General features: G+C 67.8%; 43 protein-coding genes, 1 tRNA gene and 1 riboswitch (1 of these 45 only partly in view). Of the genes, 19 read left to right on the top strand and 25 right to left on the bottom strand.

From position 1 onward, the window contains the following. The 3 genes in view from thiD to thiM are tightly spaced (at most 1 nt apart) and all read right to left on the bottom strand, a layout consistent with a single transcriptional unit that may run on beyond the window. Positions 1-507, bottom strand: partial view of a bifunctional hydroxymethylpyrimidine kinase/phosphomethylpyrimidine kinase gene (thiD, locus tag DKT77_RS20260; RefSeq protein WP_109813446.1) — the 5' portion only. 297 nt of this gene lie to the left of the window's left edge; 507 of the gene's 804 nt are visible here — the first part of the coding sequence; it begins with the start codon at positions 505-507; its stop codon lies off the left edge, out of view. Beyond that, positions 504-1139 (bottom strand): thiamine phosphate synthase, encoded by a 636-nt coding sequence (gene thiE / locus DKT77_RS20265; protein ID WP_109813447.1) that lies wholly within the window; start codon positions 1137-1139, stop codon positions 504-506. Before thiE ends, thiD begins: the two co-directional genes overlap by 4 nt. 1 nt (position 1140) lies before the next feature. Then, complete coding sequence (thiM, locus tag DKT77_RS20270; protein WP_109813448.1) at positions 1141-1938, bottom strand: hydroxyethylthiazole kinase; 798 nt, start codon at positions 1936-1938, stop codon at positions 1141-1143. Between the two features lie 50 nt (positions 1939-1988). Then, positions 1989-2080: riboswitch (TPP riboswitch) on the bottom strand. Between the two features lie 191 nt (positions 2081-2271). On the opposite strand from thiM, the gene DKT77_RS20275 reads away from it, so the two are divergent. From DKT77_RS20275 to DKT77_RS20290, 4 genes are all read left to right on the top strand, one after another. Further along, complete coding sequence (locus DKT77_RS20275) at positions 2272-3285, top strand: alpha/beta fold hydrolase (protein WP_109813449.1); 1014 nt, start codon at positions 2272-2274, stop codon at positions 3283-3285. Between the two features lie 411 nt (positions 3286-3696). Beyond that, a complete protein-coding gene (locus DKT77_RS20280) occupies positions 3697-5163 on the top strand; it encodes an AMP nucleosidase (protein ID WP_109813450.1) in 1467 nt (488 codons plus the stop codon). 120 nt (positions 5164-5283) lie between these two features. Then, a complete protein-coding gene (locus DKT77_RS20285; protein ID WP_109813451.1) occupies positions 5284-5571 on the top strand; it encodes an HU family DNA-binding protein in 288 nt (95 codons plus the stop codon). 75 nt (positions 5572-5646) lie between these two features. Then, a complete protein-coding gene (locus tag DKT77_RS20290) occupies positions 5647-6534 on the top strand; it encodes a DMT family transporter (RefSeq protein ID WP_109813452.1) in 888 nt (295 codons plus the stop codon). A gap of 80 nt (positions 6535-6614) precedes the next feature. Here DKT77_RS20290 and aroC read toward each other — a convergent pair whose 3' ends face one another. Then, positions 6615-7727 (bottom strand): chorismate synthase, encoded by a 1113-nt coding sequence (gene aroC, locus DKT77_RS20295; protein ID WP_109813453.1) that lies wholly within the window; start codon positions 7725-7727, stop codon positions 6615-6617. 246 nt (positions 7728-7973) lie between these two features. Here aroC and DKT77_RS21295 point away from each other — a divergent pair, with 246 nt between their 5' ends. Then, entirely contained in the window at positions 7974-8150 is a 177-nt protein-coding gene (locus DKT77_RS21295) for a hypothetical protein (protein WP_238548064.1), read from the top strand. Positions 8151-8373: 223 nt separating this feature from the next. Here the strand turns inward: DKT77_RS21295 and DKT77_RS20300 are convergent, their stop codons facing one another. The 4 genes from DKT77_RS20300 to petA form a co-directional block, all read right to left on the bottom strand. Continuing rightward, positions 8374-9135: a VPLPA-CTERM sorting domain-containing protein gene (locus tag DKT77_RS20300; RefSeq protein WP_238548065.1), complete on the bottom strand. Its 762-nt coding sequence runs from the start codon at positions 9133-9135 to the stop codon at positions 8374-8376. A 220-nt stretch (positions 9136-9355) separates the two neighbouring features. Further along, the gene (locus DKT77_RS20310; protein WP_109813456.1) at positions 9356-10162 is read right to left on the bottom strand and encodes a cytochrome c1; all 807 of its coding nucleotides are present in this window, start codon (positions 10160-10162) and stop codon (positions 9356-9358) included. A gap of 17 nt (positions 10163-10179) precedes the next feature. Beyond that, positions 10180-11523 (bottom strand): cytochrome b, encoded by a 1344-nt coding sequence (locus tag DKT77_RS20315; RefSeq protein WP_109813457.1) that lies wholly within the window; start codon positions 11521-11523, stop codon positions 10180-10182. A gap of 12 nt (positions 11524-11535) precedes the next feature. After that, positions 11536-12099 carry a ubiquinol-cytochrome c reductase iron-sulfur subunit gene (petA, locus tag DKT77_RS20320; protein ID WP_109813458.1) on the bottom strand — a complete coding sequence of 188 codons (564 nt, stop codon included), beginning with the start codon at positions 12097-12099 and terminating at the stop codon, positions 11536-11538. Positions 12100-12428: 329 nt separating this feature from the next. Here petA and DKT77_RS20325 point away from each other — a divergent pair, with 329 nt between their 5' ends. Then, positions 12429-13091 (top strand): outer membrane protein, encoded by a 663-nt coding sequence (locus DKT77_RS20325; protein ID WP_109813459.1) that lies wholly within the window; start codon positions 12429-12431, stop codon positions 13089-13091. A gap of 127 nt (positions 13092-13218) precedes the next feature. Here the strand turns inward: DKT77_RS20325 and DKT77_RS20330 are convergent, their stop codons facing one another. From DKT77_RS20330 to dapF, 4 genes are all read right to left on the bottom strand, one after another. Then, positions 13219-13830, bottom strand: coding sequence for a glutathione S-transferase (locus DKT77_RS20330; protein ID WP_109813460.1), 612 nt, complete (start codon positions 13828-13830; stop codon positions 13219-13221). A 3-nt stretch (positions 13831-13833) separates the two neighbouring features. Continuing rightward, the gene (locus DKT77_RS20335) at positions 13834-14112 is read right to left on the bottom strand and encodes a hypothetical protein (protein WP_109813461.1); all 279 of its coding nucleotides are present in this window, start codon (positions 14110-14112) and stop codon (positions 13834-13836) included. 211 nt (positions 14113-14323) lie between these two features. Continuing rightward, the gene (mtaB, locus tag DKT77_RS20340) at positions 14324-15580 is read right to left on the bottom strand and encodes a tRNA (N(6)-L-threonylcarbamoyladenosine(37)-C(2))-methylthiotransferase MtaB (RefSeq protein WP_109813462.1); all 1257 of its coding nucleotides are present in this window, start codon (positions 15578-15580) and stop codon (positions 14324-14326) included. Continuing rightward, positions 15577-16416: a diaminopimelate epimerase gene (gene dapF, locus DKT77_RS20345; protein WP_109813497.1), complete on the bottom strand. Its 840-nt coding sequence runs from the start codon at positions 16414-16416 to the stop codon at positions 15577-15579. Before dapF ends, mtaB begins: the two co-directional genes overlap by 4 nt. Before the next feature lie 107 nt (positions 16417-16523). Between dapF and DKT77_RS20350 the strand changes: the two genes are divergently transcribed. Beyond that, positions 16524-16599 (top strand) — tRNA-Lys (locus DKT77_RS20350). A 246-nt stretch (positions 16600-16845) separates the two neighbouring features. Here the strand turns inward: DKT77_RS20350 and DKT77_RS20355 are convergent. The 6 genes from DKT77_RS20355 to alr form a co-directional block, all read right to left on the bottom strand. Beyond that, the gene (locus DKT77_RS20355) at positions 16846-17679 is read right to left on the bottom strand and encodes a 3-oxoadipate:acetyl-CoA acetyltransferase (protein WP_109813463.1); all 834 of its coding nucleotides are present in this window, start codon (positions 17677-17679) and stop codon (positions 16846-16848) included. Between the two features lie 152 nt (positions 17680-17831). After that, the gene (gph, locus tag DKT77_RS20360; protein WP_109813498.1) at positions 17832-18488 is read right to left on the bottom strand and encodes a phosphoglycolate phosphatase; all 657 of its coding nucleotides are present in this window, start codon (positions 18486-18488) and stop codon (positions 17832-17834) included. Then, a complete protein-coding gene (locus DKT77_RS20365) occupies positions 18485-19039 on the bottom strand; it encodes a thioredoxin family protein (protein WP_109813499.1) in 555 nt (184 codons plus the stop codon). Before DKT77_RS20365 ends, gph begins: the two co-directional genes overlap by 4 nt. A gap of 115 nt (positions 19040-19154) precedes the next feature. Further along, positions 19155-19901, bottom strand: coding sequence for an ABC transporter ATP-binding protein (locus tag DKT77_RS20370; RefSeq protein ID WP_109813464.1), 747 nt, complete (start codon positions 19899-19901; stop codon positions 19155-19157). After that, positions 19898-20680, bottom strand: a complete 783-nt coding sequence (locus tag DKT77_RS20375; protein ID WP_109813465.1) for an MlaE family ABC transporter permease — start codon at positions 20678-20680, stop codon at positions 19898-19900. Before DKT77_RS20375 ends, DKT77_RS20370 begins: the two co-directional genes overlap by 4 nt. 183 nt (positions 20681-20863) lie before the next feature. After that, a complete protein-coding gene (gene alr, locus DKT77_RS20380) occupies positions 20864-21928 on the bottom strand; it encodes an alanine racemase (RefSeq protein WP_109813500.1) in 1065 nt (354 codons plus the stop codon). A gap of 106 nt (positions 21929-22034) precedes the next feature. Between alr and cysS the strand changes: the two genes are divergently transcribed. From cysS to DKT77_RS20395, 3 genes are all read left to right on the top strand, one after another. Next, the gene (cysS, locus tag DKT77_RS20385; protein ID WP_109813466.1) at positions 22035-23411 is read left to right on the top strand and encodes a cysteine--tRNA ligase; all 1377 of its coding nucleotides are present in this window, start codon (positions 22035-22037) and stop codon (positions 23409-23411) included. A 298-nt stretch (positions 23412-23709) separates the two neighbouring features. Continuing rightward, positions 23710-25371, top strand: coding sequence for a citramalate synthase (gene cimA, locus DKT77_RS20390; protein WP_109813467.1), 1662 nt, complete (start codon positions 23710-23712; stop codon positions 25369-25371). Beyond that, on the top strand, positions 25368-26132 hold the full coding sequence (locus tag DKT77_RS20395) for a squalene/phytoene synthase family protein (RefSeq protein ID WP_109813468.1): 765 nt from the start codon (positions 25368-25370) through the stop codon (positions 26130-26132). Before cimA ends, DKT77_RS20395 begins: the two co-directional genes overlap by 4 nt. Before the next feature lie 9 nt (positions 26133-26141). Here DKT77_RS20395 and DKT77_RS20400 read toward each other — a convergent pair whose 3' ends face one another. The 3 genes from DKT77_RS20400 to cobA all read right to left on the bottom strand — a co-directional run bounded on the left by DKT77_RS20400 (position 26142) and on the right by cobA (position 30039). After that, positions 26142-27386, bottom strand: coding sequence for an MFS transporter (locus tag DKT77_RS20400; RefSeq protein ID WP_109813469.1), 1245 nt, complete (start codon positions 27384-27386; stop codon positions 26142-26144). A gap of 297 nt (positions 27387-27683) precedes the next feature. Next, entirely contained in the window at positions 27684-29087 is a 1404-nt protein-coding gene (locus tag DKT77_RS20405) for a cobyrinic acid a,c-diamide synthase CobB (RefSeq protein WP_109813470.1), read from the bottom strand. A 97-nt stretch (positions 29088-29184) separates the two neighbouring features. Continuing rightward, on the bottom strand, positions 29185-30039 hold the full coding sequence (gene cobA / locus DKT77_RS20410; protein ID WP_109813471.1) for a uroporphyrinogen-III C-methyltransferase: 855 nt from the start codon (positions 30037-30039) through the stop codon (positions 29185-29187). Positions 30040-30173: 134 nt separating this feature from the next. Between cobA and DKT77_RS20415 the strand changes: the two genes are divergently transcribed. From DKT77_RS20415 to pgi, 8 genes are all read left to right on the top strand, one after another. Continuing rightward, a complete protein-coding gene (locus DKT77_RS20415; protein WP_109813472.1) occupies positions 30174-31232 on the top strand; it encodes a cobalt-precorrin-5B (C(1))-methyltransferase in 1059 nt (352 codons plus the stop codon). After that, positions 31229-31996 (top strand): cobalt-precorrin-6A reductase, encoded by a 768-nt coding sequence (locus tag DKT77_RS20420; protein WP_338016099.1) that lies wholly within the window; start codon positions 31229-31231, stop codon positions 31994-31996. The genes DKT77_RS20415 and DKT77_RS20420 overlap by 4 nt, the downstream gene beginning before the upstream one ends. Beyond that, entirely contained in the window at positions 31978-32607 is a 630-nt protein-coding gene (locus DKT77_RS20425; protein WP_109813473.1) for a DNA-3-methyladenine glycosylase family protein, read from the top strand. The genes DKT77_RS20420 and DKT77_RS20425 overlap by 19 nt, the downstream gene beginning before the upstream one ends. Further along, on the top strand, positions 32604-33296 hold the full coding sequence (locus DKT77_RS20430; protein WP_109813474.1) for an alpha/beta hydrolase: 693 nt from the start codon (positions 32604-32606) through the stop codon (positions 33294-33296). Before DKT77_RS20425 ends, DKT77_RS20430 begins: the two co-directional genes overlap by 4 nt. A gap of 189 nt (positions 33297-33485) precedes the next feature. Further along, positions 33486-34070, top strand: coding sequence for an HNH endonuclease (locus DKT77_RS20435; protein ID WP_109813475.1), 585 nt, complete (start codon positions 33486-33488; stop codon positions 34068-34070). Between the two features lie 182 nt (positions 34071-34252). Further along, complete coding sequence (gene zwf / locus DKT77_RS20440) at positions 34253-35707, top strand: glucose-6-phosphate dehydrogenase (protein WP_109813476.1); 1455 nt, start codon at positions 34253-34255, stop codon at positions 35705-35707. After that, complete coding sequence (gene pgl, locus DKT77_RS20445; RefSeq protein WP_109813477.1) at positions 35704-36378, top strand: 6-phosphogluconolactonase; 675 nt, start codon at positions 35704-35706, stop codon at positions 36376-36378. Before zwf ends, pgl begins: the two co-directional genes overlap by 4 nt. A 6-nt stretch (positions 36379-36384) precedes the next feature. Beyond that, positions 36385-37986 (top strand): glucose-6-phosphate isomerase, encoded by a 1602-nt coding sequence (gene pgi / locus DKT77_RS20450; RefSeq protein ID WP_109813478.1) that lies wholly within the window; start codon positions 36385-36387, stop codon positions 37984-37986. A gap of 142 nt (positions 37987-38128) precedes the next feature. Here pgi and DKT77_RS20455 read toward each other — a convergent pair whose 3' ends face one another. From DKT77_RS20455 to DKT77_RS20470, 4 genes are all read right to left on the bottom strand, one after another. After that, complete coding sequence (locus DKT77_RS20455; RefSeq protein WP_109813479.1) at positions 38129-38554, bottom strand: cupin domain-containing protein; 426 nt, start codon at positions 38552-38554, stop codon at positions 38129-38131. Between the two features lie 121 nt (positions 38555-38675). After that, positions 38676-39173 carry a hypothetical protein gene (locus DKT77_RS20460; RefSeq protein ID WP_109813480.1) on the bottom strand — a complete coding sequence of 166 codons (498 nt, stop codon included), beginning with the start codon at positions 39171-39173 and terminating at the stop codon, positions 38676-38678. 80 nt (positions 39174-39253) lie between these two features. Next, positions 39254-40531 (bottom strand): phosphopyruvate hydratase, encoded by a 1278-nt coding sequence (eno, locus tag DKT77_RS20465; RefSeq protein ID WP_109813481.1) that lies wholly within the window; start codon positions 40529-40531, stop codon positions 39254-39256. Between the two features lie 220 nt (positions 40532-40751). After that, a complete protein-coding gene (locus DKT77_RS20470; RefSeq protein WP_109813482.1) occupies positions 40752-41243 on the bottom strand; it encodes a VPLPA-CTERM sorting domain-containing protein in 492 nt (163 codons plus the stop codon). 113 nt (positions 41244-41356) lie between these two features. Here DKT77_RS20470 and DKT77_RS20480 point away from each other — a divergent pair. Further along, positions 41357-42459 (top strand): IS3 family transposase gene (locus tag DKT77_RS20480; protein WP_109810157.1). Its coding sequence is split into 2 segments (ribosomal slippage): positions 41357-41618 and positions 41618-42459, totalling 1104 coding nucleotides; the frame shifts between segments, so codons are not numbered across the junction. Positions 42460-42510 lie beyond the last annotated feature (51 nt).

Consider the following 42510-nt stretch of genomic DNA (forward strand, 5'->3'; position numbering starts at 1 on the left):
CGGGCCGAGTGCGGCGAGCGCCGCGGCCTGCACCTGCATCATGTCGCGGTCCGTCGCCTCGGGCGCTTCCAGCAGCACGGCGGCCTCGGGCAGGTTGGGCGTCAGGTGGGTGGCAAGCGGCAGCAGCCGGTCGCGCAGGGCGTCCACCGCGTCGCCGGGCAGCAGCGGCGCGCCGCCCTTGGCGACCATGACCGGGTCGAGCACGACGGCGATGCCTACATGGGGCGCGAGCGCGTCCGCTACGGCCGCCGCGATCTCGGCGCTGGCGATCATGCCGATCTTCACCGCGTCGACGCGGATATCCGCGAAGACCGCGGCAATCTGGTCGGCGACGAAGCCGGGCGGCACGGTGTGGACGCCGGAGACGCCGACGGTGTTCTGCGCGGTCAGCGCGGTCAGCGCGGCCATGCCGTAGCAGCCGCGGGCCGAGAAGGTCTTGAGGTCGGCCTGTATGCCCGCGCCGCCCGATGGGTCGGAGCCTGCAATCGACAGCACGTTGTGGATCATGAAGCGGGCTCCGTGAAGCGGGCGTGGAGGGCGGCGGCGGCGGCGCGCGGGTCGGTCTGCCCGCAGATCGCCGAGACGACGGCGATGCCGGCCGCCCCGGCGTCGCGGGCAAGGGCGGCGTGCTCGGGCTTGATTCCGCCGATGGCCACGGCGGGTACCGGTGCGGCAGCGATCAGGCGCGCCAGCCCGTCCCAGCCGACAGGGGCCTTGTGATCTGCCTTGGTTGCGGTGGCGAAAACTGGCCCGGCGCCGACATAATCCACCAGCGCGGGGTCGATGGCAGCGGCGGCCTCGGGGGTTTCCACCGACACACCGAGGATCGCGTCTGGCCCGATCAGCGCGCGGGCGTGGGCGGCGGGCATGTCGTCCTGGCCCACGTGCAGCCCGGCGCCAAGGCTGCGCGCGGCGTCCGCATCGTCATTGACGATGAGCGCGGCACCGCTGCCCTGCAGCGCGTCCAGCAGCGCGCGGCCCATGGCGACCATCGCCTGGGTGTCTGCCGTCTTGTGGCGCAGCTGCACGCAGCGCGCACCCCCCTGCACGGCGCGCACGGCGGTATCCGTCAACCCGCGCGACCCGCAAAGCGCGTCGTCGAGCACGAGGTACACGGTAAGGTCGGGCAGTGTGCGCATGTCAGGCGTCGGTGACCGCGACGGCGGCCAGCGCGTCGGGGCGCAGCGCATGGAGCGTGTCGATGAAGGCGGTCTGAAAGCTGGCCGGGCCGGACGCGCCCTGCGCCGCGATGTCGCCAGCGCGGGCGAACAGGGCAAGCGCGCCAACGGTCGCGTCGAACGGATCGTCCAGCGCGGCGGCGTAGGCGCCCACGAGGCAGGTGAGCGAGCAGCCCATCGCGGTGACCAGCGGCATCAGCGGCGAACCGCCGTCGATGCGCACTGCGCGGGTGCCGTCTGTGACGAAATCGGTGGCCCCCGTGACCGCGACGACCGCGCCAAGCTCGGTTGCGAGCGTTCGGGCGGTGGCTTCCGCTGCTGCGACCTCGTCCCCGGCATCCGGGCCCTTCGCTGCCGTCTCGCCGCCGCCGAGCGCCAGCACCTCTGACGCGTTGGCGCGCAGGATTGTGGGCTGGCGTGCCAACAGGTCGCGGGCGATCCCGGCGCGCCAGGGCGAGGCGTAATGCGCGACCGGGTCGAACACCCAGGGCTTGCCGGCTGCCTGCGCGCCGTCGATTGCCTTGTGCATCCCGTCCACCCAGTTGGGTGACAGCGTGCCGAAATTCACCGTCAGCGCCCCTGCGATGGCCGCGAAATCGCCCGACTCCTCGGGCGTGTGCAGCATGGCGGGGGACGCGCCGGCCGCCAGCAGCACGTTCGCGGCGATGTTCATGGCGACGTAATTGGTGATGCAATGCACCAGCGGCGCTGTTTCGCGCATCTGTGCAAGGGCATCGGCCGGTTGGGTGGTCAGGGTCATGTCGGGCCTCCTATCGCTTGGGGAAGCCGGGCGCGGACATCGGCAGGGGGCCGGGGCCGCACAAGACTTCCTCCGCCGGGACTAACCGGGTCAGGTTCAAAGGGTACTTCTCAGCCCCGCCGGGGCGCCCCTGTCTTGGAGCACGTGTAGAACACAGCCGCCGCGCTGTGTCACGGGGGAATTTTCCAGGCGGTTTCGGGCCGGGGTGCGGCGCGCAGGCCCGCGACAGGCGGCGCGCGATGAGCTAGGATTGCTGCAGTGCCGCATTGCGTGCGCGGCGAAAGCGGCCGCAGGCACCCGAGTTTCCGTGTCCCATGTCAGAGGGGATTGCCCATGTCAGACCGCCGTTCCGAAAGCCCCGCCGTCAGCCGTATCCCGCCCGGCACGCAGGCCGATATCGACGCCCACCAAGGCTGGGCGCTGGTCTGCCACGACCCGGCAGGCGGCCCCGACGTCAGCCCCGGCCGGGGCGGGGCGCCGCTGGACCTGCTGTTCGTGCACGGCATGGCCGCGGGCGGCTGGATCTGGCCCGCCGCGTGGCTGGACGGCTTTACCCGGCAGGGCCACCGCTGCTGGACGCTGACCCTGCCGGGCCGTGCAGGCGGGCGCAGCGTGACGCGCGATCCGTCGGTTCTGGAGCGCGCGATCGGCCACGCGCTGAATACGGGCGATCTGGACGGGGCCAGCGCGATGCTGGTCCGCGCGCTGCCGGGCGCATCGCTGTTCGACGGGCCGACACTGGACGATTTCGCCGACGCGGTGCAGCAGGCGATGGCTCGGATCGGCCACCCGGTGGTCGTGGTGGGCCATTCGCTGGGCGGGGCGGTCGCGCAGCTTTTGCTGCGGCGCGGTGTGGCCCAGGCTGGCACGGTGCTGCTGGCCTCGGTACCGCCCTATGGCACCTGGCGTGCTTCGGCCGAGATGGCGGTGACGAACCCCGCGCTGTGGCACGCGCTGTCGCAGTTCGCGCTGCATGGTGCGGCGCGCGCCGACATGGCGCTGATGCGCCGGGCGCTGTTCCCAAACGGCATTTCGGATCGCGATTTTGAGGCGCTGATGGCCGGGATGCACGATGAGTCGCTGGCTGCGACGGTGCGCACCGCGGGCCTGCCGCCCTTTGCGCCCCTGCCGGGGCCCCGCGGCGACGTGCTGGTGGTCGGCGGTGGCGCAGACCTGCTGGTTCCGCCGGCCGATGCGTGGATGACGGCGGCCTATTACGGCGGCGCGCCGTTGATGGTACCGCGCGCGGGGCACATGATCATGCACGACCCGCACGCCGATGCGGCGGTGACGGGCATCCTGCGCTGGTGCGCGGCGCGCGCAGGGCGGGGCGCGCGGGCGGCCTGACACGAGGCGTAAATACGGGCACGAGCGAGGTCTGATCTCGAGGTCTTGAGTGGTGGGTGCAGTTCCCTTCCGCCTTGCGACCGGGGCTGAGGAGAGAAGGTTGCGCGGCCTGGCTAGGGCGGCGCGCACGCGGAGGTGCGCGGAAGCGGGCAGGGGCGGGGGCGACGGCCTTTTGACCGCCGCCCCGCCAGGCCGCGGGTTCACCCGCGGAGTGCGGCGCATTTTACGCCGGGCGGGAGATTCGTCCCGCCTGCCTTCGGCCCCTAAAGCGATAGGCGATCAAGGTTAACAAAGCGTGTGGTGCGGCCGGAGCGGCGGGGCGACGGGGTGGCGCGGATCGGCCAAAGGGCCTTGCGGCGCGGGGCACGCTGTGGCCTGTTCCGGCCATCCGCCAGAAAAGGTGCCCCACAGATGCAAGACACGCTGCCGCTGCTGACCCCGCCGACGCAACCTGCCCGCCGATTCACCGATGCGCAGGAGGCGGTCACCTATCTTGAAACGCTTTATGCCACGGCAGCGAATTTCCTGAAGGACGGCTTTTCGCGGGCGATCCGCACCGGGCGGCCCGACGGGCGCTATCGCGCGTTCTATCCCGAGATTCGCCTGTCGATGACCAGTTTCGCACCGGTCGACAGTCGCCTGAGTTTCGGCCATGTGGTGCACCCGGGCGAATACGCGACCACGATCACCCGGCCGGACCTGTTCCGTCACTATTTCACCCAGCAGATCGGGCTGGTGCAGCGTAATCATGGCGTCGCCGTCACGGTCGGGCCGTCGGCGACGCCGATGCCGCTGCATTTCGCCATGGCGGGGCAGGCGGTGCCCCATGACGGGGTTCTGGAATTCGCCCTGCGCGACGCCTTCGACGTGCCGGACCTTCAGACCACCAATGACGACATCGTGAACGGCGCGGCGGGCGCGGCGGCGGACGGCTCCTATCCGCTGGCGTTGTTCAGTGCGCAGCGGGTGGATTACTCGCTCGCGCGGCTGTCGCACTACACCGCGACCGAACCCGAGCATTTCCAGAACCACGTCCTGTTCACCAACTACCAGTTCTATGTCGAGGAATTCGAAGCCTTCGCGCGCCGGATGCTGGCCGACAAGGACAGCGGCTATACCGCCTTCGTCGGTCCCGGCAACGTGGAGATCACCGAGGCGGACGCGCCCCTGCCGACCCCGGCCAAGTTGCCGCAGATGCCGACCTATCACCTGAAACGCGGCAAGAGCGCGGGCATCACGCTGGTCAATATCGGCGTCGGCCCTTCCAACGCGAAGACCGCGACTGATCATATCGCCGTGCTGCGGCCTCATGCCTGGCTGATGGTCGGGCATTGCGCGGGCCTGCGCAACTCGCAGCGGCTGGGCGATTTCGTGCTGGCCCATGCCTATCTGCGGGAGGACCACGTGCTGGACGACGACCTGCCCGTCTGGGTGCCGATCCCGCCGTTGGCCGAGATCCAGATCGCGCTGGAAGACGCCGTGGAGCAGGTCACTCAGTTGCAGGGCTATGACCTGAAGCGGATCATGCGCACGGGCACGGTGGCGACCATCGACAACCGCAACTGGGAACTGCGCGACCATTCCGGCCCGGTGCACCGGCTCAGCCAGAGCCGGGCCATCGCGCTGGACATGGAAAGCGCGACGATCGCGGCCAACGGCTTCCGGTTTCGGGTCCCGTATGGCACGCTGCTGTGCGTCTCGGACAAGCCGCTGCACGGCGAGTTGAAGCTGCCGGGCATGGCCAGCGATTTCTACCGGACGCAGGTCTCGCGGCATCTGGAGATCGGGATCCGCGCGATGGAACTGCTGCGCGAGATGCCGCTGGACCGGATTCACTCGCGCAAGTTGCGTTCTTTCGAGGAGACGGCCTTCCTTTAAGCCGCGTTTTTGTGCGGATTCTGCGCTTATCCCCAATGAAAAAAGGCAAAAGCCGTTGTGCCCGCGATTCTTCTGCCGCTAAGGTGTTGCGACACGAAACAAACAGGCATGGAGACTCGAATGAGCAAGCCGATGACGAAGGCCCAACTGGTGGCGGCGATCGCCGAGGAGATGGACGCCGACAAGAAGACCGCTGGCGCCGCGCTGGATGCGATCACCTCGCTGATCACGCGCGAGGTCGCATCGGGCGGCGCGGTGACCCTGCCGGGCGTCGGCAAGTTCTATTGCCGCGAACGTCCCGAGCGCATGGTGCGCAACCCCGCCACCGGCGAGCAGATCAAGAAAGAGGCCGACAAGGTGGTCAAGATCACCGTCGCCAAGGCGCTCAAGGACAGCGTGAACGACTGATACCGGGCTGGCATTCGCCGGGCCAACGTGAAAAGGGTCGCGCCGGGCGCGGCCTTTTTTGTTTGGAGAAAGACGATGGACTTCAAGGCAGTGGCGATGGGGCTGGCCTTCGCCTTCATGTGGTCTTCGGCATTCACCTCGGCGCGGGTTATCGTGGCGCAGGCCCCGGCGCTGCCCGCGTTGGCGCTGCGCTTCGCGGTGTCGGGGCTGCTGGCGGTGCTGATTGCTCGCGCTCTGGGCCAAAGCTGGCGGCTGACGCGGCCGCAGTGGCGGGCGACGGTGATCTTCGGGCTGTGCCAGAACGCGCTCTATCTTGGACTGTTCTTCGTGGCGATGCGCACGCTAGAGGCCTCGCTGGCCGCGATCATCGCATCTTCGATGCCGCTGCTGGTGGCGCTGGCGGGCTGGCTGGTGCAAGGCGAGCGGCTGCGCCCGCAGGCGGTGGCGGGGTTGCTGGCGGGCCTTGCCGGCGTGGTGCTGATCATGGGCACGCGGGCATCGGGCGGCGCTGATATTTTCGGGCTGACCCTTTGTATCATAGGGGTTCTGGCGCTGACGGTGGCGACGCTTTCGGTGCGTGGTGCTTCGTCGGGGGGCAATGTTCTGATGATCGTCGGCCTGCAGATGCTCGTCGGCAGCGCGATCCTGTGGGTGCCGGTGACGATCAGCGGTATCGCACCCTTCACCGTCACACCGAGCCTTGTGGCGGCCTTCGTCTACACGCTGCTTGTGCCGGGGCTGGCGGCAACCTTCGTGTGGTTCCTGCTGGTCAACCGGATCGGGGCGACGCGGGCGGCGACCTTCCATTTCCTCAACCCGGTGTTCGGCGTGGCCATCGCCGCGGTGGTGCTGGGAGAGCCGGTGAGGGGGCTGGACATGGTGGGCGTAGCGATCATCACCGCCGGTATTCTTGCGGTGCAACTGTCGCGCGCTGCGCCGGAAACGCCGAAACCCGCCATATGACTCGCATATGACTCTCGTATGAATCCCATATGAGCCGCGTATGGCCTGGCCACCACCGGCACACGGGGATCGTGCGCGTCTCAGGCCGGGCCGATGCGCCCGCGTGGGCCGTCGCCGACCTGCCCTCGATGCAGCAGCAGGTGATCGAGCAGCACGCAGGCCATCATCGCCTCGCCCACCGGGACCGCGCGGATGCCGACGCAGGGGTCGTGGCGGCCCTTGGTGACGATCTGCGCGGCTTCGCCCGATTTGGTGATGGTCGCGCGCGGCGTGAGGATCGACGAGGTCGGCTTGACCGCGAAGCGCACGACGACGTCCTGCCCGGTCGAAATGCCGCCGAGGATTCCGCCCGCGTGGTTGGAGCCGTAGACCGGCGCGCCGTCGGGGCCCATCGTGATCTCGTCGGCATTGGCGGAGCCGGTCAGCGTGGCGGCAGCCATGCCGTCGCCGATCTCGACGCCCTTCACGGCGTTAATGCTCATCATTGCGGCAGCGAGGTCGGTGTCGAGCTTGCCGTAGATCGGCGCGCCCAGACCCGCGGGCAGGCCGCGCGCCACGATCTCGATTACCGCGCCGACGCTGTCGCCTGATTTGCGCAGCCCGTCGAGATAGTCGGCCCAGTCGGATGCTGCCTGCGCATCGGGCACCCAGAACGGGTTGCGGTCGATCTCGGCCGGATCGAACCGCGCGCGGTCGATGGGGTGGGGGCCGATCTGGACCATGTAACCGCTGATCTGCACGCCCGGCAGCAGCGTGTCCAGCGCAGCGCGTGCGACGCCTCCGGCGGCCACGCGCGCCGCTGTTTCGCGCGCAGAGGACCGCCCGCCGCCGCGCGGGTCGCGGATGCCGTATTTCTGCCAGTAGGTGATGTCGGCATGACCGGGGCGGAATTTCTCGGCGATGTCGCCGTAATCCTTCGACCGCTGGTCGGTGTTGCGGATCATCAACTGGATCGGCGTGCCGGTGCTTTGTCCCTCGAAGGTGCCGGAGAGGATTTCCACCTCGTCGGCTTCACGACGCTGGGTGGTGTATTTGTTCTGGCCCGGCTTGCGCCGATCCAGCCAATGCTGGAGCGCGGCTGTGTCGATCGGGATGCCAGGCGGGCAGCCGTCCACGGTCGCGCCGAGCGCGGGCCCGTGGCTTTCGCCCCAGGTGGTGACGCGGAACAGGTGACCGAAGGTGTTGAATGACATGGAGGTTCCAATTTGTGACCGTCGCTTCATTATCGTGGCAGGCAACGAATGCAAAGACCTCCAAGGCGGGGCGAAAGGCGAATGGCTGATACCGAGACATCCTGGCACCTCCGGCGACCTACGACAGCTTCATCCCGCGGATACTGACCTTCAAGAGTTGGTCGGCAACCGTCGGGCTTGCGGGTTCGGTCTCGGGTGCAGCCCTTGGGCAGAACGTGCCGCCGCGCCGTCTGTGCGGCCGTAGCCTTGAGCGCACTGCTGTTCTTGGGAATGGGGGTCCAGTGGAAGCTCTACCAGGAGGCGTACCTCGACATCCTGAAGGCCGTGGAGACGGGCAGCTTTGCGTCTGGTGTTTGCGGGGTTGATCTGAAGGTGATCGCCTGCCGGGACGCTTTTCATGGCGGCTACGACGCGGCGACATGAGCCGACACCGTGTTCTGGCGCGGGTCGGTGCTGCCCCACGGCGACAACCTTGTTCTGTCGGGGCTGATAGCCAGCCTTCCGGAGACCGTCCTGACCCGAAAAGGCGCTCCATCCCGGTCGTAGCGCGCAGCGACTGCTTCGCATCCTCGGCTCGGAATACTCCGGCGGCTTCAAGCCGTGTGGTAGGGCGCCTTGCTGGGACGAGCGTGCGCGCCCGGAAGCATCAGACCGGCTGCCCGGGCGCTTTCCGGCGGAACAGGGCCAGACCGGCGATCGCGCCGCTGAGCAGCCAGACGCCCGCGGGCAGGGGCACGGCGGTCGGCGCAGGCAAAGCGGCGGTGAAGGTGATCGGCGTCGACAGGGCGGTCGCGGTGCCGGCAAGGGCTGTAAGGCCCGCTTCGGCGTAGCTGCGGCAGCGGGTCGTGCAGATTGCCCCGATCGAGAAAGACAGCGAGGCATCGGTCACGCCGGGTGCCGTGTTGTCCTGCCCCAGCGCCTTGAAGCTTGCCGACAGAATGCTGCCATTGGCGATGTTGAAGCGGTTGAGCGACGGCGCGCCGATGTATTCGCCGATGCCGAAGCCGCCACTATTGGTGAGGATCTCGACGCTGCGCGCGCTTGATTCCGCGTTGTCCGTCAGGCCCCGGATCACGCCGGTCACAAGATCGTTGCGGCCGTCGACCGTGTTGGTGAAGGAGAAGTCGAAATCCAGCGTCGCAGCCGTCGCAGACGTGCCGCCGAGTGCGATCAGAAGCGCGGCGGCAGTGGCGAGGCGGCGAAGAGCGGTTCGGGGTGCGCGCATGATCCTGGGTCTTTCCTGCTGTTGTCGGTGTGGGCGGGAGACGCGTCCATCCGCCTGATACACCTCCGCCACGGGGTCGCGGCGTCCTTTTAATACAACGGGTAAACTCCGGCCGGTTTTAGCGCCAGGTGCGGAAATGGCCGCCGAAAGCGGCGGCGGGCCGGACAGGGGAATGTGGAACATGCCCGGGCAGGTGCGTGTTGGTGCCATACATCAATGCTGAAGGAGCCCCCATGCATCAGATCATTTATCTTGTCGGCCTCGTGGTCGTGGTCTTCGCGATCCTGTCGTTTCTCGGCATTGCCTGAACGGCGCGCTGGGCGCATCTGCCCGGTGCGAAAGAAAAAAGCACGCCCCGCGGGGCGTGCTTTCATAGTCTTGAGGTGGGCTGACGCCGCGCGGATCACTCCGCCGGGGTGTCGCCCTTCTTGGCGCGTGCCTTGACCGGGGCCCAGATCCGCTTGTTGGTCAGGTACAGCAGAACCGTCAGCACGGTCAGGAACAGGAAGGCGGTCAGGCCGGCTTCCTTGCGGGCCATCATCTTCGGTTCCGCCGTCCACATCAGGAAGGCGGCCACGTCTTCGGCGATGTCCTCGGCGCTGTTGGGGGCGCCGTCGGCAAATTCGACGTATTCATCGCCGATCGGCGGCGCCATCGCGATCCAGCCGCCCGGGAAAGCGGTGTTCTCGTACAGGATCACGCCCGCTTCTTCCTTTTCCTCGCCGGTGTAGCTGACGAGCAGATTGGCGATGTATTCCGGGCCGCCGATGCCGTTGAACAGCTGGCTCAGGCCCGTGCCGTAGGGCCCGTGGAAGCCCGCGCGCGCTTTGGCCATCAGCGACAGGTCCGGCGCGTTCTCCATGGAGCTTTCCGGGAAGTGATCGGTTGGCTTCGCGGTGCGCCAATCCATGATCTCCGGGTCCCAGACTTCCCAGAACTCCGCATAGGCGCGGACCTGCTCCTCAGGAATGTTCGGGCCGCCTTCGGCGCCGATCGAGCGGATCGGAACGAACTTCATGCCGTGGCAGGCCGAGCACACTTCGGTGTAGACCTGCAGGCCGCGCTGCAGCTGCGCCTCGTCATAGGTGCCGAACGGCCCCTCGAACGAGAAGTTGATGTCTTCGATATGGCCGCCTGCGCCTGCGGCGAGGGCCGCGCCGCCCGAAAGGGCGAACGCGGTGGTGGCGGCGAGGGTGAGTTTCTTGAACATGGGTACCTTTGCCCCTCTTACTCGGCCGGGGTCGCAACGGCGCCGGAAGCGTCGTCGGACTTGCCATAATGGGCGTTGAAGTCGTCCTCGATGGTGGAGGCCTGCTCCAGCGGTTTCTCGATCACGCCGAGCAGCGGCAGGATCACGAGGAAATACGCGAACCAGTAGGCCGACCCGAGCAGCGCGATGTAGGGATAGATCCCTTCGGCAGGCATGGCGCCGACCCACATCAGGACCATGAAGTCCACGCACAGCAGGTAGAACCACCACTTGAACATCGGGCGATAGCGGCCCGAGCGCACCGACGAGGTGTCGAGCCAGGGCGCCAGCGCCATGACCGCGATCGCGCCGAACATCGCCAGAACGCCGAAGAACTTTGCGTCGATGATGCCGAAGCTGATGAACTGCGCAAGCTGCACGACCCAGACCTCGCTGTCGAAGGCGCGCAGGATGGCGTAGAACGGCAGGAAGTACCATTCAGGCACGATGTGCGCGGGCGTCGCGAGCGGGTTCGCCTCGATGTAGTTGTCGGGGTGGCCGAGGTAGTTCGGCATAAACCCGACGATGGCGAAGAAGACCACCATGATCAGCGCGAGCGCGAAGAGGTCCTTGATCACGAAGTAGGGCCAGAACGGAAGGGTGTCCTTCTCGGCTTCGGCCTTTGAGGTGCGGCGCACTTCAACACCCGTGGGGTTGTTGTTGCCGGTGGTGTGGAAGGCCCAGATGTGCACGATCACCAGACCCGCGATGACGAACGGGAACAGGTAGTGCAGCGAGAAGAAGCGCGTCAGGGTGGCGTTGTCCACCGCCGGTCCGCCCAGCAGCCATGTCTGGATGCTCTCGCCCACGAAGGGGATCGCGCCGAACAGGCCGGTGATCACGGTGGCGCCCCAGAAGGACATCTGACCCCAGGGCAGAACGTAGCCCATGAAGGCGGTGCCCATCATCAGCAGGTAGATCAGCATGCCGATGATCCAGGTCACTTCGCGCGGGGCCTTGTACGAGCCGTAGAACAGGCCACGGAAGATATGCAGGTAGACCGCCACGAAGAACAGCGATGCGCCGTTCGCGTGCAGATAGCGCAGCATGTGCCCGCCGTTGACGTTGCGCATGATGTGCTCGACCGAGGCGAAGGCCATGCTGGCGTCGGGCGTGTAGTGCATCACCAGAACGATGCCGGTGATGATCTGCAGCGCCAGACAGAAGGTCAGCACGATGCCCCAGATCCACATCCAGTTGAGGTTCTTGGGCGTCGGGATGGTCAGCGTGGAGTGCAGCAGGCCCACGACCGGCAGACGCCGGTCGAGCCACTTTTCCGCACCCGTCTTGGGTTCATAGTGGTCGTGAGGAATTCCGGACATTCGGTCTCTCCCTTAACCGAGTTGAATTGTACTGTCGTCGAGGAAGCCGGCAACGGGCACCGGCAGGTTCTCGGGCGCGGGGCCTTTGCGGATCCGGCCTGCGGCGTCGTAGTGCGAGCCGTGGCAAGGGCAGAACCAGCCGCCGAAATCGCCCGCGCCGTCACCCAGCGGAACGCAGCCGAGATGGGTGCACACACCCATCATCACCAGCCACTCCTCGCTGTCGCCCAGCGTTCGGTTCTGGTCGGTCGCTTCGGCGCCCGCGTCGATGTTGGCGTTGCGCGCCACAGGGTCGGGCAGATCGCTGATCGGCGTCTCGCGGGCCATCTCGATCTCGTCCGCGGTGCGACGGCGGATGAACACGGGCTTGCCGAGCCATTTGACCGTGATCTGCGTGCCTTCGGAGACGCCGCCGATATCGACGAGGATCGAGGAAAGCGCCTGCACATCTGCCGACGGGTTCATCTGGTTGACGAGCGGCCAGACCGCGGCACCGGTTGCGACGGCGCCCGCCCCGGCGGTGGCGTAAAACAGGAAGTCCCGGCGGGTTCCTTCGTGATCTTCGGTGTGTGACACTGAAAACTCTCCATCTTTTCGCTGGCTGGGCCAATACGGGGCCGTGGCCGCGCAGAACCGGCAGCCGCCATGGGATGCTACCTAGACCGCAGGCCGAGACCCGTCCAGCAGACAATGCCACGCATGACAGGCGAAATGCCGCAGTAATGCACGGTTTACGCGCATCTCCGGGGGGTGCGGTGCGCAGGTGTTGCAGATCGGCCAGACCGGGGCGGGACACAGGGTCGGAACGCGGCCGTGTTCTTGAACCCGGTCGCGCGGGGGCGTATTTCAGATGGAAAGGTGCGCGTGGTCAGATCGGCCTCGTGCGAATCGAAAGGCCCGCCCCGATGCTTCGTATTCGTGCTTGCACGCTTGCCCTTGCCGCCGCTCTCGGCCTTGTTGCGGTGCCCGCCGCGGCGGAGTTCGAGCTGAGCGTCTATACCGGCTGGCAGACCGCTCCGCACAGCGTGGTGGAAGGCAACGATCCAGGCGGTGTCGGCGCGTTCGACTTCACCGCGGGCTGGGAAGGCAAGTCCGGCGAGATGCCGCCCTACTACGGCTTCCGCGGCACCTGGTGGCGGTCTGAAACGCTGGGTTTCGCGCTGGAGTTCAACCACGCCAAAGTCTACGCCGATGGCGACACTCTGGCCAAGAACGGTTTCGACCGGTTGGAATTCACCGACGGTCTGAACCTTGTCACGTTGAACGTGTTCCGCCGCTTTCCCGGCACGCCGAGCAACTTCACCCCGTATGTCGGCGGCGGCGTTGGTGTGGCGGTGCCGCATGTGGACGTGCAGACTTCGGGTGGCAAGACGTTCGAATACCAGCTCACCGGCGCGGCGGTGCAATGGGTCGCCGGCGTCAGCTATCCGCTGACCGACACGTGGTCGGTGTTCGGGGAATACAAGGGCAGCTATTCGCAGAACAAGGCGGATCTCGCCAGCGGTGGCACGCTGGAGACGAACATCGTCACCAATGCAGTGAACCTGGGTGTCAGCCTGAATTTCTGATGCGCCCGGCGACTGACCGAACATCAGCCAGTAACAATCGGCGCCCGTGTCCCCGGACCGGGCGCTTTGCTTTTTGTCGTGTCGGTAGGCAATGCCCTGGCGCGAACGGTGACGGCGGCGCGGCGGGTCAGCCAGGCGGCGGCGCGGTGGCCTGCATCGAGGGGCGTTCGGCGAATTCCGCGTGCCATGCCGCAAGCCCCGGTGCTGTGCTGCGCCAGCCCCGCGTGCCGTGCCGGAAATCGAGATAGGACAACGCCACCGCCACGGCGATCTGCCCAATGTCCGGCGCGCCGGCGAGGTGACCCATCCAGCGTGCTTCCAGTGTGGCGACGGCGCGGGCGATCTTGGACCAGTATCCTTCCAGCAGGTCGGGATTGACCGCATCCTCCCGTCGCAGGCGGTGTTCGTAGACCATCGCAACCGCGGCATCGAGCATGCCGTCCGCCGTCGCCTCAAGGGTCAGGGTGTCCCAGCGGCGCGGCGGCGCGGGATAGAACTGCCCGCCCGCCCGCATGTCGAGGAATTGGCAGATCACCCGGCTGTCATAAAGTGCGGGCCCGTCGTCCTGTTCCAGTACCGGGATCTTGCCCAGCGGGTTCTGCGCCAGCGGCATGCCGGACCCGTCCAGCGGGGTTCCGGCAGCGGGCACAAGCGTCACGTCTTCGGTCTGGCCGGTTTCGGCCAGCAGCACCCTGACCTTGCGCACGTAGGGGGATGTCGGCGAAAAGTGCAGCCGCACCCGTCAGACCCGTCGCAGGCGCAGGCGCGCGAGCGCGGCAAGGTCGATTTCCACTCCCGGTCCCGCGGTGCCTGCGCGCAGTGTGCGGGTCCAGCGCAGGGTGCCGCGCGTGCCGTCCGCGTCGCGGTGCAGGCCTGTGCCTTCGGGCAGATCGTCCAGCGCGTCTTCGGCCCGCTGGTCGCGGCGCGCGGGGCTGGCGGCGCGCCAGGCTGCATAGGCTGCAAGGCCGACGGCGGCATAGCGGGCGGCGACGAGGGCGGTGGGCACGAGGGGCAGGGCCATTGGCGAAAGCTCCGGTTCGAGACTGTTCAAGCTAAGCAGCCGCGCGCCGGTCTGGCAAGGCCGCGCGTCACACGATGGCGTCAGGTGCGGGCGCGTACGAGGGCACGGTGCCGTCCCCGGTGGCGGGACAGCGCGGTGCGGATGGAGTCGGTATGGTGCAAGGTCCGCCCCGCCAAGACGCGCCGCCGCGACCCCGCGCAGCGTCAGCCGGTCACGCCGCGAGGCGCGTGCCGTCGTGTCCGGCGATGCAGGCGCTGACGATGCCGCCCTCGGGTTGCGGTTCGGTGAAGCTCACCTCGGCGAACTGCCGGGTGCGGCCCAGTGTAGGTGCCTCCATCAGCACGTCATGGACCTGCCCGACCTGCGCGGCAAGATGCGCGGTCACGGCCGCCGCGCCCGCGGCGCGCAGCCGGGTGGCGCGTTCGCGGATCGCTCGCCCGTCCACCTGCGGCATCTTGGCGGCGGGCGTGCCGGGGCGGGGAGAATAGGGAAAGACGTGCAGCCAGGTCAGCCCGCATTCGTCCACAAGCCGCAGAGAATTCTCGAACATCGCTTCGGTTTCGGTGGGGAAGCCCGCGATCAGGTCGGCCCCGAAGGTCATGTCGGGCCGCAGCGCCCGCGCCTCTTCGCAGAAGGCGATGGCGTCACCGCGCAGATGGCGGCGTTTCATCCGCTTCAGGATCAGGTCGTCGCCCGCCTGAAGGCTCAGGTGCAGGTGCGGCATAAGGCGGGGTTCGGTCGCGATCGCCTCCATCAGGGCCGGGTCGGCCTCGATGCTGTCGATCGAACTGATCCGCAGGCGCGGCAGGTCGGGCACCAGTTTCAGGATGCGGCGCACAAGGTCGCCAAGCTGGGGCGCTGCGGGCAGGTCCGCGCCCCAGCTGGTCAGGTCCACCCCGGTCAGCACCACCTCGTTGTAGCCGCGCTGCACCAGCCGCTTGATCTGGTCCACCACCACGCCGGCGGGCACTGACCGCGAGTTTCCCCGACCGAACGGTATGATGCAGAACGTGCAGCGGTGATCGCAGCCGTTCTGGACCTGAACATAGGCGCGGCTGCGGGTGCCGAAACCGTCGATCAGGTGGCCGGCCGTCTCGCGCACGGACATGATGTCGTCGACCTGCACCCTCTCGGTTGCGCCGATCCAGTCGCGCCCGGCCAGCGCGTCCCAGGTCGCGGGGGCCATCTTCTCGGCATTGCCGATCACGCGGTCGACTTCGGGCATGGCGGCGAAGCTGTCCGGGTCGGTCTGTGCGGCGCAGCCGGTGACTATGATCTTCGCCGCCGGGTTCTCGCGCCGGGCGCGGCGGATGTCCTGCCGGGCCTTGCGCACAGCTTCGGCGGTCACGGCGCAGGTGTTGATGACCACCGCATCGTCCAGCCCGGCGTCCTTCGCCATCGCCTTCATCGCCTCGGTCTCGTAGGCGTTCAGGCGGCAGCCATGCGTGGTGAAGCGCGGCGCGCTCATGCCATCGCCTCGATCCATGCGGGGGCAAGCGTGCCGTCGAACACATGCGCGGTCGGCCCGGTCATCCAAACGCCGTCGTCGCGCCAGTCGATCGACAGCCAGCCGCCGTCCATCTCGATCTCGACGGCGGGCGGGGTCAGGCCCAGCAGATGCGTTGCCACGGCGGTGGCGCAGGCCCCGGACCCGCAGGCCAGCGTGACCCCGGCACCGCGTTCCCAGACCCGCAGGCGCAGCGAGCCGTCGGCGCGGACCTGCACGAATTCCACGTTGGTGCGTTGCGGAAACAACGGATCGTGTTCGATCAGCGGTCCGATTTCGTCCAGCGCGATCGCGTCCGCATCGCTGACCACGTGGATGCAGTGCGGGTTGCCCATACCGATCGCGGCTGGGACCCCGGCCAGCGGCAGCGCCAGCGGGTCCACGTCGCGCGCAAGCGGGATCTCGGCCCAGCCGCGCTGTGGCGGACCCATGTTCACGCTGATGCGGCCATCGTCGCGGCGCAGCGCCTGGAGCACTCCGGCGGCCGTTTCGATGCGCAGGCTGTCGGTGCCTTTCTGGTCCATGACGCGGGCTGCCACGCAGCGGGTGGCGTTGCCGCAGGCGCCCGAAAGCGTGCCGTCGGCGTTCCAGAAATCCAGCCGCAGGTCGGCGCGGTCGCTGGCCCGGATCTCGGCCAGCTGGTCGAACCCGACGCCCCGGTTGCGGTCGCCGAGTGACTGGGCCAGCGCCGGGGTCACGCGCGGGCCGGGCAGGCGTGCGTCCACGACAACGAAGTCGTTGCCAAGCCCGTGCATCTTCGTGAAGGTCAGGCCGGATAGGGGTGCGAAGCTGTTCATGGCGCGGCGTATAGACCCGCGCCGCGCCAGAATCCAGCCCGCCGGAAAAAACATGCGCGTAGGGCCTTGACCCCCCCGGCATGCCTTTGTAAGTCGCGGGCTCTAGTGGGCCGTTAGCTCAGTTGGTAGAGCAACTGACTTTTAATCAGTGGGTCGCAGGTTCGAATCCTGCACGGCTCACCACTTGAAACGCGAGACATCGCACGAAAGACCCCGCGCCGCATGGCCGGGGTCTTTCGCGTTCCTGGGCCGGGTGCCCGGGTCCGGCAAACCGCACGAGTTGCAAGGCTGCAAGGCCCGGTGCCGCTTTCTTCGACGGGCAGGCCGACGAGGTCGCCAACAGCGTCGCAGGCGCGCCGGGGGCTGACCTGCCTCGCGCAGGGACGCGTCAGGGGATTGTCTGCCAGTTGCGTCGTCCGCGGGGGCGCGTCAGGCGGCCGGACGCAGCCGCAGGATCGCGCGCGCCTCGTCCGTGCTGGCCACCGGCCGCCCGTGCTTTTCGCACAGCGCGGCGGCGCGGGCGATCAGCGCGGCGTTGGAGGGCGCGAGCCGGTCGCGATCCAGCCGCACGTTGTCTTCCAGCCCGGCGCGGGTGTGGCCGCCCGCCGCGATGGCCCATTCGTTCACTTCAATCTGGTGGCGTCCGATCCCGGCTGCGCACCATTCGGCATCGGGGGCGAGCCGCGCCATCGTCTTCACGTAGTAGTCGAACACGTCCCGGTCGGCCGGCATGGCGTTCTTCACTCCCATCACGAACTGCACATAGAGCCGCCCGTACAGCGCGCCGCGCGCGTGCATCGCGGCGGCCTGGTGGATATGGGACAGGTCGAACGCCTCGACCTCGGGGGTGATCTCGTGGCGGATCATCTCGGCGGCCAGCCAGTCGACAAGGTCCGGCGGGTTCTCGTAGACGCGAGTGGGGAAGTTGTTCGACCCGACGGCGAGCGATGCCATCTCGGGGCGCAGCGGCAGCATCCCGCCGCGCGCGGCGCCCGCGCCGGACCGGCCCCCGGTGGACACCTGAAAGATCATGCCGGGGCAATGGGCGCGCACGCCTTCCATGAGCCGCGCGAAGCGGTCCGGGTCGCTGCTGGGTCGGCCGTCATCGTCGCGCACATGCGCGTGGCAGATGCTTGCCCCCGCCTCGAAGGCGGCATGGGTGCTTTCCACCTGTTCGGAGACGGTGATCGGCACCGCCGGGTTGTCGGCCTTGGTCGGCACCGATCCGGTAATCGCGACGCAGAGGATGCAGGGCTTGGTCATGGGCTGGCCTGTATACGGGGCGGGACTGTGTGTGGGTCGGGACCGTGTGTGGGTCGGGACCGTGCGTACCGGACGCTGGGCCGCACCATGCCCCGGCGCACGCGGCGGCGCAACCCGCCGCCGAGGGGCAAGGCCACGGCGCGGGCGCCGGTTCATTCAAGCGTGGCGGCGATCCCCGGCAGGTCGGCGAAATCGGCGAACAGGTGTTCGTGCGGAATGCTGTCTGCCGGGCTCTTGCGGTAGCCTTCGGAAAAGAGTGCGAAGCGCACACCGGCCGCCTGCGCCGTCTGCGCGTCCACCTCGCTGTCGCCGACGAAGAGCCGCGCCCCGTCCGGTAGCGCGAGGAAGGCATGGCGCAGTGGCGCCGGGTCGGGCTTCTTCTCGGGCAGCGTGTCGCCGCCGACCACAACCGCCATCCGCTTCAGCAGGTCGAAGGCCGCGAGGATCGTTCGGGTCGCGCCGTAGGGCTTGTTGGTGCACAACCCCAGCGTCCAGCCTGCCGCTTCCAGCCGGTCGAGCGCCGCCACCACACCGGGATAAAGCGTGGTCTGCTCCGCCGGTGCGGCCTCGTAGTGGCGCAGGAAGCTGGCCACGCAATCGGCGTGGCGGTGCGGGTCGTCCGGTAGCCCGGAAGCCGCCATGAGCCGCGCGACCAGCACCGGCACGCCATTGCCGATGAAGCTGCGGGTCTGCGCTGCGGTCACCGGCGGCGCGCCGAATTCGGCCAGCATGCGCAGGCCCGCCGCGTGCAGGTCCGGCGCGCTGTCGATCAGCGTGCCGTCAAGGTCAAAGACCACCGCGCCGGTCATGCCGCGCGCCACTTGATCGAACAGCCCATCGACGGGACCTGCTCGGCCGGGCCGCGCCCGGTCTCGGCCACCGCGCGCATCGCCTCGAACAGGTCGCGGCGCAGGTCCGGCGCGCCCTCCTCGCGGCGCGATGCATCAAGTCGTCCTCGATATTGCAACCCGCGGCTTGCGTCGAACCCGAAGAAATCCGGCGTGCACACGGCGCCATAGGCGCGCGCCACGTCCTGGCTTTCGTCATGCAGGTAGGGGAAGGGGAAGTCGCGCTCCTGCGCGAGGCGGGCCATGTTGGCGAAACTGTCCGACGGGTAGGCGACCGCGTCGTTTGAACAGATCCCTGCGACGCCCACACCCAGCGCCTGCAAGTCGCGCGCGTCGCGCAGCAGCCTGTCCAGCACCGCCAGCACGTAGGGGCAGTGGTTGCACATGAACACGATCAGTGTGCCGCGCGGGCCCGCCACGTCCGCCAGCGCGTGGCGGCGGCCGTCGATACCGGGCAAGGTGAAATCGGGGGCGGGCCAGCCGAATTCGCAGACCTGGGGTGTGGATGCCATCTGTGTCGTCTCCGTGTCGTTGCGCTGCGCGCAGAAGGCCATTGCTGCCCGCCGGTGGCAAGCCCGCGCTGTCCATCGCGCGCCGTGCCTGAGCAGCGTGTCGCCCGTCCGGCGTTCAGCGCACCGCTTCGATGGGGCCCTCGGCGCTGCCGGTGATGAACTGGCGCAGGTAGGGGTCGTCCGCCGCGTCCATCTCGCCCACCGGGCCGGTCCATTGGATCACCCCGTCATGCAGCATCGCCACCTTGTCCGCGATGGCGCGCACGCTGGTCATGTCGTGGGTGATGGTCATGGCCGTCGCGCCCATCTCGACCACGATCTCGCGGATCAGGTCGTTGATGACCCCCGACATGATCGGGTCGAGCCCGGTTGTCGGCTCGTCGAAGAAGATGATCTGCGGGTCTGCCGCGATGGCCCGCGCCAGCCCGACGCGCTTCTGCATCCCGCCCGACAGCTCCGCCGGGAACTGGTCGGCCACCTTGGACCGCAGCCCGACCCGGCGCAGCTTGTCGATGGCGATCTCGCGCGCCTCGGCCTTCGGGCGTTTGAGGCTGCCGCGCAGCAGGCGGAAGGCCACGTTTTCCCACACGGTCATGGAATCGAACAGCGCGCCGCCCTGGAACAGCATCCCGAAATGCGACAGGAACGTGTCGCGATGCGCCTTTTCCACGTCCTCGCCATCGACAAGGATCGTGCCGCTGTCAGGCTTGACCAGCCCCAGAACGCTTTTCAGCGTCACCGACTTGCCGGTGCCCGATCCGCCGATGATGACCATGCTCTCGCCCTTGGGGATGGTCAGGTTCACGCCGCGCAGGACCGCGTGGTCCCCGAAGCTCTTGTGCACGTCGCGCAGTTCGATCATGACCCGAAGAACGCCTCTGTCAGAAGATAGTTGGACGCCAGGATCAGCACCGACGAGGCGACCACGGCGGCCTTCACCGCCGCGCCGACGCCCTGCGCGCCCCGGCCCGAATTCATCCCGTGGTAGCAGCCCATCAGGGCGATCAGGAAGCCGAAGGCGGCGCCCTTCACCAGCCCCGACCCGACGTCCCAGAACTGCAGGAAGTCGAACGTGTTTTTGAGATAGGCGGCTTCGTTGAAGCCAAGCCGGGTGGTCCCTACGAGGTAGCCGCCCATGATCCCGATGGCATCGCCTACCGCCACCAGCACCGGCACAGTAAGGGTCGCGGCCAGCACGCGCGGCGCTGTGAGGTATTTCATCGGGTTGGTGGACAGCGTGACCAGCGCGTCGATCTGTTCGGTCACCTTCATGGTGCCGATCTCGGCTGCGATGGAGCTTGCCACGCGCGCGGCGACCATAAGTCCGCCCAGCACCGGGCCAAGCTCCCGTGTCATGCCGATGGCGACGATCTGCGGCACTACCGATTCCGCCCCGAAGCGGCCCGACCCGGCATAGATCTGCAGCGCCAGCGCCGCGCCGGTGAACACGGCGGTCATGCCCACCACGGGCAGCGACAGCCAGCCGATGGCGATGACGGCGTGCCAGATCTCGCGGGGATAGTAGGGCGGGATCAGGATGTGGCGCAGCGTCTGTGCGGTGAAGATCGACACCCGCCCCAGCGCGGCGAGGGATCGAAGCGTGCTGCGGCCGATGGCGGCGACCGGGGCTGTGACGTCCATGCGGGGTCCTTGCGTTCGGCGTGCGGGCGTTCGGGAGGCGGGGCGTGCCGCCCGGAGCAGGTGGCACCGGCTTAGTGGCAAGCGCCCCGAATGTCGAGACACCGGCCCGTGAAGCATCCCCGCGCGGGTCGCTTTGCCAGGTGTGCGGTGGAGCGTGGACGTGCCCGGTCGCGCTTCGCGTCGTCAGGCCGGTGGCGCTTCGGCGTGGCGGCGGGCATAGCGCGCCCCGAGCGAGGTCAGGATCTCGTAGCCGATCGTGCCCGCCGCCTCGGCCAGCACATCGACGCCCTGATAGGGGCCAAGGATCTGCAGCGCCGCCGGGTCGGCGCCCTGCGCGGCCACGTAATCGGTCACGTCCACCGTCAGCAGGTCCATCGACACCCGGCCCGCCAGCGGGCAGGGCACCCCGCCCGCATGCAGCACGGCGCCGCCCGACAGAGCGCGGATCAGCCCGTCCGCATAGCCCGCAGACAGCGTCGCCAGCCGGGTGGGGCGCGCTGCCACGAAGGCCGCGCCGTATCCCACGCTTTCGCCCGGCGCCACGTCACGGCACTGAATCACCGGGATCTCCAGTTCGGCCGCCTGCAACGCCGTGGCGAAGGGCAGCCCGCCGTACAGGCCGATCCCCGGTCGCGTCATGTCGAAATGATACGCCTCGCCCAGCAGGATCCCACCCGTCGCCGCCAGCGACCGTCGCAGGCCCAGTCCGTCCGTCATGTCGCGGAACGCGGCCAGTTGCGCGGCATTCTGCGGATGTGCCGGATCGTCCGCGCAGGCGAGGTGCGACATCACCAGCCACGGCGCCGCTGCCAGCGCGCGATCCTTCAGTGCCGCGAAGTCGGCAGGCTCCAGCCCCAGCCGGTTCATGCCGCTGTCCAGTTGCAGCCCGAAGGGCGCGCCGGGCAGGGCGTCCATGTGCCGCGTCACCTGCTCCGGGCTGTTCAGCAGCGGGATCAGCCCCGCCTCGCGGATCGCGCCCGTGTCGCCATCCATGTGTCCCGAGAAGACCGCGATCTCCGGCCCCGGTCCCAGCACCCGGCGCAGCACGGCGCCTTCCTCGGCCACGGCCACGAAGAAGCTGCGCGCCCCCGCTTTCGCCAGCGCAGTCGCCACCGGCCCGGCGCCAAGGCCATAGCCGTCGGCCTTGACCACGGCGGCGGTCTGCACGCCGGGCGCGCTGCGCGCATCGAGCGCGCGCCAGTTCTGAACGATGGCATCGAGGCGGATGGTCAGTGTCGCGGTTCCCATGGGCCGCAGATGACCGGGCCGGGCGCGAAAGGTCAAGCCGCACCGGCGCGCGTTCTTTTCTTCGCGGCCATTCTCGTCTAAGCCCCGCCGGTGACGGAGGCCGCCCATGACACAGCTACGCTTGCACAACACCGCAACCCGCAAGGTCGAGCCCTTTGCGCCAATCGACCCGGACAATGTGCGCATGTATGTCTGCGGTCCCACGGTCTATGACCGGGCGCATCTCGGAAACGCGCGGCCGGTGCTGGTGTTCGACGTGCTTTACCGGCTGCTGCGGCATCTCTACGGACCGGATCACGTGACCTACGTGCGCAACTTCACCGATGTGGACGACAAGATCATCGCCCGCGCCGCCGAAAGCGGCCGCCCCATCGACACGATCACCGAAGAAACCACCCGCTGGTATCTGGAGGACATGGCCGCGCTGGGCGCGCTGGAGCCGTCGCACATGCCGCGCGCCACGCAATACATCCCGCAGATGGTGGCGATGATCGAGGGGCTGATCGCCAAGGGCCACGCCTATGCCGCCGAGGGGCATGTGCTGTTCGCGGTGGACAGTTACGCCGCTTATGGCCGCCTTTCGGGCCGCAGCGTGGACGACATGATCGCCGGCGCGCGGGTAGAGGTCGCACCCTACAAGCGCAACCCGATGGATTTCGTGCTGTGGAAACCGGCGGCCGAGGGGGAGCCGGGCTGGGACAGCCCCTGGGGCCGGGGCCGCCCCGGCTGGCATATCGAATGCTCCGCCATGAGCTATGAACTGCTGGGTGAAAGCTTCGACATTCACGGCGGCGGGGGCGACCTGATGTTCCCCCACCACGAGAACGAGATCGCGCAAAGCTGCTGCGCCCACCCCGGCGGCGGCTTCGCGAAGGTCTGGCTGCACAACGAGATGCTGCAGGTCGAAGGCAAGAAGATGTCCAAGTCCCTGGGTAATTTTTTCACCGTGCGCGACCTGCTGGATCAGGGCTATCCGGGCGAGGTGATCCGCTTCGTGATGCTGTCCACGCATTACCGCAAGCCGATGGACTGGACCGAAAAGAAGGCGAAGGAGGCGGAAGCCGAACTTTCAAAATTCTTGACTATGGTATCTCGAGTCGAAGCCTCGAACCTGCCACGTTCATTCGTCGAGTCACTGTGTGACGATTTAAACTGTCCCAGTGCGATCACGGAAATGCGTCGCCTGTATAAGGCGGGCGACTGCTCAGGTCTAAAAGCTGCTATGGACTTCTTCGGTTTTAACCTTGGAGGCATCGCCTATTTCGCCGATGCGCTCCCGAACGAGGCAGCAAGTCTCAGAGTGTTCGAGGAGCAGCTGTCTAGCTTGCGCGCCAATGCCATGCAGACCAAGGACTTCTCGGCGCTGGACCGCTTGAAGGCCGCTTTGATCGAGGCCGGCGTCGAGGTGCAGATGTCAAAGGCTGGCGTCACGCTGAAGCCGCAAGCCGGGTTCGACCCCGCCAAGCTGGAGGCGCTGAAATGACCGCTCCTCAGGTCACCCCATACCGACACGAAGGCAGCGTCCGGCCCGGGGGCGCAGGCCGTCTTGCAAACCGTCCGGTGGACGGTTTGAGGCCGGAGCGTGCGCCAGCACCGGGCGCTGAAAAGCGCCCGCCCATCCGGGCGGGTCGGGCGCTGCCCGGGAGGCTTTGGGCCTCCCGGGCCACGAGCGGGAAGTCCATCTCTTTTCTGCCCGCGCAGTCGATCCTGTTGCGCGATGCCGCTTGTTGTTCTCAGGCGGATGCCCGGACAGCAGCCTACATACCGCCGGAGGCCCGCCCATGACCCGCGAGCGGCTCTATCTCTACGACACCACGCTGCGCGACGGGCAGCAGACGCAGGGCGTGCAGTTCTCCACCCATGAAAAGCGGCGCATCGCAGCCGTGCTCGACGCGCTGGGCGTCGATTACATCGAAGGCGGCTGGCCCGGTGCGAACCCGACCGACAGTGCCTTCTTCGATGCCGCGCCGCAGACCCGCGCGCAGCTCGCCGCCTTCGGCATGACCAAGCGGGCCGGACGCTCGGCGGAGAACGACGACGTGCTGGCGGCTGTGCTGAACGCGGGGACCCGCAGCGTCTGCCTTGTCGGCAAGACGCACGACTTTCACGTCTCCGCCGCGCTGGGCATTTCGCTGGATGAGAACCTTGAAAACATCTCCGCCTCGGTCGCGCATGTGGTCGCTCAGGGCCGCGAGGCGCTGTTCGACGCCGAACATTTCTTCGACGGCTACTGCGCCAATCCGGATTACGCGCTGGCCTGCGTGAAGGCCGCCCATGACGCGGGCGCGCGTTGGGTCGTGCTTTGCGACACCAATGGCGGCACCCTGCCGGTGGAGATCGGGCGCATCGTGGCCGAAGTGATCGCGTCGGGCATTCCGGGCACGTCCCTTGGCATCCACACCCATGACGACACCGGCAACGCGGTCGCGGGCAGCCTTGCGGCCATCGACGCGGGCGCGCGCCAGGTGCAGGGCACGCTCAACGGGCTGGGCGAACGGTGCGGCAACGCAAACCTGACCACGCTGATTCCCACGTTGAAGGTGAAGGCGCCCTATGCGGAGAGGTACGAGACGGGTGTGACCGACGCGGCACTCGCCGGGCTGACCCGCGCCTCGCGGATGCTGGACGACATCCTCAACCGGGTGCCGCTGCGCCCCGCGCCCTATGTCGGCGCATCGGCCTTTACCCACAAGGCGGGGCTGCATGCCAGCGCGATCCTGAAGGACCCGTCCACCTACGAACACATCGAACCGGGGCTTGTGGGCAATGCCCGCGTGATCCCGATGTCCAACCAGGCGGGCCAGTCCAACCTGCGCCGGAGGCTGGCCGAGGCCGGGCTGGAGGTCGCGCCGGGCGATCCCGCGCTGGCCCGCATCCTCGACCGGATCAAGGCCGCCGAGGACCAAGGCTATTCCTACGACACCGCGCAGGCCAGTTTCGAGCTGATCGCACGGGACGAACTGGGCGCGCTGCCCCGCTTCTTCGAGGTGAAGCGCTACCGCGTCACCGTCGAACGGCGCAAGAACAAGTACAATCGCATGATCTCGCTCAGTGAGGCGGTGGTGGTCGTCAAGATCGGCGACGTGAAGACGCTCTCGGTGTCCGAAAGCCTCGATGCAACGGGCAGCGATCGCGGCCCGGTCAACGCGCTGTCCACCGCGCTGGCGAAGGATCTCGGACCCTATCAGGCCATGATCGACGACATGAAGCTGGTGGATTTCAAGGTCCGCATCACGAATGGCGGAACCGAGGCCGTGACCCGCGTCATCATCGACAGCGAGGACGCGCAGGGGCGCCGCTGGTCCACCGTCGGTGTGTCGCCCAACATCGTCGATGCCAGCTTCGAAGCGCTTCTGGACGCGATCACCTGGAAACTGGTGCGCGACGGCGCGCAGCCGCCAAGGACCGCCGCCGCGGCGCAGGCCGAACGGGCCGGTCCATGAGCCTCGATGCCTGCGCGGGGCTGGTGGAAAGGGGCGACCCTGACCGGTTCCGCACCCTGCTGGCCGCGCCCCTGGAGGCGCGCAAGCGCCTGCTGCCGCTATACGCCTTCAACCTCGAAGTGTCGCGCGCGCCCTGGCTCACCGAAGAGGCGATGATCGCCGAGATGCGCTTGCAATGGTGGCGCGACGTGCTGGAGGAAATCGCCTCAGGCGGCCAGGTGCGCCGCCACGAGGTCGCAACGCCCCTCTCCGACGTCCTCGATCCGGAGGGCGCGCGTCGGCTCGACGCGCTGGTCGCCGCGCATCGTTGGTCCTGCTACCGCGACCCGTTCGAGGATGAGGCCGCATTTACCGCTCATATCGCGGCGACAGGGGGCGGGCTGATGGCGGTGGCCGCGCGCACACTGGGCGCGGCTGATCCGGCACCGGCCGAGGAGGCGGGCTTCGCCGCTGGGCTTGCCGCCTGGCTGCTCGCCGTGCCCGAGCTTGAAGAGCGTGGCCGGATGCCGCTGCCCGACGGCCGTCCCGCCGCCGTGGCCGCGCTGGCCCGCGACGGGCTGGCGCGCCTCGCTCGCGCCCGCGCCGCGCAGTCCAGCCTGCCCAAACCCGCGCGGCCCGCGCTCGCGCCCGCATGGCGCGCTGGCACGCTTCTGCGCCGCGCGGCCGCTTTTCCCGCCCGTGTGGCGGACGGCACCTTGCCCGAATCGGAGGCGCGCAAGCGCTGGGGGCTGCTGGTCACCGGCCTGACCGGCCGGATCTGATCCTCGGCGTCAGTCCGCCGGGCGCAGTGCCAGCCAGATCAGCGCACCGCCCGCAAGCGTCAGGAATGGCACCATCGCCAGGTTGACCGCAGACCAGCCGGCCTCGGCGGACCCGCCGGTGCAGTTCATCAGCCCGCCCGAGGCGAGCGAGGCCAGCGTCACGCAGCCGAACACGATCATGTCGTTCAGCCCCTGCACCCGGCCGCGCTCTTCCGGCGCATGGGCGCCGGCCAGCATCGTCGTCGCCCCGATGAAACCGAAGTTCCAGCCGATCCCCAGCAGCACGAGCGCCACGAAGAAGTTCTCCACCTCCACGCCCTGCAACGCCACCACACCCGCGCAGGCAAGGATCATCAGCCCCAGCGCCACGATTCGCGTCGCACCGAACCGCGCGATCAGGTGGCCGGTGAAGAAGGACGGCGCGAACATCGCCAGCACGTGGCCGGTCACAACGTCCGCCGCCAGCCCCTCGGAAAAGCCGCAGCCCACCACCGCCAGCGGGGTGGAGGTCATCACGAGGTTCATCAGCGCATAGCTCACCATCGCACAGATCACCGCGACCGCGATCACCGGGTCGCGCAGCAGCTGCATCCGGGTGCGCGCCGGCGTGGCCCCGGCAGAGGGCGGCGGCGGCTTGGGCAGATCCAGCAACGCGAACAGCACCATGCCCAGAAGGTTCACCGCGATCACGGTGGCATAGGTGCCCAGAAACGGCACTCCCGTCGCTCCCAGCGTGACCTTCACAAGTTGCGGGCCGATCACGGCCGACACAAGGCCGCCTGCCATGACATAGGAAATCGCCTTGGGTCGGAACGCCTCGGATGCGGTGTCGGCGGCGGCGAAGCGATAGAAGCCCTGCGCGCTCATGTAGATGCCGGTCAGATAGCTGCCCAGCAGGAACAGCGGGAACGACCCCTGCGACAGCGCCAGCACGCACACCGCCGCGCCCAAAAGGCCGCCCAGCGCGCCGATCATGAAGCCGGTGCGCCGACCGTGCATCTGCATGACCGAACTCAGCCAGGGTGCGGTGGTCATCGACCCGAAGACAATGAGCGAGATCGGCAGCGTGGCAAGGCAGGCATTGGGTGCCAGCATCTGCCCGGCCAGCCCGCCGACGACGAAGATCATCGGCATCTGGCTGCCAATCAGCGCCTGCGCGGCGACCAGGACAGCGACATTGCGTCGGGTGCGCCGGTCTGTGCCGGGCGCGGGGCCGAGATCGGGATCAGCGGGGTGCGGGATGTCTGTGCTCATCCCCGCCCTCTACAACGCGCCGCGGGGCGAGGAAAGATGGCACGACTGCACAGCCTGGCGGCCCCGCGGGGTTGGCGGCGCGGGCCTCGGCGCTGTGGCATGCGCGCCGCGCTCTGCGCATGTCCGGGTGCCGCGCGCATCGCGCGCGGCCGGGCCCAACGGGATGAGACATCCGCAGATGTCGAAGACGGGCGGGAGCGCCCCCTCCCGGCCGCGGCGCCGCTGGCTGACACTGGACCGGGATCGCTCGCCAGCCGCCGCCACGTGCCGCGCCCTGCCGCGACTTGCCGTCCGCCCTCAGCGCCGGTCGATCAGATGCGCGAAACTGCCCGCCACTGTCCCGGCACGCAGGCCCATCGGAACCAGCGCGGCCCCTTCGGCGTCGCGCGCGGCGAACAGCGGCGGGCCTTCCGCGCGCAACGTGGTGGCATAATGAAACTCGTGGCCGGCCCAGTCACCCGCCAGCCAGTCGCCGCCGGGTCCGCTGCCTACGCCCCTCAACTCCCTGTAACCCAGATGCAGCTTGCGCGCGGCGAAACTCGTTTCGAGTCGCAAAAGCCCCGCCATCGCGTGCCGCGTGCCCTGTGCGTCGGTCAGCCCGTCGCCCAGGACCATGTAGCCGCCGCATTCGCCGTAAACCGGTACTCCGGCCGCCGCCGCCGCTCGCAGGCTGCCAAGGAACCGGCCCGCACCCGCGATCGTGCCGCCGTGAAGCTCCGGGTAGCCGCCGGGCAGCAACACGAAGCCGACCCCGTCCGGCACCGGATCGTCCGCCAGCGGCGAGAAGGCCAGCACCTCCGCCCCCGCCGCGCGCCAGTCCGCAAGCATGTGCGGATAGGCGAAGCCAAAGGCCACGTCGCGCGCCACCGCGATGCGTTGCGCGGGCGGAGCGATGCCCCGCACTCCACCGGCGTCCGGGCCGGGCAGAGGCGTAGCCAGCGCCGCGATTGCGGCAAGGTCCAGCGCCTGCGCCATGACCCCTGCCGCGTGATCGAGGAACGCCTCCAGATCGGCGCGCTCGCCCGCCTGCACCAGCCCGAGATGCCGCGACGGCGTGGACAGCCCCGCATTGCGCGGCACAGCGCCCAGCACCGGCAGGCCCAGCGGCGCGAGCGCGCGGGTCAGCATCGCGCCGTGCCGCGCGCTGCCCACCCGGTTCAGGATCACACCCGCGACGCGGACCTGCGGATCGTGCCGCGCGAAGCCCGCGACCAGCGGGGTCACCGATTGCGCCATGCGCGCGGCATCGACCACCAGCAGAACCGGCAGGCCCAGCATCCGGGCAAGCCCGGCGGCGGACCCTTGCCCGTCCGGGGGGGCGCCGTCGAACAGTCCCATCGCCCCCTCGACCACAAGCAGCCCCGGACCCCGCGCTGTCCCCTGCGTCGCCGTGGCTGTGCTTCCCTCCGCTCCTCCTCCGCCGGTCCCGGGCAGCGCCCTGGCCGCCAGCGCCCTAAGCCGTGCCGCGTCCATCGCCCAGGCATCGAGGTTGACACATTCCGCTCCGGTCGCAGCCGCATGAAAGCGCGGGTCGATGTAGTCGGGTCCGGATTTCGCGCCGCGCACGGCGTGGCCCGCGCGACGCAGCGCGCGCAGCAGCCCCAGCGTGACGGTGGTCTTGCCGCTGCCCGACGCGGGTGCGGCGATCAGCAGCCCGCGCCCGGCGCGTTCGGGATGGCTCGGCGGGGCTGCTGCGGACATGGACCGGACTCCTACGGGATCCCTACAGGACACTTACACGAATCCTGCAGGCGAAAACGGGTGACGGACTGGCGGCCAGACGGGTCAGCAAGCCCGCTCAGGATGCCTCTGCCGGGCGCCCGCGCTCCAGCGGATCGGTGCTGCGCGGTGTGGCTCCCGCCGCCAGCGCCTGCCAGTCCAGCGCCTGCCGCATCAGTACCGCGCGGCCCACGCAGATCACTGCGGGCGGGGCCAGCCCGGCGGCCGCCACATCGGTGGCGACGCGGCCCAGCGTGGTTTCAAGCACGCGCTGGCCGGGCAGGCTCGCATCGGTCACGACGCCCACCGGATCGGCCGGATCGCGCCCGCCCGCGATCAGCTCTCCCGCGATTTTCTCAATGTGTTTCATGCCCATATAGATCACCAGCACCTGCGCGGCCTGCGCCAGCGCCGACCAGTTGACCGCGTTCGGCGCGGCGCCGGTCTGATCGTGGCCGGTCACGAAGGCGACGGTCTGGTTCACGTCGCGGTGGGTGACGGGGATGCCCGCATAGGCCAGCCCGCCGATGCCTGCCGTGATGCCCGGCACGATGCGGATCGGGATGCCGTGCTGCACAAGCGTCTGCGCCTCCTCACCGCCGCGGCCGAACACGAACGGGTCGCCCCCCTTCAGCCGCAAAACGCGCTTGCCCGCGCGTGCCAGCTCTACCAGCCGGAGCGAGATATCCCTTTGGACTGCCGACGGTTTTCCGCCCCGCTTGCCGGCGTAGATGCGCTCGGTGCCGGGGCGGGCCAACTCCAGAATGTCGGTGTTGCACAGCGCGTCGTAAACGATCACGTCGGCCATTTGCAGAGCCCGGACGGCATGCAGCGTCAGAAGGCCCGGATCGCCCGGCCCTGCGCCGCACAGCCAGACCCAGCCGGGTTCGAGATCGGGCCAGTCATGCCCGGGAAGACGGGGTGAATCGATCATGTCCGCGTTATGACGCCATTTTCCCGTCCGTGAAAGCGCAACACCGTCGCGCCCCGGTCCTAATGCGGCACCGGGCATGTGGGCCAGACGCGCGCCGCGTTGCGCTGCGCTTCGGGCGGTGTCATGGTCCGGCCATGCAGGCCGATCCCCCCAAACTGCGCCGCGGCTGGACCACCGGCGCCTGCGCGACCGCCGCCACCTGGGGCGCGCTGGACGCGCTTTGGGGCGGTGCGTTTCCCGCGCGGGTGCAGTTGACACTGCCGCGCGGTGAAACCCCTGTTTTCGTGCTGGAAAACTGCCGCTACGGGCCGGGCTGGGCGGAGTGCGGCGTGGTCAAGGACGCGGGCGACGATCCCGATGTCACCCATGGCGCGACGATCATCGCGCGGGTTCGCGCGGGCGCCGCGGGTCAAGGTGTGCGCTTCTTTGCGGGCGACGGGGTCGGCACCGTCACGAAGCCCGGCCTGCCGATCGCCGTGGGAGAACCTGCGATCAACCCGGTGCCCCGGCAGATGATGACCGAAGTGGTCGCGGGCCTTGCCGCCCGCCATGACCGACCATCCGACGTGGAGATCACGATCAGCGTGCCGGGCGGCGCGGGGCTGGCGGCGAAGACCTGGAATCCCCGGCTGGGTATCGAAGGCGGGCTGTCGATCCTCGGGACGACCGGCGTGGTGCGCCCGTTCTCCTGCGCGGCGTGGATCGCGTCGATCCACCGCGGCATCGACGTGGCGGTCGCGGCTGGCCTGCCGCATGTCGCGGGCTGCACCGGGGCGACCAGCGAACGGGCGGTGCAGGCTCTGCATTCGTTGCCGGATCACGCGATGCTGGATATGGGCGATTTCGCGGGCGGCCTGCTGAAATACCTCGCGCGTCACCCGGTGCCGCGGCTGACCATCGGCGGCGGCATCGGCAAGATGACCAAGCTGGCGCAGGGCGCGCGCGATCTGCATTCGCGGCGCAGCACGGTGGATTTTGCAGCGCTTGGCGCGCTGGCGCGCGAGGCTGGATTGCCGGACGTGAGCAGCGCGGCAACCGCGCTTGATGCGCTGGAACGGGCGGGTCCTGCGCTGGCGGGTCTCGTGGCGCACGCGGCGCGCGCGCAGGTGCAGGCCATGCTGGGCGATGCCCCGGTCGCTGTGGACACGGTGGTGATTGACCGCGCGGGGCACGTTCTGGGCCGCGCGCCATGATCCTGCGGGTTCTGCTGCTGGCCGGCACGTCCGAAGCGCGGCAGATCGCCGCCGGGCTGGCCACCATGCCGGGCGTCAATGCGACCGCATCGTTGGCCGGTGCCGTGCGCGTCCCCGCGCCGCTGGCCGTGCCGACCCGTATCGGCGGTTTCGGCGGGGCAGCGGGGTTCGCCGCCTTTCTGCGGCAAGAGCGTATCGGGCTGGTGGTGGATGCCACCCACCCGTTCGCGCGGCGCATCGGCCCCCGGAGCGCGCAGGTCTGCGCGGCACGCGGGGTTGGCTACCTGCGGGTGCTGCGGCCCGCGTGGCAGGCTGGGCCGGGCGACCTGTGGACGTCCATCGCCGCCGAAGAGGACGCGGCAAATCACATTCCCGCAGGTGCGACGGTGTTTCTTGCGACCGGCGCGCAGCGGCTGAACCGGTTCGCCAATCTTGCGGGGCGGCGGGTGATCTGCAGGGTGATCGACCCGCCGGGTGCGCCTTGCCCGGTCGCGGGCGGCGCATATGTGGTGTCGCGTCCGCCGCACGACGCGGCAGCAGAGAGCGCGCTGTTCCGACGGCTCCGGGTGGATTGGGTGGTGGCGCGCAACGCGGGCGGCGCGGCGGGTCGGGGCAAGCTGGACGCGGCAAGGGCCCTTCGCTTACCGGTTGCGCTGATCGCCCGTCCAGCGCAGCCTGCGGTCGGTCCCGCCGATGGCCCGGTGGACGGCCCCGAAGCGGCGCTTGCCGCCATAGCGGAGAAGGTATGGACGAACGCATCATAGAAACCCCCGCCTGCGTTGCCGAGGGCGCGGCGCATCTTGTGCGGGTGGAGCCGCGCTTTGCCGCCGCGCTGGAGCGCACCGGCCCGCTTCCCCTGCGCCGACGCGATGACGGGTTCGCGGCGCTGCTTTCGGCCATCGTGAGCCAGCAAGTGTCGGTCGCGTCCGCCGACGCGATCTGGGGACGGATGCAGGCGGCGGGCATGGACTGCCCGGCCGCGGTGGCGGCAGCGGATGACGACGCGTTGCGCGCCTGCGGGCTGTCGCGCCAGAAGATCCGCTATGCCCGTGCGCTTGCCGGGGCGGGCATCGACTTCGCCGCGCTGCGCCGCGTACCGACGCCGCAGGTTGTGGAAACGTTGGTCGAAGTGCCCGGCATCGGCGTCTGGACCGCCGAGATCTATGCCATGTTCTCACTCGGGCGGGCCGACGTGTTCGCGCCCGGCGATCTCGCCCTTCAGGAGGGCGCCCGGATGCTGTTCGCGCTGCCCGAACGCCCGCGCGAAAGGGCGTTGCGCGACATGGCAGCGCAGTGGGCGCCGTGGCGGGCTGTTGCGGCCCGGCTGCTCTGGGCCTACTACGGCCAGGAAAAGCAGCGGGAGGGCATCCGATGACACGCGCACTCGACGCCGGGCGGCGCGCCCCGGCCAGCGGCACAACACGGCAGGTGGTGGTTTTCCTGCATGGCTACGGGGCCGACGGCAACGACCTTCTGGGTCTGGCGGAGCCGCTGGAGCCGCACATGCCCGACACGGTGTTCCTTGCGCCCAACGCGCCGGAACGCTGCACGGTCAACCCGATGGGTTACCAGTGGTTTCCGATCCCCTGGCTGGATGGCTCGTCCGAGGAAGCGGCGGCGAGCGGGCTGCTTTCGGCCGCGGGCGATTTGAACGCCTTCCTCGATGGTGTGCTGGAGGAGGAAGGCATCACGCCGGACAGGCTGTTTCTTGTGGGTTTCTCGCAGGGCACGATGATGGCACTGCATGTCGCGCCGCGCCGCGCCGCGCCGGTTGCGGGCATCGCCGGGTTCTCGGGCCGCCTGCTGGAGCCCGAGTTTCTGGAGGACGAGGTGCGCAGCCGCCCCCCCGTGCTGCTGCTGCACGGCGATCAGGACGACGTGGTGCCGCCGCAATCGCTGCCCGAGGCCGCCAACGCCCTGACTGCGGCGGGGTTCGAGGTGTTCGCCCACGTGATGAAGGGCACCGCGCATGGTATCGCCCCCGACGGGCTGAGCGTCGCGCTGGCCTTCATGCGTGACAGGTTGGGGCTGGAGGGTGGCCGCACCGCGCCGGGCGCGCCCTGACACGGCGATCCCACCCGGAACGCGACGCTGCGCGTCACATCGGCGTTACACCTGCATTGTAAGGGACACGGACACTTCATGTTGCGGGGCTTGCCAGAAGCCGAACGCCATATATAGTCAAGGACAGTGATGGGGCGGGTGTCCCGCCCCTGGCGCCGGAAAGGCAGACAGGGCAGGGACGTAATCTTCATGAACGCCGAGTTTCGCACCACTTTCGTCAGGGAACCCACGAGCCTCAAGCATCACCCGGCGCTTGTTCTGAACGCGGATTACCGGCCGCTGTCCTACTACCCGTTGTCGTTGTGGCCATGGCAGGATGCGATCAAGGCGGCCTTCCTCGACAGGGTCGACATCATCGCCGAATACGACAAGGTTGTCCGAAGCCCGACGACCGAGATCAGAATCCCCTCGGTCGTCGTTCTTCGTGAATTCGTCAAACCCCAGAAGCGCGTGGCCTTCACGCGCTTCAATCTTTTTCTGAGGGACGAATTCTCCTGCCAGTATTGCGGCGCGACGGGCGATCTGACCTTCGATCACGTGGTTCCGCGCGCCCGCGGCGGCATCACAAGCTGGGAAAACGTCGTCGCCGCCTGTGGGCGCTGCAACCTGGAAAAGGGGTCGCGCTCGCTCAAGCAGGTGGGGTTCAGCCTGCGCAAGCCGCCGCGCCAGCCCTGCGCGGAAGAACTGCGCAATCAGGGGCGCAAGTTTCCGCCGAACTACCTGCATCACACATGGCTTGATTTTCTCTACTGGGACGCGGAGCTTGACGGCTGAGCGCCACAGCGGCCACCCTTAGCGTGTGTTGCCTGTCGGCCAGCCGGGCCAGGGGCGGCCAACAGTCCACTTGCCGCAAGGCGAAACTCTGCTAAGGACTGCGCAACCGGCAACTGTTTGCGCTATCATTCCGGGCCGCACCGGTCCGGATCCGGCGCAGGCCCGCAGACGAAGGTGTTCACATGGTTTCTCGCGTCATACCGGTCGATACGTTCGATCTCGTGATCTTCGGAGGCACCGGCGATCTTGCCCGGCGCAAGATCCTGCCCGGCCTGTTCCGGCGCTACTCCGCTGGCCAGATGCCCGAGGCGGCGCAGGTGATCGGCGCGGCCCGGTCAGAAATGTCGGTGAACGAGTATCGCGCGATGGTGCGCGAGGCACTGATGGAATTCAGCGACAAGGCCGAACAGGGCGAAGAAGTGATCGCCGGCTTCCTGCAGCACATCGACTACCAGCAGGTTGATGCGCAGGGTGATGACGGCTGGGAGGCGCTGCGCGAGAAACTGCGCGACGGCATCGTGCGCGCCTTCTACTTCTCGGTCGCGCCATTCCTGTTCGGCGACATCGCGGAACGGCTGAAGACGCGCGGCCTCGCGGACGCGGACAGCCGGATCGTGGTCGAAAAGCCGTTCGGCCGCGATCTTCAGACCGCGCGCGCGCTGAATGCCACGCTGGCGACCTATTTCGAAGAAGGGCAGATCTACCGGATCGACCACTATCTCGGCAAGGAGACGGTGCAGAACCTTATGGCAGTCCGCTTCGGCAACATCCTGTTCGAACCGCTGTGGAACGCTCAGTTCATTGACCATGTGCAGATCACCGTGGCGGAAACCGTGGGCGTCGGCGGGCGCGGCAGCTATTACGACAAGTCGGGCGCGATGCGGGACATGGTGCAGAATCACCTGATGCAGCTTCTTTGCCTGATCGCGATGGAACCGCCCGCCAGGTTCGAACCCGACGCGGTGCGCGACGAGAAGCTGAAGGTGATCCGCGCGCTGGAGCCTGTTCTCGCCAACGAGGTGGTGCGCGGCCAGTACGAGGCGGCGAACGGCGAAGACGGTTATCTCGATCATGCCGGCGATCCGCGCTCGATCACCGAAAGCTTCATCGCGCTCAAGGTACGCATCGCCAACTGGCGCTGGCAGAGCACGCCCTTCTACCTGCGCACCGGCAAGCGCCTGCGCGCGCGCATGTCGGAGATCGTGGTCCGCTTCCGCGAGCCGCCCCATTCGATCTTCGGCGAAGAGGCTGGCGGGCGCGCGAACGAGATGACCATCCGCCTGCAGCCCGACGAAGGGATGGACCTGCGTGTGACGATCAAGGAACCCGGCCCTGGCGGGATGCGCCTTGTCGATGTGCCGCTGGACATGACCTTCGCCGACGCGCTTGGCCCCGATGCAGAAGAAGTGCCCGACGCTTACGAGCGGTTGATCATGGACGTGATCCGCGGCAACCAGACCCTGTTCATGCGCGGGGACGAGGTGGAAGCTGCCTGGGCCTGGACCGACCCGATCATCGCGGGCTGGGAAGAAGGCAAGACCAAGCCCGCCAAGTACGACAGCGGAAGTTCCGGCCCCGAGGCGGCGCTGGAATTGCTGCACCGCGACGGCCGCCGCTGGAGGGAGATCCGGGCATGAATCTTGTCGAATACCCCGATCGCGAAATGATGATGATGGACCTGGCCGACAAGCTCGCCAGCGACCTGCGACAGTCGCTCTCCACCGGCGATGCGGTCAGCTTCGCGGTGCCGGGCGGCACGACGCCGGGCCCGCTGTTCGACACCCTCAGCGCCGTGCGGCTGGACTGGGACCGCGTGACAGTGCTGCTGGGCGACGAACGTTGGGTGCCGGAAACGTCGGACCGGTCCAATGCCCGGCTGGTGCGGCGGCGGCTGATGCGTGGCTACGCGGCGGCGGCGTCCTTTCTGTTCTTCCATTCCGAAGCCGACGATCCGTCGCAGGCTCTGGGGCCCGTCTGCGACGCGCTGACCCCGCTTCTGCCGCTGTCGGTGCTGGTGCTGGGGATGGGCGCGGACATGCACACCGCCTCGTTGTTTCCCGGCTCGCCCGAGCTGGAAGCGGCGATCGCCGCCGATGCGCCTCCGGTGATGGCGGTGACCGCGCCGGGCCAGCCCGAGCCGCGGGTGACACTGACCGGACCGGTACTACGCGGTGCGATGCATACCCACGTCGTCATCACCGGGCCGGAAAAGCGCGCGGCGGTGGAACAGGCGGCGAAACTCGACGATCCACTTCAGGCGCCGGTGTCGCTGGTGCTGAAGGACGCAACGGTGCACTGGGCGGAGTAACTGAAGATGACCGATTTCTGGAGTGACCTGACCGCTCACCACGCGCAGGTGAAAAACCGTCCGATCCTGTCGCTGTTCGACGAAGCGGGCCGCGCGGCGGCGTTCTCGGCGCGGCTGGGGCCGATGCTGTTCGACTATTCCAAGACGAATCTCGATGCGACGGCGATGGACCTGTTGCTGGGTCTCGCCGAAGCGGCGGGCGTACCCGAGCGGCGTGACGCGATGTTCGCTGGCGCTTCGATTAACGAGACCGAGGGGCGCGCGGTGCTGCACACGGCGCTGCGCAACCTCGATGCATCCGTGACCGTGGACGGCGCCGATGTCATGCCCGAGGTGCGCGCGACGCTGGACCGGATGGCCGCGTTCTGCGACGACGTGCGCACCGGGCGGTTCACCGGGCAGGGCGGGGCGATCACCGACGTGGTGAACATCGGCATCGGCGGGTCCGATCTTGGCCCTGCGATGGCCGCACTGGCGCTGTCGCCCTTCCATGACGGTCCGCGCACGCATTTCGTTTCCAACGTGGATGGCGCGCAGGTGGCCGAGGTTCTGGCAGGGCTGAACCCGGAAACGACGCTGGTGATCGTCGCGTCCAAGACGTTCACCACGATCGAGACGATGACCAATGCAGAGACGGCGAAACGCTGGATGGCGGGCAAGGTCGCGGACCCCGCGGCGCAATTCGCCGCCGTGTCGACCGCGGCGGACAAGACCGCGGCGTTCGGCATCGCGCCGGAGCGCGTGTTCGGTTTCGCGGACTGGGTTGGCGGGCGCTATTCCATGTGGGGGCCGATCGGCCTGTCACTGATGCTGGCTATCGGGCCGGAAGATTTCCGCGCGTTCCTGAAGGGCGGGGCGGAGATGGACACGCATTTCCGCGAGGCTCCGCTGGCCGCGAACATGCCGGTGCTGCTGGCGCTGGTGGGGATCTGGCACCACCAGATCTGCGACTATCCCAGCCGCGCGGTTCTACCATACGACCAACGGCTTGTGCGCCTGCCCGCCTATCTTCAGCAGCTCGAGATGGAAAGCAACGGCAAGCGCGTGGCGATGGATGGCAGCGATCTGCCGCGCGTTTCGGGGCCGATCGTGTGGGGCGAGCCGGGCACCAACGGGCAGCACGCGTTCTACCAGTTGATCCACCAGGGCACCGGGGTTGTTCCTTGTGAATTCCTCGTGGCGAAACAGGGGTTCGAGCCGGATCTGGCGCACCATCACCGGCTGCTTGTGGCCAACTGCCTTGCGCAGTCCGAGGCGCTTCTGCGCGGTCGGTCGCTGGACGAGGCGCGCGCGATCATGGCAGCGAAGGGCCTTCAGGGGGACGAACTGGAACGGCAGGCGCGGCACCGCGTCTTTCCCGGAAATCGGCCGTCCACCACGCTGGCCTACCCGCAGCTGACCCCTGAGACCCTTGGCAATATCATCGCCTTGTACGAACATCGCGTGTTCGTCGAGGGCGTGATCCTCGGGATCAACTCGTTCGATCAATGGGGTGTGGAACTGGGCAAGGAATTGGCGAAGGCGCTGGAGCCGGTGCTGGACGGCACTGAGGGCACCGAGGGCAAGGACGGGTCCACCGCGCAGCTAGTGGCCTATCTGACCGCCTGACGCAGGGGTGGCGGAACCGGCCAAGATGCCCGGCCGAAACGGCGCAGGGGCTGCCTTGGACACCTGACGAGGACCGTCGGAGTCCTGTCGGTCTCCCGCTGACCGGACCGCGCGGCGCGGGTGCCGGCCAAGGTAGCGCAGCCTAACTCGGAATCGGAAAATCCTTGGGTGCGACCGTGAAGCCTTCATAGCGGAACGCCGGGGCGACAAGGCAGGATACCAGCGACCAATCCCCGGTCGTTCTGGCAGATTGCCAGCTGCCTTGCGGGACGGTGAGGCTGGGCTTGTGGCCGAGATGGAACCCCGTGCCAAGGGTCGTGCGATCCACCGGCCCGTGTTCGCTGTCGGCCACGGACAGCGCCATCGGCGCCCCGGCATGGAACAGCCATGTTTCGGAGGCGTCATGTTTGTGCCAGTGAGAGACATCGCCATGCGTCAGCATGTAGTAGATCAGCGATCCGATTGGCCGTTCGCCGCGCTCGGCCGGAGCGGTCCATACCTCACGGAAGTAGCCGCCCTCTATATGGGGGACGAGGTTCAGGTGGGAAATTATTCTCTCGGGCAACATGCGCGAGTCATACTCCTTGGTGTACGTAAAGCAATACTGTCGAAAGGTGCCCCTTTACATCCAATTGGCCGAAGGTACGGGCCTTCGCGCGACTATGCCATGCACAAGCGCTGCAGCCGTCTCATGCGCCGCGCGCAGGCGCGGGCGCGCAGGTCGGTGTGGCAAGGTCGATGGCGGCATCCGCGCCGCGCAGTGTCAAAGCCACCATCGTCCCGGCAGCCCCGCGCAAGGTGACGACATGTCCCCGCCTCAGGGCCGACAGCAGGTCTTCGGCGGGTTGGGTCACGAAGCTGCCGCTGTCCGTGCCAAGGCGCCGTCCAGGCAGGCGGAAGGTTGTGCCGTCGATGTCGAGTGTCAGGAGATTCACCGTGCTGGCCGGGATTGGCAGAGCGGAGCGCACCACCAGCGCAACGCTGGCGCCCCTGCACAGGACCGCAAGCTGCACCGGCGCTGCAGTGTCGGCAGCTTCGATCCAGGCGACCGGGCCCTTGCCCGCGGCATGGGCGGCGCGCCATCGGTCCGGCGTATCCGCACCAACCGCCGCTGCGGTCAGGACGGCGGCGAGTAGGAGTGTAGCGAGGTGAGTGAAGGCGGCGCGAAGCGCTGTAAACGGATCCATGGACATGGAGCCGAGGTTAGCACGGCGCGCCGCCCGCACCGGGGAGGCGGCGCGCCGAGATGCGTGTCAATTGAACGGGATCAGCCCTTCAGGATCGATCTGCCCGCATATTCGGCGGTCTCGCCTAGCATTTCCTCGATCCGGATAAGCTGGTTGTACTTCGCCAGCCGGTCGGACCGCGCCAGCGAGCCGGTCTTGATCTGGCCGCAATTGGTGGCGACTGCAAGGTCGGCGATGGTGCTGTCCTCGGTCTCGCCCGAGCGGTGCGACATCACGTTGGTGTAGCGTGCGCGGTGGGCCATCTCGACCGCCTTGAGGGTTTCGGTCAGCGTGCCGATCTGGTTCACCTTCACAAGCATGGAGTTCGCGCAACCTTTCGCGATACCGTCGGCAAGCCGCAGCGGGTTGGTCACGAACAGGTCGTCGCCCACCAGTTGCACCTTGCCGCCCAGCGCGTCGGTCAGCGCCTTCCAGCCGTCCCAGTCGTCTTCGGCCATGCCGTCCTCGATCGAGATGATCGGGTAGGCATCGCACAGCGCCGACAAGTAGGCGACGTTTTCATCCGAGGTCAGCGACTTGCCTTCACCTACCATCTCGTATTTGCCGCCCTTGTAGTACTCGGTCGAGGCACAATCGAGCGCGAGGAAGATGTCCTCGCCGGGGGTGTAGCCTGCCTTCTCGATCGATTTCAGGATGAAATCGAGCGCGTCATTGGTGGAACCAAGTTCTGGCGCGAAGCCGCCTTCGTCGCCAAGGCCGGTGGACATGCCCGCCGCAGACAGTTCCTTCTTGAGCGTGTGGAACACTTCCGACCCCATGCGCACGGCATCGGCGATGGACCCGGCGCTGACCGGCATGATCATGAATTCCTGGATGTCGATCGGGTTGTCGGCGTGTTCGCCGCCATTGATGATGTTCATCATCGGCACCGGCAGGACATGGGCCGAGGTGCCGCCGACATAGCGATAGAGCGGCTGGCCGGTCACGTCCGCCGCCGCATGGGCGCAAGCCAGCGATACGCCAAGGATGGCGTTGGCACCAAGGCGGCCCTTGTTCGGCGTGCCGTCAAGCTCGATCATCATCGCGTCGATGGTGGCCTGTTCGGTCACGTCCATTCCGACCAGGCTTTCGGCCAGCTCTCCGTTGACGGCCGCAACGGCGCCCAGCACGCCCTTGCCCTTGTAGCGTGCGGCGTCTCCGTCGCGCTTCTCGACCGCTTCATGCGCGCCGGTGGAGGCGCCCGAGGGCACGGCGGCGCGTCCCATGGTGCCGTCTTCGAGGATCACGTCGACCTCGACGGTGGGGTTGCCCCTGCTGTCGAGGATTTCGCGGCCGATGATGTCGATGATGGTGCTCATGGAGTCGTCCTTGCTGACTTGTTGGCGCTAACGGTGGTCCGTCTCGCACTGTTTAACGCGGCGGCACTGGCATGACTAGGGGGCGCGCCGCGGCGCGGCGCAACCGCCATTCGCGCCTGAGTGTGTCGCGCCGCGAAGCGATGATGATCGCTGCGCTCGAACGAAAAACGGGGGCCGAAGCCCCCGTCGTTTGAAGATCAGCGCCGGAATACCGCCTGGATCAGCTTCTCCGCCGCCGCGCGAGCACCCCGAATGCGCCCAGACCCGCTGCCATAAGCGGCAGGCTGGCCGGAAGCGGGATCACTGTGGAGCTTGTGGATATCTGGAACGTCGAGGTGCCGAAATCCTCGATGATGAACTCCGCGGAACCTCCGAATCCTGTGGTATCGTAGATGAGCGTCACGCTGTTTGCCGTGAAGCTGACTTTCGGAGTCTGGGCGCCGCCGGTAGGCGAGAGGAGCTTGCCACTAAGTGTCAACACGCCGGTGATGAACGCATCAGCGGAGACCAAGATGTTGGAGATCACGAAGATCAGCAGGTTGTAGTCATCGGCACTTTCGTTACCGCCGTTGCCGGACACCGTGATTAGTCCGCTCCCGTCCAGGTCGACCGTCGCATGTCCGCTCCAATACTCAGGGCTTGCGATCTCGTTGCTCGCGTCAAGGTTAGGTGCATTGAGTGTCGGCTGCGCAAGAACCTCGAATACACGCATTCCGGTACTTTTGTACGGCAGGTCGAATTCCGTGCTCTGCCCCCTGAAAACTGGACCGTTTGAAGCTGGAGTTTTCGGCTAATCTTTCCTGGCTGGGAGAGGAGCGGAAACGCATGAAGGCATCGAAGTTCACGGAGGCGCAGAAGGCGTTCATCCTGAAGCAGGGGGAGCAGGGAACGCCGGTCGCGGAGATCTGTCGCAAGGCGGGGATCAGCCAGGCGACCTATTTCAATTGGAAGAAGAAATATGGCGGGTTGCTGCCAGACGAGATGCGCCGGCTGAAGGCGCTTGAGGACGAGAACACACGGCTGAAGAAGATCGTCGCCGATCTGACCCTCGATCGGGAGATGTTGCAGGACGTGATCCGCCGAAAGCTCTGAAGCCTGGGCGTCTGCGAGAGATCGTGACCGGGATGTGCGTCGACTGGGGCGTGTCGATCCGGAAGGCCTGTGGGGCCATCTGCCTTGACACGTCCAGCTACCACTACAAGTCCCGGCGGACGCATCAGGCTGCCGTCGAAAGGCGGATCAGGGAGATCTGCGAGACGCGTGTGCGGTATGGCTATCGCCGTGTGCATGTCTTGCTTCGGCGAGAAGGTTGGATCATCAACATGAAGAAGACGCGCAGGATTTACAACGAATTGGGGCTTCAGCTGCGGAACAAGCACCCGAAACGCCGGGTGAAAGCGAAGCTGCGCGAGGACCGCCAGGAAGCGGTCGGCCCGAACGATGTCTGGGCGATGGACTTCGTTCACGACCAACTCGCCATGGGCAAGAAGCTCCGCATCCTGACCGTGGTGGACACCCATTCCCGGCTCTGTCCAGCGGCTGATGCCCGCTTCGCCTACCGCGGCGAAGACGTCGTGCAAACACTGGAGAAGGTCTGCGCCAAGATCGGCTACCCGAAGACCATTCGGGTCGATAATGGCAGCGAGTTCATCTCCCGTGACCTCGACCTCTGGGCCTATGCCAACGACGTCACGTTGGACTTCTCGCGACCGGGAAAACCGACCGACAACGGGTTCATCGAGGCGTTCAATTCGAAGCTCCGCGCGGAATGCCTGAACGCGCACTGGTTCATGAGCCTTGCCGACGCCCGCGAAAAGCTGGAAGATTGGCGTAGACACTACAACGAAGACCGACCTCACAGCGCGATCGGATACAACATCCCGATGGCCATGCATTATCCCGATGGCGTCACCAGCCCGTCATCGTGAGACAGCCGGAAAAATCCAGCTTCCGGCGGTCCAAGGTCGGGGAGCAGTGCA

This window comes from Meridianimarinicoccus roseus (assembly GCF_003172915.1).
Classification (GTDB): domain Bacteria; phylum Pseudomonadota; class Alphaproteobacteria; order Rhodobacterales; family Rhodobacteraceae; genus Meridianimarinicoccus; species Meridianimarinicoccus roseus.

Coding starts and splice junctions, on each gene's coding strand:
- thiE (WP_109813447.1), bottom strand. CDS start 1,139: ATGCGCACACTGCCCGACCTTACCGTGTACCTCGTGCTCGACGACGCG.
- thiM (WP_109813448.1), bottom strand. CDS start 1,938: ATGACCCTGACCACCCAACCGGCCGATGCCCTTGCACAGATGCGCGAA.
- DKT77_RS20275 (WP_109813449.1), top strand. CDS start 2,272: ATGTCAGACCGCCGTTCCGAAAGCCCCGCCGTCAGCCGTATCCCGCCC.
- DKT77_RS20280 (WP_109813450.1), top strand. CDS start 3,697: ATGCAAGACACGCTGCCGCTGCTGACCCCGCCGACGCAACCTGCCCGC.
- DKT77_RS20285 (WP_109813451.1), top strand. CDS start 5,284: ATGAGCAAGCCGATGACGAAGGCCCAACTGGTGGCGGCGATCGCCGAG.
- DKT77_RS20290 (WP_109813452.1), top strand. CDS start 5,647: ATGGACTTCAAGGCAGTGGCGATGGGGCTGGCCTTCGCCTTCATGTGG.
- aroC (WP_109813453.1), bottom strand. CDS start 7,727: ATGTCATTCAACACCTTCGGTCACCTGTTCCGCGTCACCACCTGGGGC.
- DKT77_RS20300 (WP_238548065.1), bottom strand. CDS start 9,135: ATGTTCCACATTCCCCTGTCCGGCCCGCCGCCGCTTTCGGCGGCCATT.
- DKT77_RS20310 (WP_109813456.1), bottom strand. CDS start 10,162: ATGTTCAAGAAACTCACCCTCGCCGCCACCACCGCGTTCGCCCTTTCG.
- DKT77_RS20315 (WP_109813457.1), bottom strand. CDS start 11,523: ATGTCCGGAATTCCTCACGACCACTATGAACCCAAGACGGGTGCGGAA.
- DKT77_RS20325 (WP_109813459.1), top strand. CDS start 12,429: ATGCTTCGTATTCGTGCTTGCACGCTTGCCCTTGCCGCCGCTCTCGGC.
- DKT77_RS20335 (WP_109813461.1), bottom strand. CDS start 14,112: ATGGCCCTGCCCCTCGTGCCCACCGCCCTCGTCGCCGCCCGCTATGCC.
- mtaB (WP_109813462.1), bottom strand. CDS start 15,580: ATGAGCGCGCCGCGCTTCACCACGCATGGCTGCCGCCTGAACGCCTAC.
- dapF (WP_109813497.1), bottom strand. CDS start 16,416: ATGAACAGCTTCGCACCCCTATCCGGCCTGACCTTCACGAAGATGCAC.
- DKT77_RS20355 (WP_109813463.1), bottom strand. CDS start 17,679: ATGACCAAGCCCTGCATCCTCTGCGTCGCGATTACCGGATCGGTGCCG.
- gph (WP_109813498.1), bottom strand. CDS start 18,488: ATGACCGGCGCGGTGGTCTTTGACCTTGACGGCACGCTGATCGACAGC.
- DKT77_RS20365 (WP_109813499.1), bottom strand. CDS start 19,039: ATGGCATCCACACCCCAGGTCTGCGAATTCGGCTGGCCCGCCCCCGAT.
- DKT77_RS20370 (WP_109813464.1), bottom strand. CDS start 19,901: ATGATCGAACTGCGCGACGTGCACAAGAGCTTCGGGGACCACGCGGTC.
- DKT77_RS20375 (WP_109813465.1), bottom strand. CDS start 20,680: ATGGACGTCACAGCCCCGGTCGCCGCCATCGGCCGCAGCACGCTTCGA.
- alr (WP_109813500.1), bottom strand. CDS start 21,928: ATGGGAACCGCGACACTGACCATCCGCCTCGATGCCATCGTTCAGAAC.
- cysS (WP_109813466.1), top strand. CDS start 22,035: ATGACACAGCTACGCTTGCACAACACCGCAACCCGCAAGGTCGAGCCC.
- cimA (WP_109813467.1), top strand. CDS start 23,710: ATGACCCGCGAGCGGCTCTATCTCTACGACACCACGCTGCGCGACGGG.
- DKT77_RS20395 (WP_109813468.1), top strand. CDS start 25,368: ATGAGCCTCGATGCCTGCGCGGGGCTGGTGGAAAGGGGCGACCCTGAC.
- DKT77_RS20400 (WP_109813469.1), bottom strand. CDS start 27,386: ATGAGCACAGACATCCCGCACCCCGCTGATCCCGATCTCGGCCCCGCG.
- DKT77_RS20405 (WP_109813470.1), bottom strand. CDS start 29,087: ATGTCCGCAGCAGCCCCGCCGAGCCATCCCGAACGCGCCGGGCGCGGG.
- cobA (WP_109813471.1), bottom strand. CDS start 30,039: ATGATCGATTCACCCCGTCTTCCCGGGCATGACTGGCCCGATCTCGAA.
- DKT77_RS20415 (WP_109813472.1), top strand. CDS start 30,174: ATGCAGGCCGATCCCCCCAAACTGCGCCGCGGCTGGACCACCGGCGCC.
- DKT77_RS20420 (WP_338016099.1), top strand. CDS start 31,229: ATGATCCTGCGGGTTCTGCTGCTGGCCGGCACGTCCGAAGCGCGGCAG.
- DKT77_RS20425 (WP_109813473.1), top strand. CDS start 31,978: ATGGACGAACGCATCATAGAAACCCCCGCCTGCGTTGCCGAGGGCGCG.
- DKT77_RS20430 (WP_109813474.1), top strand. CDS start 32,604: ATGACACGCGCACTCGACGCCGGGCGGCGCGCCCCGGCCAGCGGCACA.
- DKT77_RS20435 (WP_109813475.1), top strand. CDS start 33,486: ATGAACGCCGAGTTTCGCACCACTTTCGTCAGGGAACCCACGAGCCTC.
- zwf (WP_109813476.1), top strand. CDS start 34,253: ATGGTTTCTCGCGTCATACCGGTCGATACGTTCGATCTCGTGATCTTC.
- pgl (WP_109813477.1), top strand. CDS start 35,704: ATGAATCTTGTCGAATACCCCGATCGCGAAATGATGATGATGGACCTG.
- pgi (WP_109813478.1), top strand. CDS start 36,385: ATGACCGATTTCTGGAGTGACCTGACCGCTCACCACGCGCAGGTGAAA.
- DKT77_RS20455 (WP_109813479.1), bottom strand. CDS start 38,554: ATGTTGCCCGAGAGAATAATTTCCCACCTGAACCTCGTCCCCCATATA.
- DKT77_RS20460 (WP_109813480.1), bottom strand. CDS start 39,173: ATGGATCCGTTTACAGCGCTTCGCGCCGCCTTCACTCACCTCGCTACA.
- eno (WP_109813481.1), bottom strand. CDS start 40,531: ATGAGCACCATCATCGACATCATCGGCCGCGAAATCCTCGACAGCAGG.
- DKT77_RS20470 (WP_109813482.1), bottom strand. CDS start 41,243: ATGCGTGTATTCGAGGTTCTTGCGCAGCCGACACTCAATGCACCTAAC.